The sequence below is a fragment of the Bacillus sp. 01N45 genome (genome assembly GCF_056399205.1).
In genome coordinates this window covers 1-43554 of the sequence record NZ_JBFTQW010000024.1, presented here as the reverse complement: position 1 = coordinate 43554, position 43554 = coordinate 1, and the positions used below count along the sequence as shown (strand labels likewise).

Genomic DNA, 43554 nt, shown 5'->3' with positions numbered 1-43554 from the left:
CTGTGGTGTTGTGATTGGTTTACTCTCAATCGGGTTCGGTTGCGATGGTGTTGTTCCTGACTGTGGTGTTGTGATTGGTTTGCTCTCCATCGGATTCGCCGACGATGGTGTTGTTCCTGACTGTGGTGTTGTGATTGGTTTACTCTCAATCGGGTTCGGTTGCGATGGTGTTGTTCCTGACTGTGGTGTTGTGATTGGTTTGCTCTCCATCGGATTCGCCGACGATGGTGTTGTTCCTGACTGTGGTGTTGTGACTGGCTTTGTTTGACCTGTTGGTGTTTTAATCGTCGCTGCTGGTTTTGCTTCCGCTTTTACATCTTCTTGCTTATTCTCAAGTCCACCATTATTTTGACTTGCTACTGGTCTAACTTGAGCTTTTACATCTTCTTCTTTATTATTTAATTCCTCATTTGATTGCGCTACTGGTTTAACATCCGCTTTTACATCCTCTTCTTTATCTTTTAGTTCTGCCTGTTGCATTTCAGAGTTATTATCTTCATGTTTCCCTCGTACTGCTAATTCTGGATTCTCTTTAGTTGCGGCTACTTCTTCCTTAACCCTTTCTTGCTCCTGATTTCCTTTTCTATCGCGAACACCTAAATTTTCTTCTTTTTTCATTTGATTTATATTTTTTTCTTTTTCTGCTTGCATTTGTTCTTTTTCCTTGCGTTTACCATCTGCTACCTTTTCTTTTCTATCTGCATAGTTTTCTTTCAATTGTTTAAACTTACTGTAGCCTGATTTACCCACTTTTCCTGCCACCGCAGCACTTGCAAGACCCGCGGCGCCAGCTACTGCTACACCTCTTCCAACTGTCTTAGATCCACGTCTAACATCACGATATTTCTGCCTAATATTACTCATAGCATCTGATGCGCGTGCTGCTCCTACACTTGCTGGTACTGTAGTAATAGCATCGAAAATAGTTTTACGATATAACCAAACACCTAAGAATGAAAGTACTTGTAATGCGGCAACTACTAAATAACCATACTTATCAGTTGCGCTAAATAAGATTGAAGAAACCCAAAACATTAAAGTTATAAGAAAGCCAATTGCAACTTTCATAAGCAGCGTTCGGAACAATTCAGATAAAAATTTCTTAGCTGTCCCAGTCCATGCAGGTACTAATGCCATCAATAACATTACTGGTGACATTAGCGCTACGATAATAAACATTAATTGGTAGAACAACATCGCCATACTACATAAGCCTAAGACAACCCATAATGGTCCATTGATTAAGAAAAGTAGTAATACTAAAGCGCCACGCTCAAAAGTAGCATCCAAAGTTAATATCGTATTTTTCTTCTGTTCTACTTCCTCTCTTAATAGATCTAGCCTTTCATCTGCTCCTGTTGTTGTTAACATTTTCTTAATTCTTTCATCACCGATTTTCTTCATATCTGTTGTACCGAACTGCAGTAATGTATAAGGTTGTTTGATTAATAGAGTGTGTGTTAAATCAGTAATGGAATCGACACCGCTTGAATATCCTTGACTTGCTCCACTAATACTTTGAGTGGAATCAAGAACAGTTTTATTTACTTGTTCAGAGAAAGTGTTCAGTCCTTTGATAATATAACTTGAATTTGCGAAAAAACCTAAAGTGAAAACTAAGATACCTAATGCCTTTAACAATCCTCCTAGCATCTCTGACTGGCGTCGTTGTACAAAACCTACCCAGATCACCCAGCAGGCTAATAAAGCTAACATGAGTCCAATTAATTCACTATATATTCCATTACCCCAAGAACCATTGAACCCTGCTGCTTTAGATATTACATCGCCTAATTTATCTCCTACATCAGCTACAATGTTGAGACTCATAGATTGGCCGACCATACTTGTAACAAAAGTACTAACTGCAAGATTAATGGTCCATCCAATACTTACAAGACTAAATAACACAGCAACCATTTGTTCTTTTACTTTGTCTCCCCATTTCCAAAACTTAAGAGATTCACCAAATCCACCTTCGGGTGTATAAATGTCAATTCCATAGCTACTTGCAGGGTATTCTTCATATTTTAGTTTTTCCTTATTCTTTGGAATGATATCATCTATAAGAGAAGGTCTGGGTTCTTCCTCTGCATATACTGGAGCAGCTTTAAAAAGTAAATTAAATGCTAAAAGCAAAGTACAAATTAATAACAATAGGGTAATAAACTTTTTCATTACATGTTACTCCCCCTTTTATGGGAAACCTATTAATCTTTCGAACTAAACTCATTTGTCGGTTTAGTATTTGCTACTTCATCAACTTCATTTCGTTGAGGGCCAGAATAACTTCGAACTTTGAATCCTTCCTCTGTACGGACTACTCTTACCCATTTCACTGCTTTATCGATGTTTTTAGGGGGCTTCTTTGAAATAAAGTTATACATAATTGTATCCTTATCTACCACATACTCTTTTACTGTATAGTCTTTGTAAGATAAATTATTTTGTGGCCCTTGATTCGGATCTAAAACTGTATTTTTATCTCCATCGACGATAAGTTTTCTAATTGTTTTATTATCATGTTGTAAGTCGGCCTTTACAAAGTCCAACATCATTTCTCTAGGAGTGTGCCCCTGTTTATCTTTTTCTTCTCCTACATTTGTTTCGCTATTTCCACATGCTGCGCTCAAAATTAGGGCGCCAGCACATAGGCTAGATAGCATTAATTTTTTTAGTTTAGTTTTTACCATGTTAACTCACTCCTACATTTATTTTTTCTCCCCCTTCTTCGACAAAGGTTGCATTAACCTCCTGCTTTTCATCATCATTTGACTTTCTATAATTCTTCCTTGCATTTGGTCTAGTATCAAATGCATCGTATAAATCCTTAAACACTACATCCATTGTGACAACACCTGTTCTTCCTTGGATATCTTGGAATAAACATTGTCCTGTTTCTAAATTAGTAATAATTGCATGATTTTCTTCATTATCAGGTAATCCAAAGAAATCTAAAATTGAAGAAATCTCTTTACTGTCGGTATTACGGAATGAGAACTTCATACCGATATTATTCTTAAATGTCTCATCTCCAAGGTCACTTGCACTTTGAGTTGCAAAGTATACTGCAGAGTTTAAGGCACGACCTTCACGAACTAGCTTACGAGCTAACTCTCGCCCTTGAGAAGTTCCCATAATCGCCCATGCTTCATCCAATAAAACAATTTTGAATTTAGTAGGGTCCTTTTGAAAGAACTTTCTTGCAAATGAAGATAGAGACATCAGCATACTAACTGATAAATTTTCTTGTAAGGTATAATCTTTCGGATCTTTTTGAATATCTGGCATGTCAAGATGTTGAATTTGTATGATATTTACTGCTGTATCAAGTTCAATATCTCTATTTGTTCCATCACCAAAGATTAAGTGTGCAAATGATAAATTCTCAAATGCTTGAATATGAGCGGCCAATTGCTGATCCACTTTATCGTCACTATCTTCAAGGTATTGAGACACAGCTGTTAAGCACGGCTCTTCCATTCCTGCTACGAATTCTACGGCTGAAGCTAAGCGCGGGAATTTCTCCGAGTTATCTGGTTTAATACCTGTAATGAAAGTAAGAATTGTCATCGCTAACTCAATTGCATCTTTTCGGCTATGTTTATGAATGATAAATGGGTCTAATTTCCCTTCATCTCGCCTATCAGTCCCAAGTGTAATTACGTTTACCTTACCTTCTAAGCCGTGTAAATCTTCTGTCCAGTTCCCCCTCTCACCTTTCGGATCGACTATCAGTGTTTGAGCTCCTCCTAGTACTGCTAGGTAAACAATTAAGTTCGTTCCAAATGATTTACCAGAACCAGTACTTCCTGTTACCGCAACTGAAAGTGCGCTCGTTTTTTGATTTGCAACAGTATTTGTCGCTGCGAGAGAAGGTGTCATATAAACTGCTTTGTTTAAAATACCAGTTGTACCTATATAAAATCCGATATTATCACCTAAATCTTGTGTTGCACCAAACATACCGGCCGCCAGAACCCCAGGCTCCATAAAGTGTATATAATCATTTACATATCTTCTAGCACCAGGGATAAATTCATTAAACAGCAAGAACTGGTCTCCATATGGTCTTACTAGTTCAATCATCATCTCTCTATAAATAGAAATGAGTGAATTGGTATTTCGGCGCATAGTATCCAAATCTTCAGCACATATACAGAAGGATACTGATGTCTTAACAAGTGGCATACGTGTCTTTTGTATAAGGGCTTGTAATTCAGTAGCTTCTTGAACACCCTCATACACGTTTAGTCCAACAGTTTGTGAATTTTCCCTTGCATGTGTTTCTTGATCTTCTAAATCTTTTTTCTTTTTATTTAGTTTAGATAGAGCTTTACGGTGGTTAATATTTTCTGTGCGTATACTTAGTTCGATTGGGAAATCTATATTTTGGATCATATACATCCACTCTTGGTCTGGAAATTCCATTGTGTATGGAATCTTCGATGCCGATAAGAAACTCATATACGCTGGATACTCTAATCCATCAGAACCGATTTGGGACATTTCTATATGTCTTCCTTTAACGTCTATCTCCGATTCTGTTAGGCGTAACAAGCTCTCTTGATTCGGAAAGATAGCAGAATCGTCATCAACTACCGGTGGCGTCCATCCTGCTGTAACAGGTGCTTCCAATGTACGATAGAAGTTGCGTAATACAATCCATTGTGTTTCATTGGTTTCTAAACTTCTTACTGCTAAATGTTTTCTTATTTTATTTCTAAAGGCGCTAGCTTCCCGTTTATACATCTCCAAATCAGTTTTTAGTATTTTGGTATCACCAAGTAATCCAAACTGTTCTGCAGTGTTTTTAAAGGTATGAAATGCAGTGTAAAGCATTTCCTTAAGTCCTTCTTGTATGTGTCTTACTTTTAATTTCACACCTATAAAATAACGATATTCTACAGCGTTTTTACCAAATTTTCTTTCTAACTCATGGACAACGTCATCAGTATGATCGATTGCCAGCTCTTTTAGTTCACCGCTTACTGTTTCTTTAAACTCATCGGCTTTTTCTTTGAAATTCTGATAAACAGGTATCATTAATAGATGTTTTTCTTCTTCATAATTCCAAAATAAGCCGAGTTGTCGCATAAACAACGTATTTTTATCATCGTCTCCTTTAAATTCATAAGGAATCCCGTATACCTCATAATACGCCCAGCAAGAACCGTCTTGGTTAAAAATCAAATTATCTTGAAAATATTTGACTGGAAACTCAACCTGATTCATTTGTGCCTCCTTAGAGAAGAATATGAGACTAAACTAATTCTTCTGTATAGATTAATTAATTACTTTTTCTTAATTGAATCATCCTTAAATCGAACTACCGTCTTATATTGATAGCTTCCAATATTACCTGTTGTATCTTTATAACGACTCAACTTTTTTCTTTCAAATGTGAATACAAAGAATCGATATATAAATTTGTGTGGACTTTTTCCATCTAATTCTACATTTCCAAAGAAGTACGCTATTCCACCGGGTAATATTAAATATTTAAAAAAGACATTCTCTCCTAAGGGTAAAAACTGATTTAGAAATATAATCAATACTAGTGTTCCAACAAAGATCCCCAGCTGTCTGTAAGGTACTGGGAAAGGGAGTGTTATGTCCCTTATCCCATATAAACTCTTTGGAATATCCCAAATAGAGTTATAAGTCCTTACTTCCTTACGAGTCGGTTTCTGAGTCACTTATACCAACTCCTTAAAATTTCTATTTTTTACTAATAATTATTTAAATAATAAATTATATAATTTTGTTCCAAGATCTTTGAATACATCTGGAGTGAATACAAACACAGATACAATCGCACAAAGTACTAACCAACCAATTAGACCAGCCATTTGTCTTTTTACAAGTAAAACTATTACACCGATGATTGCTACAACTAAAAAAATGGGACCTAACTGAGCTACTAACCAGTTTTTTGCATTCACTCCAAAATTAATGTTGCCTAAGACCGCTGCATCCGTAATAGCAGGTAATTGCTGAGCAACCATATCTAATCCCAAAAGCTCCATAATTATTTACCCTCCACTTTCTCTAATGTGTTTTCAAATTTCTTCATAGAGCTAATTGAAAACTTGTTATCTTTATTTACAAGATTTAAATCATATGTGTATGTGTACTCTAAGCTGCTATCATTGTCTTTTAACTTAGCATCAACTAAGACTCTGTATCCTTTATCCTTATCTTCATAAATTCGTAGGTTTTCTAATTTGCTAAATGTCATAATACCTTTTAGTCCATTTGTTATATTACTTTTTTCAAAGTAGTAAGCAATTTCTTCTGGTGTTCCTTCTGTATACACTTTAAATACAGATTGTAAAAATTGTTCTACTTTTTTTATTTCTGCATCTGTATTAATTTCTCGTCCTTCTGATTTGAAAGTGGCTACTTTATAAGATGCCTTTTCTCTCTCTCCATGAACGATTGTAGGATTGTTAGGGACTACCATCTTCCCTTTCTCCATTAAAATTGGTATAGAGAAGTACCTTATAACTTCTTTTGGTTCTTTTGGTGTGTCTGGAGCTTGTGTCGTTCCAGGAGCAGGATTATTTACAGGTTCTAATTTCTGAATGATTTTCAATGTAACTTCTGCTTCATTTCCTTTTTGTCGGACCTCTACTGCTTCCGATTTAACTAAAGTACTAGAAGCGTTTTTTAAAGTATCTCTATTTAATCCACCTTGCTCATCAGATCCTTCAACTAGAAATTTCTCTAATCGTTTTCTTCGTTCTTCAGCTACATTCATATCAACTTTCCAATTAAAATAATTAGCGGCAAAATTATTCGCATATGCAATTAATTCTGCTTCTGACATTTTAATTTTTACGGGTTCCTCTTTCTTTTCCTGAACAGCTACTGCTCTAGGAGGACCGGCAAGTTGGATAAATGAAAGGGAGCTTCCTGCAATCATGAATCCCATCACACACCAAAATGTAACCTTACCTACTTTTCTTCCTGTTATTGCTGGAACTTTCTCCCTTGTTTTACGTTTCTTCTTTTCTTTAAGTGCTTCTGAATTTTCTTGTTGCATATCTAATATTTCAGTTGTTTTATTCTTTGCTTTTTTAAAGAATGTAAATTTCTTTTTTTCGGCGTTTTCCTGGGATTTCTTTTTTACCATGTCTTCACCTCTCTTTTTAAATGGTTAGGAGATTACAAAGTTCATTGTAATTTCCACTAACCAACTATCTACTTTAAGTATGATTTACTTTTTTCGGAAATCTAAGAGAAATAAAAAAAAATTATGTTTTATATCAAAATTTTTTTAGAATGATTAAAACTAAATATAATGTTTATTAAAGTACATAAAAAAAACAATTCCATTAAGAAATGAAATTGTTTTTACACAGGATCTATTCTTTATAGTAAGTATTACACAATATAAAAACCTAATATAATATATATCTTTAATATATATAAAGAAAAGAGATAAAACTTTTATACAGAGAAAAAATCGTCTTAAAACATTGCTATGCTAAGGGTTCATCATTACTCTAGCCGTAAAAAATCATAAAAAGTAAATACTGGGAATGTACTTAATGAGCTGGATGATGATTAAAAACTACAAAATATCGTAAAGTAGGTATATAAAAACTACATATAATCATCGTTAATTTGATGCAAGTAAAAGAATAAATAATAAATGTAAATTCTGATGACTTACGAACAAATTTTCCACATTTATAAAAAAACTACACACAATTTATTAACAAATTGGTCAAAGTTAGGAACAGTATCCACTTTTTAAACAGAATTAACAGATGTTTTTCTGATTTTAAGTAGATTAAGAGATAGAACATGATAAGAACAGTACTTATGGCTATATCTTATACACATAAGATCAAATATATTAAGATATCAACAGAATAATAATAAATATTTCTGCTTTTTTGTAGGTGAAATGATATAAAAAGATTGAAAATTCAGATTTAATAACTTAAAAATTGTGAATATCTCATTTTGTTTCACATGCACTGTATGTAATTGCATAAAAAATAGAGAGTTGTGATCATTAAATTTGAAAACTGACTCTCTACTTTGCTTGAAGTAATACACTCCACAAGTTATCTCCAACACGAATAGCCCTCCACTTTTGTTTTTTTCAAAAGTAGAGAGCTGTATCATTACATTGCTGGAAGCAGCTGATCAACCGTATGTGGTACTTCACTTGTTGAACGGTAATATGCTTCTAAGGACTGTAGAAACTGAATTAAATTAAAGTCTTCAGGGACCTCAATTACACGAATCTTTTCCTTCGGCAATTTATCAATTTTTTCAATGAACAGTTCACGAATTTCACTAGGGATTTGATTTCCCTTATGCCCACTAGACTTTAAGAGTTCGCGTATTTCAATTTCTAATGCTGTATATGCGTTAATGTTTACGCCTTGCTCATAAGCATACTTTCTAAATAGTGATTCTTCTTGATACTGCAGGTAATTACGATGATAAGTATCTATAGTTACAGGTACAGCATATTTCGCATGAAGCAGGTCATGCGCTTTACGGAATAGCTTTTGAACATTACGTAAAGAGTATATAGCAAAATGAGTACCAAATTTAAAAATGGCCTCTTCTTGTTCATGTTTAGGTACATTGTGTGTAATTAAAGGATAAATTCCAGTTTTAGCAGCTGTGTCTAATACACGATATTGAGAAGATTGCTTTAATAATTTACTTAGTGTATAAACAAGCTTTTTAGGATATCCTTCTTGTCGATCAATCATTTCTCGTAAACCACGAACTACTTGGCGAATTTGACGGTGACAAGAGTGTTTTAAAACATTAATGAATTGGTTCATATCCTTGGCAAATTCAGCAATATTCATTTCAACTAACAAGTTTTCTATAAATTTAACTTTACGCTTATATGTATCTCGTGGTGTAAATGGATCACGGTATTCTGCTCCTTCTTCTTTCGCGCATAAGAAATCAGGATGCACAGATAAATGCAATGTTGTGTATTGCTTTTTATTCTTCTTCCCTTTTTCTAACTTGCAAATTTTAAATAAAGGAGATCCGGTAGCAGATAGTTTTGTTTCTAGTTCCTCAAGTACAGCACGAATCTGATGTGGGTATTTCTTATGTAAGTAACGATACATACCACCAAAGTGTGTTGAGTTTCCTTGTTCGTCAACTTTGAATAAAGAACGTTTCAGGGTAGTTTCGCGTTTCTGCTGCATTGCTACATCCATGAATAGTTTCTTAGCTGCAATGGATAACTCAAAGAATTCTTTGGTAAATACTATCGGGCTAATAAATGTATAGGCATTTGCTTTATTTGTTTCCTTATTCATAAAATCATTTAAGATGATTTTATATTTACCACTGTACTCATTTTCGATTGTAATGATGTTATGGAAGCTTAATTTCTTCAAAGCCACATAAAATTGTGAGTGGTGAATATGTGCAAATGCTTCTTTATAATTTTTATAATCTTCCCAAAGCATGTGGATCGATACATGCGAAAGCTCACCATATGTATTACATTTTTTATGAAGAAATAGAAATACTTCTAAATCAGCATTTGTAATTCCATATAGCTTATGTTTTCTGCCTTCGTTTTTATCAAATTCACTTACTTTATCTACAATCTTTTTCATTTTCAGTGAAAAAGATGGCTTTGCTTTAGCAACAAATCCCTCTTCATCTGCAATTCGTTCTTCATAGGACATTGACTTCACAATGTCTTCTAAATAAGTATCTTTAAAACTGTAATACTTACCTTCTAAAGCTTCTACTAACTTTTGCCATGATTTAATTGTTACAATTACCGGTGTTGTTGTTTCACCATTCAAACTACGTTTGTTCTTTATAACGAAAGGTTTTGCCATCTTTTTCACCTCCTTATATATTAAGTTGCAGTTTTCCCCACAATTAGATATAAATTATCATTTTTGATTATATCAAATCGAATACTGGTGAAATCTGTCCCTTTAAGAGAAAAAACAAAAAAATGAAACGTGCCTCTATCCCTTGTGCGACAAGGGGTTTGACGTTTCATGAAAAAAAGTTTGTTGCCACCATAGGGCTATGAAGTTTTTTGAATATGAAACGTAGTATATAGTGGGAGAAATCCTCTGAAACCATTGATTTTATAGGGTTTTCATCCAATTCCGTTTGAACGTTGTAGCCATCATATAGCTATAACGTTTCATGTTTTTAAAACAAGTTATATTTTATTTAAAACTGCTGTAACCCTTGGTACATATAGGTTGTTTGGGTTTTTAAAGTGAAAGTTGTAGCCATCATATAGCTATAAACGTTTCAGTTCGTTTCATGTTTCCTGCCATCATATAGCTATAACGTTTCATGTTTTTAAAACAAGTTATATTTTATTAAAAACTGCTGTAACTCTTGGTACATATAGGTTGTTTGGATTTTCAAAGTGAAAGTTGTAGCCATCATATAGCTATAATGATTTTAGCGTTTTTTCTTTCATATTTTATGAAATGGCTTTATATCAACGTTTATTACTAATTTACATAGAATAAAAAAATTTTTAGTCAAATGATTTTCAGGATATTCTCGTTTCATTTTTTCAACGTTGTAGCCATCATATAGCTATAACGTTTCATAAATTACGAAATTGTAGCCATGATAAAGCTATTCATTATTAAAAGTAAGAAGTAATAGCCATGTTAAGGCTACATAGTTTCAAATAAGAAGTAATAGCCATGATAAAGCTATACAATTTCAAATAAGGGCTTATAGCCACGATAAAGCTATATAGTTTCAAATAAGAGTTAATAGCCATGATAAAGCTATACAATTTCAAATAAGGGCTTATAGCCACGATAAAGCTATATAGTTTCAAATAAGAGTTAATAGCCACGATAAAGCTATACAATTTCAAATAAGGGCTTATAGCCATGATAAGGCTACATAGTTTCAAATAAGAAGTAATAGCCACGATAAAGCTATACAATTTCAAATAAGGGCTTATAGCCATGATAAGGCTACATAGTTTCAAATAAGAAGTAATAGCCATGATAAAGCTATACAGTTTCAAGTAATAGCTTATAGCCACGATAAGGCTACATAGTTTCAAATAAGAAGTAATAGCCATGATAAAGCTATACAGTTTCAAGTAATAGCTTATAGCCACGATAAAGCTATACAATTTCAAATAAGGGCTTATAGCCACGATAAAGCTATATAGTTTCAAATAAGAGTTAATAGCCACGATAAAGCTATACAATTTCAAATAAGGGCTTATAGCCGCGATAAGGCTATATAATTTCAAATAAAAAGTAATAGCCGCGATAAGGCTACATAGTTTCAAGTAAGAAATAATAGCCACGATAAAGCTATATAGTTTCAAATAAGAGTTAATAGCCATGATAAAGCTATGCAGTTTCAAGTAAGAAGCAGCTGGCGTATTTAAGTTGTGACCTAAAGTAACAAGTTTCTAGTCGTTAAGCAAAAAATCAGTGTATTTAACTAATTTACTTTTAAAAATTGAAATTGTATTGTAAAGTAGTGATTTTACAAATAGAAGCAGTTTTATATAATTAAAGACAAGTAAAGAGAATTTAAATGATCCACAATAAAAAGAGTAAAAACCAACAATTGTGCGGATTATTCAGATAACATTTCAACTTAAAGGTTATGTAGCCATCATATAGCTATGAGGTTTCATAGTGTTAGGATTTATATTATATTGGTTATTAACATTGTTAGGAGGTACTTAAATATGGAGAAAGTATTAGTATTGTTCAGTGATGCCCTCCTACTTGCTGCTCCAATCTATGAAGAAAATAAGCAGTTATGGGCCAAATGGCAAAAATATTATAACGAAGTACAAGAGAATCACGATAAATTAGTAACATCAGCTAATATATCCCCTTCATTCTCAACACTTGTTTCTTGGCTGGGGCAGAAACAAGAACAAGGAATATCGTTGTTGAACATTTATGCGAATCTAGATAAATATAAAATTGAGATTCAAAATGTATTAGATAAAATCATTGAACAAGAGTTTGGAGAAAAGTTTGAAGCAGTTGAACCAACTCAAATTTTAAATCCTGAACATGGTCATATAAAAGAGTATATAGCAGATATACCTGACGAATATTATCCTGTATCAAATGACGCAATGTACTATCAATTACGTGATGGAATAGCAAAAAATCAGTTTGAAGAAGATGAAGCAGCAGCAAAAACGGTACTGCCATTAGAAACAAAAAATTCAAGCGGAGTTGCACAACTATCTTCACATAAAGATGAGGATTTGAGATTAGTGAATACAAATGAAGCAGAAAGATGGTCTATATTGGTTGATGGAGTAATTAGTAATATGGATGATCTTACAGCAGATTGTTTGGATACCATTACAATACAATGGTTAAATCAAGCTAAATCTCCAGATGAATTCATAGATTTTAGTTATGAGAATGTATTGGAATTATGTAATATGCCAAAAGCATCAGCAAACGGTGTAGAGTATTATCGTGCAGAAGATAAGATAAAGGTAGCACAACGTATTGCAGCGTTAGCAAGCATCTTTATTTATTTGAATGATGATAATGAAGTTGTAGTATTGAACGATCAAGCTGAAACTGGGGAAAAATTTGAAGTAAAACGTGAAGTAATCAAGAGACTATTCGTACTGGACTCTGTAGTGTTATGGAGAGATAAGAATACTAATGAATATATGGGGATAGAATCCTGTAAGATTAAACCAGGTAGTTTCTTATCGGGCTATTTGTATGGGTCTAATAGCACAACTGCTTTATTATCGAAAAAAGCATTAGAGTATAATAGCTATAGACACAAGTTTCATAAACGTTTAATACGTTATTTATCCTGGCAGTGGCGAATCCGTCAACAATACAGTACTTTAAAAAGACCATACTCCATTGGTGGGGAAAAAGGTCTACTATCTGTAATGGGTATTACAACTACAAAGGGTCGCCCAACTCGAATTCGTGAACAACTAGAAAGTGTTTTAATTGATTTAGAAAAAGAATGTGTCATTTCACATTGGGCGTATGCAGAGGAATTGGATGAAACAAGGATAGGAGAACGTAATTGGTTTAAGAATTACTACTCCAAATTAGGAATCATTATCTTACCACCAAAAGAATTGATGGATAATATAGATAGTATGGTAAAGAAAAAAGTAATAGGTATGCAAGAGAAGCAGGAGGATCATTATATTGCAGAGACAGTAAAACAAACTCCTCAAGGATCAGAAGATGTGATACGAGAAAAAATTATGTATCAGCATATGCATCAAAATAAAACAATGCGTGAGATAGCAGATGAAATAGGTTTATCCCCTGCTACGCTTTCAAGATTCTGTAATAACAAAATGAAGCGTATTTCAAAAAGTGTTAATGAAAAGCTAAACAAGTGGTATGAAAGACAAATGATTATAGAGTCTATGTAAAGAGAAGCAGATACCTTTAAATGGAGAGGTAACTGCTTCTTTTTAGTTTGTTCATATTCTGCTGTTGATATCTATACGCGCCATTGTGCTCATACCTTACCCATTGATACGTTTCCTGATTAATTCTCAAGAACGTCGTGTAACCTCTCAGCAAACTCTTTATGATGCGCTGTGTTATAGCCCACATGGTGTCCGGGAAACTCTACGAATTCTGTTCCGAGGTGTTCTGCTAAGTTGACTGCGCAATGGTAAGGAAAAAATTCTCGTGAAGTACTTCCGCCGGCTGGACGTACCTGTATCGATGTAGGTTTTAATGGGGTCTTTAATGCATTGATATTTAAAGTATAGCTGAGAATCCCCGGGATTTCATACTCAGTGAAATAAGTCGAATTACCGAGTAGTCGCTCTGTTAGCGTATCCTTTGATAGTCCGAAATTGCTATCATCAATATTTGACAATAACTTTATGACCTCACTTTGATGATTTGTCTTAAGGTCTTCCATGAAATTTATAGCCTGCTTCAACTCATTTTCAGGTAAAAGTTGTAATAAAACCGGCTCGTGTGGGATTAGTAACTGTGCCTGCTCAGGATGGCGTATGCACAGATCAAGTCCGATGACAGCACCAGAACTACTTCCGAATACATAAGCCGGTTCATTGGTCAGATTAGCTAGCAGCAGGTGAGCGTCTTCGCTATGTGTGTGCACATGATAATCCTCAGTTTTATTGACGAGGTTGCTACGGGAATGACCACGACGATCGTAAGTAACAACGGTATACCATTTAGCAAGATGGTCGGCGATATTATGGAACTTGTCGGCATCACCACCCCCACCATGGATCAAAAGAAGAATTGGACCTGAGCCACGCACCTCATAGTAGATGCTTGCTCCAAGTACTTGCAATGTTCCGTTTTTTACTATCCTCATTTGTACATCCTTCCTTTCTTCTGTCATTTCCCTTAACATTACACAATTGGCGAATGATATAAAATGCAGGAAATGACTAAGAAACAAATTCGCCATAAGAAAAAACAATGAGCATCATTTCATAAGTGTATCCTTTTTATTTATTTAGAGTAGACAATTTTTTGATTGTTTCAATGGAGAGGTGATATTCATCAGCTATTTGATTAATCGTTCTACCGTTTAATAGAAGCATTTCTGTCATCGATCAGCTTTCTTGTCCCAGAACGTATACCCCGTCTCTGATGAGAGGTTTTAGGTTTAGGAATATATATTGTTTCTCCTGGAACATACTTTTGAATTTCTAATATCAGCTTTTTAGGTAAAATAGCCGTTGTTTTTAAATAGCCCCTTTCTGCCAACTTCATATCTGTCCGTATTAATCCATAAACGCACTCGATTACTCGGTGGATATCATGTGTACTTTTGTACATAATAAGGTTGGCAAATGTTAAAGTCAGGAGGGTTTGTATGCAACAGGATAAAAAAGATATAGAAACGTCTGGTTCTATTATGAAACCAAATTTTGCAGAAACTGATGCACAAAAAGTGAAACAAGAAATTCAAAATGATGTAAGAGAAGGACAAGGCGCAATGACTTCCCGAGAAGCAGGTGCAATGCGGGATTAAGAAACCACTCCTTACTGTTTTTTATTTAGTGAATGTTTTAAACAGTAAGGAGATAACCCATTAACGGCTTTTGTTTCTTAAAAAATCGTTTTTACTTTCATATAAAGTTTATTTCACGAAGTATCCCCATTAGAAATAATCTATATTTTGTTTGACTTTTTCAAAAAGAAGTTTAACTTGCCGTGATATAAGGAATTCCAAAATTGTCTATTGTAGTTATCATCATTTATTAATATGTTAGTATCAAACTCCACTAATTTGTTCTTCAAATCATGAAAAGTCCTTATTAGATCACAATCTTTGTAGTGCCCCTGCTCTACTAGCTGAACCCAATACTTTTTAAAGGAATTGAAGCAGGAATGCATTTTCTCTATAGAAGAATTAACAAAATATCTTTCTACTCTTTCCGTAATTTCATGTTCTAGCTCATATATTTCTCCTGTGGGCTGGTAGATAGTAATTAGATTACCTGAATCCATATTACTCCCGATAACAAGGTATGGTTTAAACTTCTCTAAACTCGCTAAAAATGCTTTAGTATATTCTTTATCCAATATCGATAAAGAAAAATCATTTTGTTTTGTCCATTCCACTACATCTAAAAGAAAACCATTTGAATAGGTGTAAAATTCTACATTGAGACATTCGAATTCATTTCCTTTAATTTGATGATTAAGTAAAAAGTGCATACTATCCATGGGCAAATTTAATTTGGCAATCTCCACTGTCATTCCTCCAACCCTTATTATGTAATCCATTTTCTGGTTCTTCACAAACTTAATTAAATTTTAGCATAAAGAAATGGTCTCCTTGGGGGAAGTTACATATGAAATAATAAAAAGGTATGAGTTTACGACCCACACCTTTTTACCAGTAGAAATATTCGTTATATGCTTAATGTATCAATCATGATTAATGTCACCTTCGATATATTGACTGAGTTTATCCTTAATTGCCGCACTTTCTGGAGTTACTTCTGCTAGTTTACGATTGTGAAGACGAGAGCCACCTTCCATTTCATCTAAAGGTAATGTATTTTCATCATCTTGAGGAACAGTAGCAGCCATTTGTTGTAACCACTGCATTGTTAAGTTAGATGTTGTATTTTTACCATTGATTTCTGCAGTTCGTTGAATTTCCTGTTCCTGCTGATTATGGGTAACAGTTGATGTGTAAGCAGGTTCTCTATATTGTGGTGTATGCTTCGCCCTTCGCACTTCTATTGGAGTTTCAGTAATAACTGGTGCTTTGGTGTTAAGTTCAATAGGTTCTCTATGTTTACTTGTATCTGGTACATTTTCTTTTTGAACATCCATTACTTTATTAATTTTTGCGGATTCTGTTGTATTAGAAGTAGCAATTGATGTTGTAGTGTCCTCCTTTTCTAGATTAGGAGCAGAATTTCTTGAGTAATCTTGAACAGACTGATTATTTGTTAGCTCACCTTCATTGTCAGTAACATCTTCATTATTATAAAAATCGTAAGTATCAGGATTTAACGTTTGTAACCAACCTTCTATTGCAGTAGGCGCTGTTTTAGGTGTACTCAATTCCTCAATTACAGTTTCTTCACTATCAACATCTGTATCTGTGACATAATCCTCATATTTAATTTCCGCATTTAATGATTCTTCACGAATTTTTAGCCAATAAGCAGCTGCTTCTGCATCAACTTGAATTTTAGCTGTTTTAAACTCAGTGGCAGGAACAAAGTTTGCATTTACTTGTATTCCTCCTTGAGGAGCATTATCTTTTACAATTTTAGCCGCACACTGGAATGCTTTTTGAATTAAGATATCATTTTCAGAAAGAATGGGTACTTCTGTTTTCGAATAAGAGTAGGATGTTCTACGTGTACTTTGTGTTTTCGTTTCTGCTGTTACCATATCAATTTCTTGATCACCTTCACGTGCCTCATAAATTGTTTTCGTACCCATTAGCTTACTAAACAATTTAGCGTCTTCATTAGTAACATCACCATAAACAAGTTTGTTACGAAATGTTCCTAACAGGATATCCATGAATCTTGGGCCATGTTCAATTGCCAATTGACTAATTGTTTGTGCAATAACAATTAAAGGTGCTTTATATTTACGTGATTGAGCAGGAAAACTTTTAAATGCTTTATAAATGTAATCCGCAAACTCATCGACTAAAACAGGATGGTAAGGAGATATGTTAGGCTTACGACGGAAAACAGCATTCTGTACGGCATATAAACACAATTTACCGAATACATCAGATAGATCAGAAAGTTCCCCTTTCGCTGTATTGACTAACAGAATACCTCCAAATTCCAAATGCTTCTCAAAATCAAAATTCGATGGACCACATAAAACACGACGGAGCAGAGGTTGAGCAGAAATATCATTTAATGTGTTTCGTAAACCACGAACGAAGGTTTCTTGTTTATCAATAATCTTAGGTTGCCCATAGTATTTCCCTTCAGTATGATAAACAACTTCCCCTCCCCCACGGCCACCAGAAATTTCGGGAACATAATTTAAATCAAACCATTCATCTACTTGTTTCATTATGCGCCAATGGTTTCGTTCATCTCTATCTGGAATAGATTCAATATCATTTGGAAGTCGTTCTTTTAATTTGAGATGCATCTCAAAAACGAGATTAGCATTATTATACATATCAATTAAATGTTCAAATCTAGCTTCAAATTTTGAATCATGGAGTTTTAACAAGTAAATATGTTGTTTAAGATGGGAACGCTCAGATTGAACGAAGAAAGGATTTCCTGCTCCATTATCAGAGAGCCCTGTTAATACTGAACATAACATCTCAGCGACTTTATCAACTGGACCACGAACGAAATTTATTGAAGGGGTATCAGGATTTGTTGGGTCTAAATAGAAAATAACACTTTCGGGAATCTTGTGTGCCAATACCAAGTTATATACCTTTTCACAGAAGTCATTAGATGGCTCGATAACTGTAAGACCATTTACCTGCGTTCCTTTTACATCCTCTGAATGATAATCTTTTCTTGCATATAAGGTTTTAAAGTTATTAATCTTTGAAGCCATATAGTCAAGAATTTGATTAGCAATTGGTAAACCAAGTGCAGCTGATTTACCTGTACCAATGTTACCGATGATCATTATATTAAGCGTTAGAGACTTACCCTGTATAACTGCCATTTCCCGTGTTGCACTATTAGGACCAAGAAAGATATCAGGGTCTGGCAATTTTGATGGGTTTTTTTCAGTGAAAAACTTGTGTAATGAAGTAGCAAGTTTTCGTTGACGATCATCATTCAAAAAGGAAAGCATCCAACCAGGTATTTTAAATACGTATTCCCATTTTCCGAATTCATCTAAAAGCTCTTTTTTATGTTCATAAAAAATCTTAAAGAGCCATAAGAGTACGAGAATAATAATAATTACAGGTATAGCAAATACAAGGTGCATGATATTACTAAAATTTGAAAGTATAGTATCCTCTAATCCTTTGTCATTTAGTGAAACTTCTCCAGCTTTCGAATGTAAGAATGGAATAAATATCTTAGCTAATGGAACACTAAACGCCCATAAGTACTGGGCAACTATACCAATTAACATCATCGAAAAAATAAACCATCTACGCTTTATCTCCTGATAGGTCTTAACTTTGGTTGATAGTTGCCAAGTATAAATTAAAATCCAAAAGCTAAAAAAGGTTTCAATGTAATAATTAGTTTCAAACGGATTACCGAAGATACTTAAAGTAGGTAATGGAGCCCCCATTTGTATTGACCAGAAAAAAGCATATTTATAAATTCCTCTAAACGCAAAATACCAAGCTAGCAGAAGTAGTAATGTCACAACATAGTAAGATGAGCGGGCTGCTAAACGATATTTCCAGCTTTTTGTAAGATCGATTGTAACTGTATAGGAATTTTTTTTGTTCTTTCCGGCTTTTGGATCCTCCCCATTACCTGGTGCATTATTGAGTTCAGCATTCTTTTGAACTGCATTCTCCAAATTCTTGTTTCACCCTCTCTTTTAACGAATAAAAAGCAGCGGTGAAATTAAGCAATTCAGCAGAAGTAGCCAATAATATATTCTCTGGTGCTATGGAATTGTGATACAGATCAGTAAAAATGGCTTGCTGCCCATGCTCTAATTCATCCGCTTCATATATCCCCAAAATTTTAATTGGGTTTAGTGTTCGGTGTTGATTTTGCATGGCCAACAATCCTGATAATTGTTGTAATTTTAAGTGTGTGTTAACCTCCCCTACCTTAAGTATTGTTAATATATACAATATTTCTAAGTAATCTAAAGATTTTTTTTCTTCATCAGGTGCTTTTTTTCGTAATACCAAAATGTCTTCTGTTAGCTCAAGTAGTTTAGAATGCTGAATCCCTTTCGCTTGCATTTCGTTTTTATTAGATATCCACTCTACCGAATAAGGGAAAGAAGAATTTATGTTCAAACGTTCTGTGATTTTTTTGAGCAGATGACTTTTGCTTAAACTATTAATTTCGCGAATTTCTTGAAGAATATTGTTTATTACAAGTTCCGATCCACCCATGTTGCATACGTAAACATCTAGGTTATTCACTACACTTAAACGTGGTATATTGCTGAAAGCTTTTTTTAAATTTGTTACACGTGTAGTCCTTTTTTTGTAGGTAGAAATTGTGTGATAGGAATCATCGATTACTGAAAATAACACGTAAAACGGTTTAGACGGATTAGAAGCAGCGATATCAAGATATTTTTTCAGTTTGTTTTCTAGAAATGGAATGTTTTCTGTTCCTGTATCAACTTCAATATTGATAATAGAATCGTTACATGTAAGAACCCAATCAGGAATGATTAATGGGTTTCCCTTTGAGTCTGGATAAAACTCTTTAGATGGACGAAATGAATAAACGAGTTGAGGTAAATCTTGTTGGAAGGAAACGGGTTGAAGTTCTGGCTGAAACATTTCGCGATACTCTTCATCTTCGTATAAGAAGTAAACATCATTTGAATCAGAATACATTAGGTTGGGTAAATGTAAGTTTTGCTTCACAATTGAGTTTAGTGGAAAAAGATAATCGCCGTTACCACCTACAATTGCACCGGTATGTTCATTTTGGGATTCTGCTTCAAGTAGATTTAGCACAAATTGTGTAATAGCTATATTGTGTTCATATTGCCTTTTGGTAACAAACGAGGTATTGCGATCAGTAATTAATTTTAAACGATATAATATTTCTGCTCCCTTTGAAGCGATAGAAACGAAATCCAGTGTGAAGCCACGCTTTTTTCTCACACTTATATTTTCTTTTTTTATTACTTTCATTTTAGCCCACTTAGTTAATTTGGATGAAAATGTAGTTCGACTTATAGGCTCCCCACGTATCAATTCATAAAATTTTCGTAATTGAATTTGAGATACTGTTCGTTGTTCATATAAAAATAAAACTGTAAAAATATCAGAACGATTAAAATAAACTCCACGATCATTCTCTCCGACGATATATTTAACGGCATGATCAAATGATTTTTTCAATTTTAAACACTCCCTTGATATGGAAATAATATACGGAAACTTGCATAAAATCGAGTGCAATTGTCATGTAATGAAAGTAATTAATGTTGGATAAATTAAGCAGTTCAGTACATAAAAGTGATTAGTGTATATTTTAGCTGAAGATTGCAAAAAAACAACCCATTATCCCCTATGAACTCTTGGTTTAAAGATACATATTATTTCGTCAGGTGTGAGTAATAAAATACAATGTTATCAAGTGAAAATTTGCTATCAGAGTTCGTCATATGTATTTCGACAGTGATAAGAGGACATATGACGAACTCTAATGATAAAAAAAGGGTTCGACATATGTATTCCGTCATATACGTGTAGAGTATCAAAAATAGATAAAATGTACAGTGAATATACTTTTGTATAGATGAAATTAAATATTAAACGGAATTGCATTTAATTCTGTAGAGGTATTTATTTATCAGAAGGAAAAATTACATCATAAAAGAAATAAGTAAATAAACATAATAAAGTAAATGAAAATTGTGCATATTTCATATTTTGCATGTTACAATCTGATTTAAGGGGTGAAAAAATGCGGAATTGGAACACAGAATATGGGTTAATAACAAAGATAATACAAAGTGAATTTGAAGCAGACTTTCTTTATAACAAGGTAACCAACACATTAAATAATGAATATGAGATAATTCCATTACGGTTTGCAGCTCTAGATCCTTATAAAATTTACAATACTTCACAAGTTAGTAGAATATTAAGGATAAAATCTAACAAATTAAGATATTTAATTAACAGATACGGTGAATACATCCAATTAAGAAAAAAAAGAACTAAATATATTATTTCATTTAAAGCTGTATATAGGATATATTTAGTGCATCTATGCTTAACAAAGAAATTAATTAGTTCATCTGAGTTTAATCGCTTCATGACCTTACATGTTAGTTATAGTGATTATATTGATATGAAATTGACAAGTTATACTGACAAGTTTGTAGAACTTAATTTCAAAGAGAATCAAATGAATGAAAATGAATCACAATTTTATGTGCTATTCCTACAAATCTCAGAAATAACTTCCGAATTAATAAAAGAAATAACTACATATAACATGACATTGACATCCCCTTTCCTTTCTGTAGACAACCAACAGAAAAATGAGTTATTAAAAAAGAAGCGGGATCATAAAGATCTGTTTAATAAACTAAGGGTTTTATATAAAACTATATAGTTAAAAGAGTAATACTCAAGAAGTATTACTCTTTTTTTAGGGTTATATACACGTTTTATTTATAAGTCTTTTATATAAGTCTTTCAAATAGGATGTATGAAATTTCTTGGTAATATTTTATTGACATGAAATTAATATGAAAGTATATAAAGCCTTTAATGATAAGTGTTTTTATACACATCTTATATGTAGTTCGTATATATAAGACGTATAAATCTAATGGCCATGATAATAGAGTGTTATTTTGGAAGTATTATATATCGGAATTATAATTCTAGATAAAAATATACATAAATACTGCACCCATATTTATAATTTAATAGTTATTGTTAGTTATATGAAACCTGATATTAACATGTTTTGTTCACTGCTTATATAAACGACTTTCATGTACGTCTTATATAATTATTGTTGGTATATAAGACATTAGTTCAATTTTACATTTTGTGAATCTTATATAAGCCTTATATATAACAACTCGATATAAGTCTTATATATAATGACTTGATATACGTCTTGCAATGATGTAATATATTTTTAGGAATAATTAACCAACGTTTTAAGGGGGGAACAACTTGAACGAGGTATTAAGTGAAAAATATAAACAAAACAAATTTACTGAAGAAGTTGTGGAAATGTTTGCAGACATTATTGAAGAAGACGAAATACTCTACAATGTATTTCATTACATAGGATCTCAAGTAAACAAACAATACCAAGAAACAAAATATATGAGAGGTATTTCAATAAATGAGATAGTAGAAAGTGTTGTTATTGATAGGAGAGTAAAGAAACCTAAGGGTAAATCCTATTCATTAGAACTTGAAAGAACTAACATTTCAAGAAGATCAGCGGAAGGTAGTGTTGCTACTTTAGCTTCAATGTCATTAATAACAGAAAAAATTATGCATCCGTATAAGTTTTTAATTTCAACTATTAGGGGGCAGCAAGTATTAGTTGAATTAAGCAAACGTAAAAAAAGTAATGAGAATAAGGGAGAGATAAAATAATGGCAAAAAACTTTCTGAAAAACGAAGTAGCAGTGAAAATGACTATGGTTGGTTTTGGTCAAGCTGGAACTAGAATGGTAGATAAGTTTGCTGAGTATAAGCATACAGACGGTACAGCAGTTTATAATTGCCTAGCATTGAATAGTAATGATGGGGATTTAGCAGAACTGAAAAACGTGCCAAAGAGCAACCAAGTTTCACTAAAATTAGGTGGTTTGGGTAAGAATCCTGAGCGTGCTGTAAAGGTGTTAGAATCTAATGAAGAAGCTAAGGATAAACTAAAAGAATTTATAACGGAACGTGTCAGACCAGCTGATGAGTTAGTGCTATTTTTTGCAGGTTTAGGTGGTGGTACAGGTACATCTACAATTATTCAAGCAATTGAAGAATTCACTGCTTTTCATAATAAACCTGTAATTGCTGAAGAACTGAAAAGTATGGCAATGAAAATTCCTAGAGAAGAATTAATCAAAAATCAACAAAAGTATGCAAGAATTGCTTTCAATAATGCAATTGAACGTAAAGATTTTATTAAAATGGGTATTGTGGTTACACTTCCAGTTAGAGCAGATGGGCCGGATGTACTAAGACAGGTGAATAAATTTTCACAAGAAATTTGGAAGTTAGCTAATGATCCAGCGAAAGGCGTTGCATTTGTTGTATTTGCAGATAACCAACATTTCTATGATGAGTTTAAGGGATTAAACGAGAATGAGAAAAAAGGCATCGGAAACTCACGAGACTATGCAAATCAGCGTATTGGAGATATTATTCATGAGTTAAATACAGCTGCAAACGGTTCAGGAACATCAGTAATTCTAGATTCTCAGGACTTTAAACGAATTTTACTAGAAAGAACAGGCTGTTTAGTAATTAATAAGGTTTCACGTAATATGAATCAAATTGAAAACAGTAAAGAAATTGTAGATATGTTCTCAGAATCATTGAAAGGAAGCTCATTCCATCACCCTATTGACCTGATGAAGACAAATGAAAATGGAGATTTAGAGGCATCAAAGGTACATCATTTTGGGATGTTAGCAATTTTAGATGAACAGAAGAACCTTGATGATTCATTTATGGATGATGCAAAAGTAGAAGTAACAAATAAACTACCAATCAATGGAACTGTTTTTAATGGTTATTTAGTTAGTAAAAATGACTTTATGGGTAGCGTGTATACTTTCTATAAGACAGATGCACTACCATCTCGATTATCTAAAGGATTAGTAGAAGAATATAATGAATTTAAGGAAAAACAAAGTCAAATTCAATATACAAAGTCTCAAATTACTACTATTGAAGCGCAAGACTCGGACGATGATTTCAATATTAACTTTGGTGATTACTTTGAATTAGAACCAGAGAAAGATGAAGAACCGCAAAAGCTAAATGATGAAGAATTAGCGGCATTTATGGATCCTGATAAGATGTTCGGAACAAAATAAAAAATAAGCCTGGAATTTTCCAGGCTTATTTTTCTGTTTTCATTACATTTTGCATGTATTCAATCATGTTCTCATCAATATAGCTTTCTATGAAAAGTTGTTTTCTCGCAAGATCTTCCTCTTTTTTAAACCAACCCACTTTTTTAATACGAGTTTCTTCTGGCTGTGTATTCCATTCTTTTTCAGCTTGTTTTCTTAACTCTGTACGCGCTCTATGTTGAATAATTATATTATCTAGTCTTTCTTGTCTTTGGCGCTCTTTTAACCTCTCAGGGTCTTCTGGTTCAGGTAGCACCGCACGTATAGCATCTTCGAACTTTCCTTGATACTCTAATTCAATGTTTTGTAAATGCATTTGAATTTTTTGTTCTACTATTTTTTCAATAGTCGCTGCAGCTTCCTGCATGTTTAATTGGGATGAGACTTCACTGGTTTGATTTTCTGGAGAAACAGGTCTTAGTTCAAATTGATGTGGTAAAAGCTCAATAATTGCATCTAGCGACCACTTTTCATCCCTTTTTAGTTTGATAAATAAAGCTATGTCTAAATCCAGTGTGTTATATAACTTTTCGTTTGTATTATTGGTTCTTAATGTTCCGTGTAACCCCTTTTCTTCTAGGATATTGAACCAATTGTATACAGTGTTATGATGTCGACCTACTAATTTAGAAAACTCTGTTATTCGCCAAGCTTTTTCAAAAGTATCTTCATGACTAGAGTTTGTATTATTGGACTCCATATGTTCAGTTGTATTTTTGTTATCTTGTTCAATCATCGTTATACCTCCTTGAAATATAATGGCCATAGCAAAATGTAATTAACATATAAAATGAGATTAACATGTTAAGTATCTTTCGGCGATATAAACCTCAATACCTTTGTTGATTGACATTCACATGAAATGTGTCATTGATATATAAAGCATCACTTGTTAACATGAAGTTGATAAATCAGCTTTTGAATTAACTATTGTTAATGTCCTGTTGATAATCCGTTAGTTATTAATGATTATTGTTGCTATGAAATTAACAAATTAGTCTACAATATATTAATGATAAGAAAATATTAGTGATTTGTAAATAAATTATAAGGATATAGCATTAAACTTAAAGACTTAAAAGCTAAAAAGTATGTATAAATGTAGAACAAAAAGCCCATACTAATAATAAAGAAAGGGCTATATTTATTATAATTTATGATAATCGGTAGTAGAAAGCTAAGAAATGTATAGTTTATTGGCTTCAGTAGGTCTTTAGAATGCACATGAAGGTTATTGAATTACTTTAATATAAACTCATTTTTTATAGGAGGCACCGCCCTTTACAAGGGATCTCTATATAATCAAAATTGATTCATACAATTGCTACTTTTAGATCGGAAGTAATAAAAAGCGATTTATTATTTTTGGCTACTATCAAAATGCCTTCAAGAATGATATCCTCCCGACTTATCCGGGGGATTTTGCTATAAAAAAGGTCTCTTAATAGATATAGAATCTAAAACTCTATTTGTATGTATATACTCAACGTTAGAATCAACAATTGTTAATGTTATGTCAATACGCGTTAATGATAAATTGATATGACACTAGTATTAACGGACAACAAACTCTATTAACATGTCAATCTCAGGTTATATATCAATGATAAATAAAGAGAAAACTGTTATTTTTTTGACGCTAATAAGAAACTATTGATTGTATGAAGTTCTTGCTATAACTATAGTACTTTTAGAGTGTTTTTTGATATTTCGATAGAAATCTGTTGTGGCAGATAAATTTTTAACTAATGCAGATTTTGAAATCCTCAGATCTACTTCTATGCGCGCTTCAACTTTTTAATTGTTAATGTCATATTAATGTTAAACGAAAATTGTTGATATAACATTAACAATTTAGATAGCATTTCTCTCTACGCTTAACTTTATAGACTATATGTCAATGATAAACAAAGGATGAAAAACATTGAATTGCTGTCGTCATTTATTATTATGATTAGATTTTAACTGATTTTTGATAGTGTGAAAACATTTTCTAGGATAGATCATCACTAGACTCACTTCGAGCAAACCACCACAGAAGAAAATTTTCACCAATATAGATTTTGAAATCTTGAAGACCATAAACACTTCTTCTTTTTGGACGCCGTATTGTTAATGTCATATCAATATCAATTAGAATAATATTGATAACAAAAGAAAATAGGTACTTAACATGTCAATCTCAGGTTACATGTTAATGATAAATAAAGGGAAAACTATTGATTTTTTGGGTGCTACTAATAAGAAACTATCAATTATATGGAATTTTTGTTAGTTCCTTATCACGATTATAGTACTTTTAGAGTGTTTTTTGATATTTCGATAGAAATCTGTTGTGGTAGATAAATTTTTAACCAATATAGATTTTGGGTCTTCGAGATCTGTATTTTTGCGTATTTCAACTACTTAATTGTTAATGTTAAATACAAATTGTTGATATAAGATTAACAATACAGATAGTATTCCTTTCTATGTGTTGTTTTTTAACTATATGTCAATGATAAATAAAGGATGAAAATCATTGAATTGCTGTCATCATTTATTACTCAATTGAATTTTTAGCTATGTTTTGATAGTGTCGAAACATTTTCTAGGATGAATTGACACTAGATTCACTTAGAGAAAACTACCACAGAAGACAAAATCCAGCCGATATGGACTTTGAAATCTTGAAATAAATAAACATTTCTTCTTTTTAACACCATATTGTCAATGTCATGTCAACTTTAATCAGAATGATGTTGATAACAAAAGAAAATAATCACTTAACATGTTAATCTTAGTTAACATGTTAATAACAAACATGGGATAAAAAATCAGTTATCTTTTCAGCGGTATCAACATGAGATTGATAGTTTTATGTTGTTTCTTTTTATATCTTACTAGCATTGAAATATTTTCAATGCTAGTTTATTAATTAACATACTTCCGTAAAATCTGTTTCAATGGACTAATGTTCAACTAGTATAGATCTTGAAGTTTAGATAGGTATAAACATTTTTGATAAGTATCCGCTTGTTAATGTTAATCGATGAATACTAGTGATAAAGTTGGCACGTTTCATTTAACATGTTAATTTCACTTGATATGTCAATGTCAAATGTGGAGAAGATGTATTGATTTTCTGTGGATATTGACATGAGATTGATAATTATATGATTGTTTACAAAAATACATTATGGTAAACTGTAATGCGTTTAATAGCGCAATTAATTGGTTAGTAGGGAATATACTGTATCAAAAAAATTCAGCAGAGAAACATTAATGAACCGTTAATAACAGGGATCCTTATAGCTTGGTAAATATAGATTGCTAAAATAGCATCTGATTCTGAAGAAGTTCTTGCTTCAAAGAGCCCAAAAGGGGTTAAGGAGTGAGATGCTCATGTATAATTATGGTGTGGAGTTTAATAAAATCTGGAGATTATTTGATTAAATTTAGAATTTTTAGTATATTCTTATTATAGCTTGTAAATTTTTTTATTTTCTAGTGATTACATAAAGCCCTTCGGGTTACGGATTAAATTACACGTTTGTGTGGTATTTAACCTCCGTATCCCAAAGGGCTTTTTTATTTGATTAAGGAAAAAGGAGATATGTGATGTCAATTGAAAGGTTAGCAGCAAGTAGAGTATTAAGACCAGTGAGAAGCATGAATAAGGGGCGTAATGAGAGATGGTTTGAATATTATAGAACAACATGCCCTATATGTGGTAAGCAAGGATGGTGCATGGTTAATGATTCTGAATCCAAAATAATATGCGGACGAATTTCATCAGAAACAAAATTCGGGGAAGCAGGCTATTTACATATAGTAGCTGAAGATCAAAAAAGGGGATATGACTTTTCTCAAGATCAGATGATTAAGGAACATAGGAAGAAAAATGATTACACCCTTGATATTATTTACACTTTATTCCTAGAATTTCTAGACGTGCGAGATGAACATATTAAAATGTTAAGGGGATCAAAACGCAGGATTACAAGAGAAGTTATAAATGTTAGAAATTACAAAAGTTTTCCTCTTAAACCTTGGGATACTACGAAAGAGCTAATAAAAAAAGTAGGGGGGAAAACAAGCTATATTGTTGGAATTCCAGGATTTTATGCAAAAGAAACAAAGGATGGAAGATATTTCACGTTTGCAGGAAGGAGAGATTCTTTATTAATACCTCAGAGAAATATATATAATCAGATATGCGGTTTTCAATGTAGAATTGATAATCCTGAATATATGACAGTTGTAAAAAATTATAAACCAAGCTTTAAGGCAGAAGTTATTGAGCAACCCAATACTATAGAGGTGACCTATGAAATTAATGGGAAGATAGAGTCTATATTTAAAGGTGAAATCGATGTTAAAGAATGGTATGAAATTAATTATGAAGGTGAAAAATTAGGTGAAGTACAATTAAAGTTAGAAAGTAAATATATTTGGATCAGCTCAGGTGGGAAATTCCATGGAACAGGAGCTGGGAAACCATTGCCAATACATGTAGCAGTACCTAGTCGAGAGTTGAAAAGTTTGGAACGTGGAGAATTAATAAAAAAGGATAATGTATGGATTTCAGAAGGTAGTCTAAAGTGTGCGAAACGTTCCACTATAACTGCGTAATGCAGGAAATGTGGGGATATATTCGGTGAATATATCTAACTATTTACTCGAATTATTAGGTAAAATTCCTAATCACGATGAATGAACAAATTTCGTGTCTATAATACTCCAACATGCGGTATAAACTGTAAATTATACGGTATGAAGCTTGGGGAAGTCGTAATTCAAGTAACCTAAAACCTTGTGTCACGGTGAAAGTAATGCGGTAGTCCTTAAAAACGACCTATGATGAGGAAACGAACCCATGTATGAACTGTCGTGACTGCCTAGTCCTGAAAAGGACGGAATGTAAATGGTATCTGCTCTACTTTATAGCGGAATACTCAAACTACTTGAAATGGTAGTTTGCTATGGAAACAATTGTTCATTAAATCCAATAGATTTACCGGCAGAGAGTGGGCATCTAAGGGTACGTAAAAGAAGGGATAGAGTAAATGGAACGTTTGAAAGCTATGTGATGGATGGATTACAGTCCAAATGAAGCACGTAGCTGGCAGAGGTGTCATAGTAGTGTTAATCGTTGGCTCAATGACGTTACTATAAGGATTCTTCCGAAGTGTAGCATAGAGGAAAAACCAACGGGAGCGAAGGACACCAGTCGATAATCTAATACTACTTAACTTATCAACGTCCAGACGAGGTTTATCCGAGTAAACAGCTAATTCATGATAACCAACACTTCAATCTTCAGAATGAAGTAGGTGATTCATTGAAGGTACAAAGACGGTTGATTAAATCAGAACATGACCTAACGAAATTAATAGATGAAATGCACTTGGTAGCGAAAGAAGGCGGTCACTTTTTTGGTATTGCAGAAATGTTTACTAATGAAGAAGTTATAAAAACCGCGATTCATAAAATCAAGAGCAATCAAGGAAGCAAAACGGCAGGCGTAGATGGTAAAACGATCGATGATTACTTACAAATGGATAAAGACGAACTGATCAAATTTATTAGTAGTCATATAGAAAATTATGAACCTAAGCCTGTCAAACGAATTTATATTCCTAAAGGCAATAGCAAAACCAATGATAAATCCCAAATGCGCCCACTAGGCATTCCAACCATGATTGACCGTATTATACAAGAGTTAGTTAGAATGTTTATTGAACCTATTGCAGAAGCCAAATTCTACAATCATAGTTACGGATTTAGACCATATAGAAGTACTGAACACGCTCTAGCAAGAATGAGGGATGTGGCACGTAGAAGTAAGACTTTTTGGATTGTAGAAGGTGACATAAAGGGGTATTTCGATAATATTAACCATAACAAGCTAATTGAAATTATGTGGAATATGGGAATAAAAGATAAAAGGCTGTTAGCAATAATTAAAAAAATATTGAAAGCGGGATATGTCGAAAATGGACAATTCCACAAAACGACTAAAGGTACTCCACAAGGAGGCATAATTAGCCCGCTGCTAGCAAACATTTATCTAAACGGATTTGATTGGTTTATTGCTAAGGAGTATGAATTTCATCCTTATACCGATAGATACCAAACACGAAGAGCAGCCTATCAGAAACTTAAAAAGGATGGTCACGAACCTACTTACTTAGTTAGATACGCTGATGATTGGGTAATTCTTACAACAAGCGAGAGTAATGCTAGGAGACTTCCTAGTAAAGCACAGAAATACCTAAAACACAAGATGAAACTTGAATTGTCTACGGAGAAAACTCTTATAACTGACCTTCGTGTCAGACCGGTTACATTCTTATCGTATGATATGAGATTCGGTTTAACAAAAGAGAACAAATATGCTCCGTTACTTTATCCGAACATGAAAGCAGTTAATAAGGCGATAAAAGAAATTAAAAGCTACGTCAAAAAGTTAAGATATAGCCCAAATGATGAATGGTTTGCCACAAATATTGAAAAAATCAATGAAAAGTTAGTTGGCATTAGTAACTATTTCAACAAAGGGATTAGTAAGAAAACTCTTAGCAAAATTGACAACAAAATATTCTGGGGAATGCTGAAGTCGTTTAAATCGTATTTCAAATATGAGAAAAATACTACACTCATGGAAAACCACTATGTACCACTAAATACAGTTGGTAATAGGAGAGTAAGACATGAGAAGTATAATTGGAAAACTTTCGCCATTGAAATAGATAACATTAAAATAGGTGCTACTAAATGTGCGATAACGCCAGTGCAATACTCCAGAAATTTCAACCAAGAAATGACGCCTTTTACCGCTGAAGGTAGAAAATTATATGCGCAAAGGATGGAAAAGACACTTCCACTATGTAGACCAACAATATACAAAGCTGACGAACTTTATATAGCCCATAAAGATAAAAACAGGATAATGACTAATTTCGAGTTCATCATGAATAAGGATTATGCGTATAACAGGGACAAAGGGAAGTGTAGGGCATGTGGATGTTTCTTATATGGAAAAGGAAACTGCCATCATAAAAATCCCAAATTACCCCTAAATGAAGTCAATAAGGTTAATAATTTAATCTCGCTTTGTACAGAATGCCACAAACTCGTGCATAACAAGCAAGCTATCGAAGGGAACGCTAAAAGAGTTAGGTTAATTGAAAAGCTGAGGAAAAATATTAAAAGTTAAGGGTATTACAATGACTATCGCGAGGTGGCTCATTGTCCATAAGAACAGATTACCGATGGCAAGCCGTATGCGGTGAAAATCGCACGTACGGTTTTGAGTGGGGGAAAAGATGGAGATTATTTCAAAGTCTTACCTATCACTATCTGATATTGCTGCAGAAAACTTAGACGAGCTTCTAACAAATGAGGAAAAAGTAATGTATGGTACCACAGTTGTATCAATACCTGGGGTTAAAGTATGGAGAATATTAATTGAACCATTAAAAAAAATGGGAGTTAAACAGGCGACGTTTGCTTTAGATATGGATATGGTTACAAATTCAGATGTTCAGCGGTCGTTATTAGAATGTGCGCAAGCGCTTTATCAAGAAGGGATAAGTATTAATTTTGCAAGTTGGGATATTAATCTTGGAAAGGGGCTAGATGATTTACTGTTAAACGATTATATTCCAGCAATAGAGAAAGTGAGATAAACGCCATTTAAATTGTAATAAGTTAAAAAACATATTAATAGGGGATAGAAATGATTAATTACTTTTCTATACCGTAACTAGAATGAGTGGTTTTTATAAAATCGAAATTTCTATGTTAATTATACAAAAATTACATATGAGATTCGAGGAAATATAAATTTGGAAGCTTTAAAGGTAAATTTATTTTTTACTCTTTCTAAACGGATGTTTTGTATAGAAGAATATAAAACATCTATTATTTTATACGTGTTCTTGATAGTCATCAGGGTTTAAATTGTATATAAACCTTGATGATTATCAAGATTTATATAAATATAATTAGTTTAATCATAAGGAAATGATGGCTATTTTAATATCTCGGTAATTTTTTGAAATTTTTAGAATAATTCATTTTACATTTTGTTATAATCCTATATCATATACATACAGGAGAAATTTGGAAGGGTTTTAGGGCGAAGTTTCGTATCTATGTAATATCGATAGTAGTTTTTAATTACTAAATAATACTATTCATGTATACGAGGTGAAACAAATGAGGAGACGAGTAAGTGAGAAGAAAACGAAAGAACAGTTTTTATATGAAAGAAGAAGACAATTAGAAATAATGGAAGGTATTAGTAGCATCTGCAAAGGATGCGATATTTATATAGAATTGAGAAAAACGAAAGCACATAAAGAAGTTGCCAATACATGTGCAAGGAATTGTAAGTTGATTAGTAACGTACAAAAGGAGACACAGATGTTTTTAGAAACAATTCGATAAAATGAGAAGGGAGGGAAGTAACAGTTGAAATAAATCTATAAAACTTTATAAAAGACCCTCTAATTATTATAAAGTTTAAGTAATAATAATTAGAGAGGTGATATAGATGAAGTACTATTCCATAGGTGAATTTGCTGATTTAATAGGAAAGACAACTCAAACGTTAAGAAACTGGGATAAACAAAATGTTTTTAAACCACATCACGTAACGGATAGTGGTTATCGATATTACTCACAAGAACAACTTAATCACTTCTTGGGTATTAAAGGTGAAATGCAGTTAAACAAAATAGTGATAGGATACTGTAGAGTTAGCTCTCATAAACAGAAAGATGATTTGGAAAGACAAATTGATAACGTAAAAACGTATATGTTTGCTAAAGGCTATCAATTTGAAATCATCACTGATATAGGAGGTGGGATTAACTATAATTAAAAGGGATTAAATGAACTAATTGATAAGGTCACTAATTCGGAAGTAGAAAAGATTGTTATTCTTTATAAAGATCGGTTAATTCAATTTGGGTATGAATTAATCGAAAACCTATGTAATAAATATGGAATGACTATTGAGGTCATTGACCATACAAAAAAGACCGAGGAACAAGAATTAGTAGAAGATTTAATTCAGATTGTCACTGTTTTCAGCTGTAGATTGCAAGGCAAAAGAGCCAATAAAGCCAAGAAGATGATTAAGGAGTTGATGAAAAGTGATACTTGCGAGGAAAGTAAGAATAAGACCAAATAAAGAACAAGAACATCAACTTTGGAAATCCGTTGGAACAGCCCGATGGTAAATTTCTATCTGACGGCCTCCTTCGTAAAGAATTAACCGTTCTGAAACAAACAGAAGAATATGTATGGCTATACGAAGACATTACAAAGCAAGCGATCAAAGATGCTTGTGAAGCATATAAGCGATTCTTCAAGGGACTGGCTAATAAACCATGTTTCAAAAGCAGAAGAAAATCCAAGCCGTCTTTTTACAACGATAATGTGAAATTGAAAGTTCGAAATAACGAAGTGTTGATTGAAAAAGTTGGATGGATGAAAATTTCAGAATCATTACCAGTCGATGTAAAGTATACGAATCCACGTATTCATTTCGACGGAAAGTATTGGTATTTGTCCGTTGGCGTAGAAAACGAGTGTCCCAAAATAGAATTAACAGACGTCTCACTAGGCATTGATGTTGGTGTGAAGGAACTGGCTGTTTGCTCGGATGGAGAGAAAAAGAAAAATATCAACAAAACACAAACAGTAAAAAAGGTAGAGAAACGACTTCGTAGGTTGCAACGTCAAGTTTCTCGCAAATATGAAATAAATAAGGAGGGAAACCGTTTCATCAAAACCGGCAACATTATAAAAGTCAAAAAGAAAATACAACACTTGCATAGAAGGTTGACCAATATCAGAACAAATTATCTTCATCAAGTCACGAAAGATATCGTGAAAACCAAGCCATATCGAATCGTGATGGAAACCTTGAACATCAAAGGAATGATGAAGAATAAGCACTTGTCTAAAGCTATTGCAAAACAATGTTTATATGAGCTTAAGCGACAAATTCAATATAAAAGCGAAAAATACGGTATTGAATTTATTGAAGCTGATAAATGGTATCCATCTTCTAAGATGTGTTCAAGTTGTGGAAGCATCAAGAAAGATCTAAAGCTATCTGATCGCATATACAAATGTGCTTGTAGTCATATCATAGATCGGGATTTGAATGCAGCCATCAACTTGTCACGTTATAAATTAGCCAATTAACACCTAAACGTTATGGCTAATATGTAGGATGCGTTGTATCCGAATTTACGCCCTCGGAGAGTTATATCAAACGGTAGTAGCTTTCGCAAAACTGGACTCGTAGAACAGGGAAATAAACAAACTTTATAGACTTTTATAAGGTTTTGGCAACGGAATAGGTATGAATCCATCATATAGCAGCTTGAATCGCGATGATTCATTAAATAAAACTATAACTATAACACAAGGTTCTACTGCAAGAAGTATTAAGCCAATGGCTAATCTAGAAGGAAACACTTTTGAAATTAAGGGAATTGGGAATTATAAGGTACTATCAAAACAAGAAAGTTTAAAATTATTTCAGCGGTACAAACATGGTGAAAAGGATCTACGTGATTATTTGTTTCATGTGAATGTAGGACTAGTATTATCTATTGCAAGAAAGTACAAAAACAAGCACCCTGATATAGAGTTTGATGATCTGGTTCAAGAAGGTAATGAGGGAATGTTACGGGCAATGGAAGATTTTAATCCGGCTTTAGGTTATTGCTTTTCCACGTACGCTTTTTGGTGGATACAAAAAAGTATGTTAGGAATTATATGTAAAAAAAAGTCTGGGCCTTTTAAAATCCCTAATTCTGTGAATCAATTTAATTTAAGATATGTCGAGTTAGAAGATAAATATCTACAAATGTACAACAGAACCCCTTCAGTGGAAGAAGTAGTAAAAGAGTTAAATGTAACTAGCGAAACAGTCATTAGGCACAACGTATATTATAAGCGAGCTACTAATATGACTTTGGATATAGATACAATAAATGAAGATATAGGTATATCAAATCCATTCTATGATGATAGTTCAGCAATTCCGTCAACAAATGAGATGGTAATTGAGGACTTAAATTACGAGATATGGTTAATATTTGATGAAGTATTAAACCCAAAGCAAAAGATGGTACTAAATCTATGTTTTGGTCTTCTAGATGGTAAAGTGTATTTGCATAAAGAAATTGCAAAAGCACTTATGATAACAACTGAAAGAGTGTCACAAATAAAGGATGAAGCAATTAAAAAATTGAAGAAATGTGACTATAAAGATGAAATTTTTAATCTACTACATGAAAAGTTGAAAGTAATGGATGAACTTAATATGGCGTGAAAATATATATTCATATTTATCGGAATATACAGTATAATGAGTGGGTTGTATCTTTTTCTATCTAAAATCTGGATACAAAGTGATGTATTAAGGGTATAACATGCACTTCGAACTTCTCACCACTTAACGTCCTTACGGACTGTTTGAAGTGGGAGATTCCTGCGAACACCGATGTATCCACCGGTTATCTTAGCATGCTCTGCCCGTAGTCCCTACAGTGAAAACATAAGTATCTTGTACGTTGACTCACCACGTTTCCTACTTTAGCTTGGTTTTCGCAACTTCGGCAAACGTGGGGCGCAAGAACGTTGAAGATATGAGGTTGGTTGCAACATTTTTCTGCAACCAACCTCATATCTTCAGTTTTCAAAGAGCAATCTGTACAAGTATATGGTAGTAAACATGTTGGCTTATGCCAAGCGACATTCATCTCCCGCCTAAAATTGGTGTTTCATACTCTCACATTTTAAGGAAGGAGTTTTCTGTCGGAAAACGATAAACTCAATAGATGATAAATAAAAAAGGATAAATGGGTGCTACCTATTTATCCTTTTTTTTATTTATCATGCTTAAAAAAATAATATTATCTCTAATTTTCCTTAGTTTTTCTGTAGAAATATCTCATGATTAATTATGAAGGATGAATAATTTAATTACTCTCATTAATGAGGTACCGATAGAAAGGAGGCCATTGTTGTTATATGCAAAATAATAGAAAAAGAAACGTAATTAAGGAAAGGATTAGACAAGAAAAAGAACGACGAGAACGATTACTAGCAGAGGAAGAAGAACAATATGAGGATATCTATAAAGATCCAATAAGTGAGCAAATACAAAAAGAGCATTTAGAACAACCGCAGAACCAACGTGAAGAAAGTGTAAATGTAAATTTACCTAAAAATGAATCTTCAAATAGTAACCCAGCTCTTGATTGGATTACTACAATTCAAAAACAGGCAGGCACTTCTGAAAATGATTTAAAAATAGAAGAGACAGAGGAAGAAGCAAGGGAACGTGAAGAAGCGGAAGCCCGTAGAAAAGCAGAAGAAGAAGCAAGAAAACAGGCAGAAGCGGAAGCCCGTAGAAAAGTAGAGGCAGAAGCAAGGAAACTTGAAGAAGTAGAAGCCCGTAGAAAGGAAGAGGAAGAAGCAAGAAAACAGGCAGAAGTAGAAGCCCGTAGAAAAGCAGAGGAAGAAGCAAGAAAACAGGCAGAAGTAGAAGCCCGTAGAAAAGCAGAGGAAGAAGCAAGAAAACAGGCAGAAGTAGAAGCCCATAGAAAAGCAGAAGAAGAAGAAAGGGAACGTGAAGAAGTAGAAGCCCGTAGAAAGGCAGAGGAAGAAGCAAGGAAGCGTGAAGAAGCGGAAGCGCGTAGAAAAGCGGAGGAAGAAGCAAGAAAACGAGCAGAAGCGGAAGCCCGTAGAAAAGCAGAGGAAGAAGCAAGGAAACAGGCAGAAGCACAACGGAAGGAAGAAGAGAAAAAACTTGAGGAAGTAAGAAAAAGAAGACTAGAGGAAGAAAAGAAAATAAAAGATGCACGACAAAAAATAGTTGTGGCTAAAAGCGAACCCAAAAGTGATGAAATTAATTTAAATAATGAAAGAAATCAACCAAATGAAACTAAATTTGAACAAGAAGAGAAAGTCGCAATCGATAAAAAAGGAATCTTAAATAATATGAAAAAATATAAGTACGCTATTATAGGAGTCGCATCAATTGTTTTATTAGTAGTAGCAGGTTTTGCCTTTAGCGATATGAAAAATTCACAGGCTGCATCTGCAAATAATGTAAATAGTTTGGAAGTTAATGCGAATCTAATAAATGGGTTAAGGTTATCTGCAGTTCAAAAGTATCAAGATGCTGCCTTGGAATTTGATAAAGTCGATTATAAAAAATTAGGAAAAGAAGATAAAAAGGCGGTTTTATTTACGTATCTATTGAGTGGTAAAGCACAGAAGGCAATTGACTTAGAACAAGATTTTGCAGAATCAGTAGTTTCATATTATATAGCTGTAGATAATTTGAAAAAAGTAAAAGAATTAAAAACAAAAAATCCACTAATTAATTTTGAAATTGCTGCATTAAATAACAAGCACGAAGAAGTTATCAAATTAAGAGATCAAGTGCCACTAGATGGAAGAAGAGAAGGAATTATTGTTAATAGTTATTTGAAATTAAATAAATCCGAGGAAGCTAAAAAGTTTGCTCAAAAGGTTGGAAATAAAGATTTACTCGAAAAAATTAATAATTCTACACCTAATAGTTCTGCTACTTCTGTAGCAACTATAAGTGCAGGTTAGGTAATAGGGAGGAATTGATTGTGCCTTTAGATTATTCGAAAATTTTAAAGAAAGTGTTACTTACGACTACTGTAACTACCTTAAGTGTTGGGGTAGTTACAGGCTGCTCACTGTTTTCTTCTGAAAAGAAGAGCACTAAAACAGCATCAGTATCTAAAAAGAAAAAGGATAGTGAAAAAGAAAAGAAAAAAGATGAGAAAAAAGAAGAAAGTAAGAATGAACCGACTGAAAATCTAAATACTAATGACTTTGATGAAATCATTGATAATGCAAAACGTAGCTCTGACCAAAATTTAGCCGGTATCATTGAAAATAACAAAACCAAAAAGAAATTTGATGACTTAACAGATTCAATTGCAACCGCAGCTATAAACTCAGATCGAAACTTAGCATCAGTTATTGACGGTGATAAAGCAAGTAATCGTTTTTCTGATTTAAATAATTCAATAGCATCAGCAACAAACAATCCTTCTGTCTCGGATAATAAGGATAGTAAGAACTTTGTATTTGGTGGCGATCTAAATATTAATGATGGTGTGGCTATTGCAGATAACTCAATACCTCCAACTAATAATGATAAAAAGCCATCTACTTCGGGTGACACTAGTGGCGGGGAAGTGAAACCGCCAACAGGTGGTGAAGGTAATAATGGAGGCGGTACAAAACCACCAACAGGCGGAGAAGGTAATGATGGTGGAGGCGGTACAAAACCACCAACAGGCGGAGATGGTAACGATGGTGGTACAACAAAACCAGAAAAGGATACAGTGGCACCAGTAATTACAGCGAAACAAGGTGTAACTGTTTATGTAGGAGATAGTTTAAATGCAGGAGATTTGGTAGACGTAAGAGATAATAAAGATCCAAACCCAGTAGTAACAGTGGGAGCGTACGATACAAGTAAAGCAGGGGCAATTCAAGTAACAGTAACGGCAACAGATGCATCAGGAAATAGCTCAAGTACAACAGTAACCGTCAGCATAGTAGAAAAAGAGGAAGAAAAGGATACAGAAGCACCAGTAATTACAGCGAAACAAGGTGTAACCGTTTATGTAGGAGATAGCTTAAATGCAGGAGATTTGGTAGACGTAAGAGATAATAAAGATCCAAACCCAGTAGTAACAGTAGGAGCGTACGACACAAGTAAGGCAGGAGAAATTCAAGTAACAGTAACAGCAACAGATGCATCAGGAAATAGCTCAAGTACAACGGTAACCGTCAAAGTAGTAGAAAAAGAAGAGGAAAAAGATACAGAAGCACCAGTAATTACAGCGAAGCAAGGTGTGACAGTACATGTAGGGGATAGTCTAAATGTAGGAGATTTAGTAGAAGTAAAAGATAATATAGACCCAAATCCAGTAGTAACAGTGGGAGCATATGATACAAGTAAGCCAGGTACAATATCAGTTCAAGTAACGGCAGCTGATAATGCGGGTAACAGCTCAACTGCAACGGTAACAGTAAAAGTAGTAGAAAAGGAAGAAGAGAAGGATACGGAAGCACCAGTAATAACAGCGAAACAAGGTGTAACCGTACATGTGGGAGATAAATTAAGTCCAGGAAGTTTAGTGAATGTAAAAGATAATAAAGATTTAAATCCATTAGTAACAGTAGGAGCATATGATACAAGTAAGCCAGGCGCAATATCAGTTCAAGTAACGGCAACCGATAAGGCAGGAAACAGCTCAACTGCAACAGTAAATGTGGTAGTTCTTGAGAAAGAAAAGCCAGAGCAAAAAACAGCTGAAACAACATTTAAAGAACAAGGTAATGGATTACTTGCAGCAAATTCTAATGATGTAGCTAAATAGGTTTTTACCAAAATGATAATATGGTAAAAGTAAAGGATCTCAACTACTAGTAGGGATTCTTTTTTTATTAATTAATATACGGAAAATTCTATTATTTTATCTTGTAATGGATTTATACTATTTTCTTAAAACTTCCCAAGTCTATTGAATGGCTTATAGCGTAGAACCGCCTTGCCTTCTATATTATTCAAAGGTATAAAGCCTATTTCTTTAAATCTCCTATCTAAACTTTCCTCACGATTATCTCCTAATACAAAAATTGTATCATTCGGAACCCTATCGAAACCGTAAATACTTTTTAATGAAAAATCAGCTGTCTTACCTTTTGAGTATAGATCTTTTACCACAAGTCCATTTATATAAAGCTGTTTTGATTTATATTCTATTGTATCTACAGGTAAACCAATTACTCTTTTTATAATTGTTTTATTATTAGAAGTGTTTTCTAGGGGGGAATTAACAACAACTATATCAAATCTTTGCAGAGCTTCTATTGAATGGATGAAGTGATTAATTAAAACCTTATCATTATTGAATAAGGAGTTTCCCATAGAAACCCCAGAAACCTTATATGGAAAAAAACGAACTGTCTTAGTAAAAGCAAGGTAATATCAATTATAAAGATTGATATTGGAAAAACAGAAATTAGACGTTTTTTCAATTTAAGATCAAATTCCATTCTGAAGGTTTATAATATTCATCATAACGTATATTTAATGAATTGAATATTCTGAATATGGTTGTTTTTGTAGGTGTAATTTGTTAAAATTAAGTATACCTTTTTTAAATTTCGATTTTTTATATCTATAACTACTATAGCCCTTTCGGGGTTTCGATTTTCAAAGATAGTTTAAGTTTTTTACTTTTACTTTCTTTTTAAATACAACTCCGAAAAGGGCTTTTTTGCATTTTTTGGAGAACATCACAATGTGAAAGGATGAAGACTTTATGAAGATTAAGAGATTATTTTTAATGTTAGGCGTTTTAGCTATGATGTTTGTTTTTTATAACACCTTTATAAAGGATGAACCTCAAACAGAAGCGTTAACACCAATCAAAGTAGAAGATTTGAAAGAAAAAATTCAATACGATTATTTGTTTGAAGATGAATTATCACAAAATGTGATTAACGACTTAGGAGGGCAATTCAAATTAATATTTGATGATATTGATAAGAATGGCCACTTAACTATTTATCAAAAAAAAGAGAACTAGAAATGTTTTTAGGAAATCATGTAACAACTGTAGAATTAGCTGATGAATTTACATCAGATTATTTTAGTACAAATAAGAATTACAAAGTTACTTATAAAAGTAAACCAAGTCTATTTAATTATGAAAAACCAAGAACTATTACAAAAGTCAAAAAAGGATTGTTTTTGGTAAAACAAAACGGCTTAATTCTGGAATTTAAATATGTACCAGAAATAAATGGATTTCGAGTTTCTGAGATTACATATTTAAAATAAGAAAATATCGGGGGATTTACTATGTTATTACAAATCAGAACTGTTATTGCTGATGCATTAAGAATTGATGAAGAAGTGAATGGTTTTTTGAAGTATTGTGCTAAGCATGGAAAAATAGTTGGAAAAATAACACCAAGCGGATTCATAGAACGTGAACAAGGCCAACCGCTTTTGGTTATGGTAATCGAATATGAAGAGAAAAATTAACTGTAGTTATGAAAAAGATGAGGATTAATTCCTTGTCTTTTTTATTTTCTAAGAAAGGTGAATATATCGAGTATGAAAATAATAAAAAAAGTGGCCGTCTTTAATAACAAAGAATTCTCGAATTCTTTGTTAGAAATGAATAATCGGGAATCAGATGTGGCGGATTTAATGGCCCCATATTATTATTTCTTATTTAAGCGTAAGGTATTGTGGTTAGTACGTGAGACAGGAACTAGAATAATAAACTTATACAACTATGAAAATGAAGAGAATAAAAAAGTAGCATTTGAGATATTGGAATTCTATATTCATCAAAATTGTAGTGTAATCTACAGCATAATTGATGGCAGATTAAAAAATAAATAATAATCAGGCTTTTGAATTATTAGAAGGTGTAAAGGTATCAAAGAATTTGATTTGTTAACTTGAGAAAGTTAAATAACAAAATAAATTTTCTGAATTTAAAGATAAAACAAACTTCAATGTGATATAATTTAGTTGCATTTTTTTCTTTTTCTTTTTTATATCACTAATTACTTATAACCTTTCGGGTTAATGAAATTACACAAAAAGGAACTTTATGTTACTTTATTTCATTGTGTAAACAATTCATTTTCCTGGAAGGTTATTTGTTTTTGCCTGAAAGGTGTGATGCTATGTTATAGCAACTAATTATTAAATAGAAACTGCTGCTGCAATGTTAAAAGTTTTTCTAAAAGGGGTGCATATTATGTTGGTTACAGTAATTGTTTCAGTTGTGGCTGGTATGGTCTCAGGAATGGCTAGTCATTACATCACAAACAAAAAGTTTTTGTTGCCTCGTAAGAGCAAGCTTGCATTTCACCCGGGTTTCTTGGGAGAGATGTTTGTAGGAAGTATTGCTTCACTCGTTGGTGTTGCAATGTTTAACCCTGAAACAATGATGGATATTCTTAAGGTGAGTATTCTTGCTGGGATTTCAGGGCAAGCTTTCCTGCTGCACAATCGCTTGGCAACGGAACAAGTAAAAACCGACGAGATTCAGTCGATTTCAAAGAAATTGAACGAACTCGAAAAAAAGAATAAGGAATAATAGAGGAGTAATCTGGTATAAATAGAAATAGAGAGATGAGGAGATTTGGTTATGTAACGGCCAAATAAAGTGAGTTGAGTTGAGGTGAGCCCGATGTCTCGAAAGGAAGTTTTTGATTATCTAGATGATCAAGAAAAAGAAGATTTAGCAGAATGGACAGAAGAGCTTAAGAATGCTCAATCTACGAAAGCAGTCAAACTTTATTCAGATAAGATAAAGGAACTGCTAGGAAAGATTGAACAGCGAATGATTAGTTCAGGAGAGGAAGCAGCGACGGTTAGCTTCTAATTGAATAGCAAGATAAAAAGAGGCTGGTGGAGAATTAATCCATCAACCTCTTTTTATCCTATAAATATAAAAACATTTTCTCTTTATCATTTTAGCCAAAAAGACTCCTTCCTCAAGGAACGCGAAGTGAGTAGGTGGGAGATGAATTGGCTTCGAACAAGGGATGGCAGGAAGCCATCTTAATTGTTCGACATACAGAAGGTGTTACTTTACTATCTATCGAATATATGTTCTGTATAATGGTTATATACCGAAATGGAGGTGAATGAAATGATGATCAATAAAGCCTATAAGTTTCGTATCTATCCAAATCAAGCACAAGCAATTCTAATAAACAAGACGATTGGTTGTTCCCGCTTTGTATTCAATCATTTTCTATCCTTATGGGATCACGCATACAAAGAGACAGGAAAAGGCTTGACCTATGGTACATGCTCTGCCAAACTTCCTGCCATGAAGAAAGAGTTTGTTTGGCTGAAAGAAGTGGATAGTATTGCGATTCAGTCGTCTGTTCGCAACCTTGCCGATGCTTATACACGCTTTTTCAAAAAACAAAACAGCGCACCGCGCTTTAAATCTAAGAAAAACAACGTACAATCTTACACCACAAAACAAACAAATGAAAACATTTCTGTTGTAGGAAACAAGATAAAGTTGCCGAAACTAGGTCTTGTTCGATTTGCCAAAAGTCGCGAAGTAAAGGGACGTATTGTAAATGCTACAGTTAGACGGAACCCTTCTGGCAGATATTTTGTGTCACTATTAGTTGAAACAGAAGTACAAGAACTTCCGAAAACACATTCTTACATTGGGATAGATGTAGGACTAAAAGATTTCGC

General features: G+C 33.2%; 28 protein-coding genes and 7 pseudogenes. 21 read left to right on the top strand and 14 right to left on the bottom strand.

The window, feature by feature from the left end; genetic code table 11:
• The 7 genes from AC1DMU_RS28865 to AC1DMU_RS28835 all read right to left on the bottom strand — a co-directional run.
• The coding region (locus tag AC1DMU_RS28865; protein WP_476941681.1) for a CD3337/EF1877 family mobilome membrane protein at positions 1-2178 on the bottom strand (2178 nt) is incomplete at its 3' end.
• A 32-nt stretch (positions 2179-2210) separates the two neighbouring features.
• The gene (locus AC1DMU_RS28860; protein ID WP_088062815.1) at positions 2211-2693 is read right to left on the bottom strand and encodes a hypothetical protein; all 483 of its coding nucleotides are present in this window, start codon (positions 2691-2693) and stop codon (positions 2211-2213) included.
• A 1-nt stretch (position 2694) separates the two neighbouring features.
• Complete coding sequence (locus tag AC1DMU_RS28855; RefSeq protein ID WP_476941680.1) at positions 2695-5235, bottom strand: ATP-binding protein; 2541 nt, start codon at positions 5233-5235, stop codon at positions 2695-2697.
• Positions 5236-5294: 59 nt separating this feature from the next.
• Entirely contained in the window at positions 5295-5699 is a 405-nt protein-coding gene (locus tag AC1DMU_RS28850) for a TcpE family conjugal transfer membrane protein (protein WP_431183307.1), read from the bottom strand.
• Between the two features lie 39 nt (positions 5700-5738).
• The gene (locus AC1DMU_RS28845; protein ID WP_000421394.1) at positions 5739-6029 is read right to left on the bottom strand and encodes a hypothetical protein; all 291 of its coding nucleotides are present in this window, start codon (positions 6027-6029) and stop codon (positions 5739-5741) included.
• A 2-nt stretch (positions 6030-6031) separates the two neighbouring features.
• Positions 6032-7138, bottom strand: a complete 1107-nt coding sequence (locus AC1DMU_RS28840; protein ID WP_088062812.1) for a conjugal transfer protein — start codon at positions 7136-7138, stop codon at positions 6032-6034.
• A 1003-nt stretch (positions 7139-8141) separates the two neighbouring features.
• A complete protein-coding gene (locus AC1DMU_RS28835; protein WP_097890865.1) occupies positions 8142-9851 on the bottom strand; it encodes a hypothetical protein in 1710 nt (569 codons plus the stop codon).
• Between the two features lie 1862 nt (positions 9852-11713).
• Between AC1DMU_RS28835 and AC1DMU_RS28830 the strand changes: the two genes are divergently transcribed.
• Complete coding sequence (locus AC1DMU_RS28830; protein WP_306008755.1) at positions 11714-13411, top strand: helix-turn-helix domain-containing protein; 1698 nt, start codon at positions 11714-11716, stop codon at positions 13409-13411.
• A 119-nt stretch (positions 13412-13530) separates the two neighbouring features.
• Here AC1DMU_RS28830 and AC1DMU_RS28825 read toward each other — a convergent pair whose 3' ends face one another.
• Positions 13531-14340, bottom strand: a complete 810-nt coding sequence (locus AC1DMU_RS28825; RefSeq protein ID WP_476941679.1) for an alpha/beta fold hydrolase — start codon at positions 14338-14340, stop codon at positions 13531-13533.
• A 136-nt stretch (positions 14341-14476) separates the two neighbouring features.
• A pseudogene (locus AC1DMU_RS28820) lies at positions 14477-14744 on the bottom strand (CD3324 family protein).
• Between the two features lie 103 nt (positions 14745-14847).
• Here AC1DMU_RS28820 and AC1DMU_RS28815 point away from each other — a divergent pair.
• Positions 14848-15006 carry a hypothetical protein gene (locus tag AC1DMU_RS28815; protein WP_001183576.1) on the top strand — a complete coding sequence of 53 codons (159 nt, stop codon included), beginning with the start codon at positions 14848-14850 and terminating at the stop codon, positions 15004-15006.
• Between the two features lie 140 nt (positions 15007-15146).
• On the opposite strand, the gene AC1DMU_RS28810 is transcribed toward AC1DMU_RS28815, so the two are convergent.
• The 3 genes from AC1DMU_RS28810 to AC1DMU_RS28800 form a co-directional block, all read right to left on the bottom strand.
• A complete protein-coding gene (locus AC1DMU_RS28810) occupies positions 15147-15737 on the bottom strand; it encodes an SUKH-4 family immunity protein (protein WP_097890071.1) in 591 nt (196 codons plus the stop codon).
• 171 nt (positions 15738-15908) lie between these two features.
• Positions 15909-18983 carry a type IV secretory system conjugative DNA transfer family protein gene (locus tag AC1DMU_RS28805; RefSeq protein WP_476941678.1) on the bottom strand — a complete coding sequence of 1025 codons (3075 nt, stop codon included), beginning with the start codon at positions 18981-18983 and terminating at the stop codon, positions 15909-15911.
• Positions 18955-20505, bottom strand: a complete 1551-nt coding sequence (locus tag AC1DMU_RS28800; protein WP_215559127.1) for a replication-relaxation family protein — start codon at positions 20503-20505, stop codon at positions 18955-18957. Before AC1DMU_RS28800 ends, AC1DMU_RS28805 begins: the two co-directional genes overlap by 29 nt.
• Positions 20506-21043: 538 nt before the next feature.
• Between AC1DMU_RS28800 and AC1DMU_RS28795 the strand changes: the two genes are divergently transcribed.
• From AC1DMU_RS28795 to AC1DMU_RS28785, 3 genes are all read left to right on the top strand, one after another.
• Positions 21044-21730 carry a hypothetical protein gene (locus AC1DMU_RS28795; protein WP_088062800.1) on the top strand — a complete coding sequence of 229 codons (687 nt, stop codon included), beginning with the start codon at positions 21044-21046 and terminating at the stop codon, positions 21728-21730.
• 575 nt (positions 21731-22305) lie between these two features.
• The gene (locus AC1DMU_RS28790) at positions 22306-22740 is read left to right on the top strand and encodes a hypothetical protein (RefSeq protein WP_064472955.1); all 435 of its coding nucleotides are present in this window, start codon (positions 22306-22308) and stop codon (positions 22738-22740) included.
• Positions 22740-24188, top strand: a complete 1449-nt coding sequence (locus tag AC1DMU_RS28785; protein ID WP_088062799.1) for an FtsZ/tubulin family protein — start codon at positions 22740-22742, stop codon at positions 24186-24188. Before AC1DMU_RS28790 ends, AC1DMU_RS28785 begins: the two co-directional genes overlap by 1 nt.
• A gap of 25 nt (positions 24189-24213) precedes the next feature.
• Here the strand turns inward: AC1DMU_RS28785 and AC1DMU_RS28780 are convergent, their stop codons facing one another.
• Positions 24214-24963, bottom strand: a complete 750-nt coding sequence (locus AC1DMU_RS28780; protein ID WP_064472957.1) for a MerR family transcriptional regulator — start codon at positions 24961-24963, stop codon at positions 24214-24216.
• Positions 24964-27827: 2864 nt separating this feature from the next.
• Here AC1DMU_RS28780 and AC1DMU_RS28775 point away from each other — a divergent pair.
• From AC1DMU_RS28775 to AC1DMU_RS28735, 9 genes and pseudogenes are all read left to right on the top strand, one after another.
• Positions 27828-28811, top strand: a pseudogene (locus AC1DMU_RS28775) (DNA primase); the annotation flags it as partial.
• Positions 28812-29550: 739 nt separating this feature from the next.
• On the top strand, positions 29551-31428 hold the full coding sequence (gene ltrA, locus AC1DMU_RS28770) for a group II intron reverse transcriptase/maturase (RefSeq protein ID WP_476941677.1): 1878 nt from the start codon (positions 29551-29553) through the stop codon (positions 31426-31428).
• Between the two features lie 103 nt (positions 31429-31531).
• Positions 31532-31900: pseudogene (locus AC1DMU_RS28765) on the top strand (DUF3854 domain-containing protein); the annotation flags it as partial.
• A 532-nt stretch (positions 31901-32432) separates the two neighbouring features.
• Positions 32433-32663: a hypothetical protein gene (locus tag AC1DMU_RS28760; RefSeq protein WP_476941676.1), complete on the top strand. Its 231-nt coding sequence runs from the start codon at positions 32433-32435 to the stop codon at positions 32661-32663.
• A gap of 106 nt (positions 32664-32769) precedes the next feature.
• Positions 32770-33411 (top strand): annotated as a pseudogene (locus tag AC1DMU_RS28755) (IS607 family transposase).
• A pseudogene (locus AC1DMU_RS28750) lies at positions 33374-34433 on the top strand (RNA-guided endonuclease InsQ/TnpB family protein). The pseudogenes AC1DMU_RS28755 and AC1DMU_RS28750 overlap by 38 nt, the downstream one beginning before the upstream one ends.
• Before the next feature lie 160 nt (positions 34434-34593).
• Positions 34594-35571 carry a sigma-70 family RNA polymerase sigma factor gene (locus tag AC1DMU_RS28745; protein WP_215559282.1) on the top strand — a complete coding sequence of 326 codons (978 nt, stop codon included), beginning with the start codon at positions 34594-34596 and terminating at the stop codon, positions 35569-35571.
• A 701-nt stretch (positions 35572-36272) separates the two neighbouring features.
• Complete coding sequence (locus tag AC1DMU_RS28740) at positions 36273-37868, top strand: hypothetical protein (RefSeq protein ID WP_476941675.1); 1596 nt, start codon at positions 36273-36275, stop codon at positions 37866-37868.
• Positions 37869-37888: 20 nt separating this feature from the next.
• On the top strand, positions 37889-39679 hold the full coding sequence (locus tag AC1DMU_RS28735; protein ID WP_476941674.1) for an adhesin: 1791 nt from the start codon (positions 37889-37891) through the stop codon (positions 39677-39679).
• A gap of 125 nt (positions 39680-39804) precedes the next feature.
• Here the strand turns inward: AC1DMU_RS28735 and lepB are convergent.
• Positions 39805-40358, bottom strand: a pseudogene (gene lepB / locus AC1DMU_RS28730) (signal peptidase I).
• A gap of 269 nt (positions 40359-40627) precedes the next feature.
• On the opposite strand from lepB, the pseudogene AC1DMU_RS28725 reads away from it, so the two are divergent.
• The 7 genes and pseudogenes from AC1DMU_RS28725 to AC1DMU_RS28695 all read left to right on the top strand — a co-directional run.
• A pseudogene (locus tag AC1DMU_RS28725) lies at positions 40628-41148 on the top strand (peptide ABC transporter ATP-binding protein).
• Between the two features lie 21 nt (positions 41149-41169).
• Positions 41170-41355 carry a hypothetical protein gene (locus tag AC1DMU_RS28720; protein WP_088062789.1) on the top strand — a complete coding sequence of 62 codons (186 nt, stop codon included), beginning with the start codon at positions 41170-41172 and terminating at the stop codon, positions 41353-41355.
• Positions 41356-41427: 72 nt separating this feature from the next.
• Positions 41428-41721: a hypothetical protein gene (locus AC1DMU_RS28715; protein WP_252196092.1), complete on the top strand. Its 294-nt coding sequence runs from the start codon at positions 41428-41430 to the stop codon at positions 41719-41721.
• A gap of 364 nt (positions 41722-42085) precedes the next feature.
• Entirely contained in the window at positions 42086-42427 is a 342-nt protein-coding gene (locus AC1DMU_RS28710; protein ID WP_088062788.1) for a DUF4257 domain-containing protein, read from the top strand.
• Positions 42428-42520: 93 nt separating this feature from the next.
• On the top strand, positions 42521-42715 hold the full coding sequence (locus AC1DMU_RS28705; RefSeq protein ID WP_000087398.1) for a hypothetical protein: 195 nt from the start codon (positions 42521-42523) through the stop codon (positions 42713-42715).
• A 146-nt stretch (positions 42716-42861) separates the two neighbouring features.
• Complete coding sequence (locus tag AC1DMU_RS28700) at positions 42862-42984, top strand: hypothetical protein (protein WP_476941673.1); 123 nt, start codon at positions 42862-42864, stop codon at positions 42982-42984.
• Position 42985: 1 nt separating this feature from the next.
• A partial coding sequence (locus AC1DMU_RS28695; RefSeq protein WP_476941672.1) for an RNA-guided endonuclease TnpB family protein occupies positions 42986-43554 on the top strand: 569 nt, incomplete at its 3' end.

Excerpts from the sequence above, each read along its gene's own strand:
- AC1DMU_RS28860 (WP_088062815.1), bottom strand. The coding sequence starts at position 2,693 with ATGGTAAAAACTAAACTAAAAAAATTAATGCTATCTAGCCTATGTGCT.
- AC1DMU_RS28855 (WP_476941680.1), bottom strand. The coding sequence starts at position 5,235 with ATGAATCAGGTTGAGTTTCCAGTCAAATATTTTCAAGATAATTTGATT.
- AC1DMU_RS28845 (WP_000421394.1), bottom strand. The coding sequence starts at position 6,029 with ATGGAGCTTTTGGGATTAGATATGGTTGCTCAGCAATTACCTGCTATT.
- AC1DMU_RS28840 (WP_088062812.1), bottom strand. The coding sequence starts at position 7,138 with ATGGTAAAAAAGAAATCCCAGGAAAACGCCGAAAAAAAGAAATTTACA.
- AC1DMU_RS28835 (WP_097890865.1), bottom strand. The coding sequence starts at position 9,851 with ATGGCAAAACCTTTCGTTATAAAGAACAAACGTAGTTTGAATGGTGAA.
- AC1DMU_RS28830 (WP_306008755.1), top strand. The coding sequence starts at position 11,714 with ATGGAGAAAGTATTAGTATTGTTCAGTGATGCCCTCCTACTTGCTGCT.
- AC1DMU_RS28825 (WP_476941679.1), bottom strand. The coding sequence starts at position 14,340 with ATGAGGATAGTAAAAAACGGAACATTGCAAGTACTTGGAGCAAGCATC.
- AC1DMU_RS28815 (WP_001183576.1), top strand. The coding sequence starts at position 14,848 with ATGCAACAGGATAAAAAAGATATAGAAACGTCTGGTTCTATTATGAAA.
- AC1DMU_RS28810 (WP_097890071.1), bottom strand. The coding sequence starts at position 15,737 with ATGACAGTGGAGATTGCCAAATTAAATTTGCCCATGGATAGTATGCAC.
- AC1DMU_RS28795 (WP_088062800.1), top strand. The coding sequence starts at position 21,044 with ATGTTACAATCTGATTTAAGGGGTGAAAAAATGCGGAATTGGAACACA.
- AC1DMU_RS28785 (WP_088062799.1), top strand. The coding sequence starts at position 22,740 with ATGGCAAAAAACTTTCTGAAAAACGAAGTAGCAGTGAAAATGACTATG.
- AC1DMU_RS28780 (WP_064472957.1), bottom strand. The coding sequence starts at position 24,963 with ATGATTGAACAAGATAACAAAAATACAACTGAACATATGGAGTCCAAT.
- AC1DMU_RS28760 (WP_476941676.1), top strand. The coding sequence starts at position 32,433 with ATGAGGAGACGAGTAAGTGAGAAGAAAACGAAAGAACAGTTTTTATAT.
- AC1DMU_RS28745 (WP_215559282.1), top strand. The coding sequence starts at position 34,594 with ATGAATCCATCATATAGCAGCTTGAATCGCGATGATTCATTAAATAAA.
- AC1DMU_RS28740 (WP_476941675.1), top strand. The coding sequence starts at position 36,273 with ATGCAAAATAATAGAAAAAGAAACGTAATTAAGGAAAGGATTAGACAA.
- AC1DMU_RS28720 (WP_088062789.1), top strand. The coding sequence starts at position 41,170 with ATGTTATTACAAATCAGAACTGTTATTGCTGATGCATTAAGAATTGAT.
- AC1DMU_RS28715 (WP_252196092.1), top strand. The coding sequence starts at position 41,428 with ATGAAAATAATAAAAAAAGTGGCCGTCTTTAATAACAAAGAATTCTCG.
- AC1DMU_RS28710 (WP_088062788.1), top strand. The coding sequence starts at position 42,086 with ATGTTGGTTACAGTAATTGTTTCAGTTGTGGCTGGTATGGTCTCAGGA.
- AC1DMU_RS28705 (WP_000087398.1), top strand. The coding sequence starts at position 42,521 with ATGTCTCGAAAGGAAGTTTTTGATTATCTAGATGATCAAGAAAAAGAA.